This is a genomic window from Rhizobium sp. Root274 (assembly GCF_001429245.1).
Classification (GTDB): Bacteria; Pseudomonadota; Alphaproteobacteria; order Rhizobiales; family Rhizobiaceae; genus Allorhizobium.
This window is the reverse complement of sequence record NZ_LMJE01000007.1, coordinates 110,547-168,217: the sequence shown is the minus strand read 5'-3', so window position 1 is coordinate 168,217 and position 57,671 is coordinate 110,547. Positions and strand designations below refer to the sequence as shown.

49 protein-coding genes and 1 riboswitch (2 of these 50 cut by a window edge) are annotated in these 57,671 nt (G+C 61.9%); of the genes, 30 read left to right on the top strand and 19 right to left on the bottom strand.

The features are described from left to right. From ASE36_RS09765 to bluB, 3 genes are all read left to right on the top strand, one after another. Positions 1-910 carry the 3' portion of an NAD+ synthase gene (locus tag ASE36_RS09765; protein ID WP_062278702.1) on the top strand. 770 nt of this gene lie to the left of the window's left edge, so the window shows 910 of its 1,680 coding nt (coding positions 771-1,680); the start codon falls outside the window, past its left edge; it ends in the stop codon at positions 908-910. Between the two features lie 29 nt (positions 911-939). Next, the gene (locus tag ASE36_RS09760) at positions 940-1,776 is read left to right on the top strand and encodes a TolB family protein (RefSeq protein ID WP_062278700.1); all 837 of its coding nucleotides are present in this window, start codon (positions 940-942) and stop codon (positions 1,774-1,776) included. Positions 1,777-1,813: 37 nt separating this feature from the next. Next, positions 1,814-2,005, top strand: a riboswitch (cobalamin riboswitch). Positions 2,006-2,048: 43 nt separating this feature from the next. Continuing rightward, the gene (gene bluB, locus ASE36_RS09755; RefSeq protein ID WP_062278698.1) at positions 2,049-2,753 is read left to right on the top strand and encodes a 5,6-dimethylbenzimidazole synthase; all 705 of its coding nucleotides are present in this window, start codon (positions 2,049-2,051) and stop codon (positions 2,751-2,753) included. A 9-nt stretch (positions 2,754-2,762) separates the two neighbouring features. Here the strand turns inward: bluB and ASE36_RS09750 are convergent, their stop codons facing one another. The 4 genes from ASE36_RS09750 to ASE36_RS09735 form a co-directional block, all read right to left on the bottom strand. Beyond that, positions 2,763-3,827 (bottom strand): DUF2865 domain-containing protein, encoded by a 1,065-nt coding sequence (locus tag ASE36_RS09750; protein ID WP_062278696.1) that lies wholly within the window; start codon positions 3,825-3,827, stop codon positions 2,763-2,765. Positions 3,828-3,956: 129 nt separating this feature from the next. Then, on the bottom strand, positions 3,957-4,598 hold the full coding sequence (locus ASE36_RS09745; protein ID WP_062278694.1) for an acyl-homoserine-lactone synthase: 642 nt from the start codon (positions 4,596-4,598) through the stop codon (positions 3,957-3,959). A 122-nt stretch (positions 4,599-4,720) separates the two neighbouring features. Beyond that, positions 4,721-5,470 (bottom strand): helix-turn-helix transcriptional regulator, encoded by a 750-nt coding sequence (locus ASE36_RS22190; RefSeq protein ID WP_082511000.1) that lies wholly within the window; start codon positions 5,468-5,470, stop codon positions 4,721-4,723. Between the two features lie 125 nt (positions 5,471-5,595). Beyond that, on the bottom strand, positions 5,596-7,911 hold the full coding sequence (locus ASE36_RS09735; RefSeq protein ID WP_062278692.1) for an NADP-dependent malic enzyme: 2,316 nt from the start codon (positions 7,909-7,911) through the stop codon (positions 5,596-5,598). Between the two features lie 210 nt (positions 7,912-8,121). Between ASE36_RS09735 and ASE36_RS09730 the strand changes: the two genes are divergently transcribed. From ASE36_RS09730 to ASE36_RS09710, 5 genes are all read left to right on the top strand, one after another. Then, entirely contained in the window at positions 8,122-8,970 is an 849-nt protein-coding gene (locus ASE36_RS09730) for a UDP-2,3-diacylglucosamine diphosphatase (protein ID WP_062278691.1), read from the top strand. Positions 8,971-9,144: 174 nt separating this feature from the next. After that, positions 9,145-10,296 (top strand): MlaE family lipid ABC transporter permease subunit, encoded by a 1,152-nt coding sequence (locus ASE36_RS09725; protein ID WP_413813653.1) that lies wholly within the window; start codon positions 9,145-9,147, stop codon positions 10,294-10,296. A 9-nt stretch (positions 10,297-10,305) separates the two neighbouring features. Continuing rightward, entirely contained in the window at positions 10,306-11,127 is an 822-nt protein-coding gene (locus tag ASE36_RS09720; RefSeq protein WP_062278690.1) for an ABC transporter ATP-binding protein, read from the top strand. 4 nt (positions 11,128-11,131) lie between these two features. Next, positions 11,132-12,505 carry an MlaD family protein gene (locus tag ASE36_RS09715; RefSeq protein WP_062278688.1) on the top strand — a complete coding sequence of 458 codons (1,374 nt, stop codon included), beginning with the start codon at positions 11,132-11,134 and terminating at the stop codon, positions 12,503-12,505. A gap of 26 nt (positions 12,506-12,531) precedes the next feature. Beyond that, positions 12,532-13,161, top strand: coding sequence for an ABC-type transport auxiliary lipoprotein family protein (locus ASE36_RS09710; protein WP_082510998.1), 630 nt, complete (start codon positions 12,532-12,534; stop codon positions 13,159-13,161). A 109-nt stretch (positions 13,162-13,270) separates the two neighbouring features. On the opposite strand, the gene ASE36_RS09705 is transcribed toward ASE36_RS09710, so the two are convergent. Next, complete coding sequence (locus ASE36_RS09705) at positions 13,271-19,057, bottom strand: hypothetical protein (protein ID WP_062278686.1); 5,787 nt, start codon at positions 19,055-19,057, stop codon at positions 13,271-13,273. A gap of 477 nt (positions 19,058-19,534) precedes the next feature. Here ASE36_RS09705 and ASE36_RS09700 point away from each other — a divergent pair, with 477 nt between their 5' ends. Both ASE36_RS09700 and ASE36_RS09695 read left to right on the top strand, forming a co-directional pair. Continuing rightward, entirely contained in the window at positions 19,535-19,909 is a 375-nt protein-coding gene (locus ASE36_RS09700; protein ID WP_062278684.1) for a hypothetical protein, read from the top strand. Positions 19,910-20,026: 117 nt separating this feature from the next. Beyond that, positions 20,027-20,347 (top strand): 2Fe-2S iron-sulfur cluster-binding protein, encoded by a 321-nt coding sequence (locus ASE36_RS09695; protein WP_062278681.1) that lies wholly within the window; start codon positions 20,027-20,029, stop codon positions 20,345-20,347. Between the two features lie 296 nt (positions 20,348-20,643). Here ASE36_RS09695 and ASE36_RS09690 read toward each other — a convergent pair whose 3' ends face one another. Then, a complete protein-coding gene (locus ASE36_RS09690; protein ID WP_062278679.1) occupies positions 20,644-21,264 on the bottom strand; it encodes a DUF922 domain-containing Zn-dependent protease in 621 nt (206 codons plus the stop codon). A gap of 192 nt (positions 21,265-21,456) precedes the next feature. On the opposite strand from ASE36_RS09690, the gene folP reads away from it, so the two are divergent. Genes folP through folK form a run of 3 tightly spaced genes read left to right on the top strand, consistent with a single transcriptional unit; the run spans position 21,457 to position 23,130 of the window. Continuing rightward, a complete protein-coding gene (gene folP, locus ASE36_RS09685; protein WP_082511101.1) occupies positions 21,457-22,257 on the top strand; it encodes a dihydropteroate synthase in 801 nt (266 codons plus the stop codon). Beyond that, complete coding sequence (gene folB, locus ASE36_RS09680) at positions 22,254-22,625, top strand: dihydroneopterin aldolase (protein WP_062278674.1); 372 nt, start codon at positions 22,254-22,256, stop codon at positions 22,623-22,625. The genes folP and folB overlap by 4 nt, the downstream gene beginning before the upstream one ends. Next, entirely contained in the window at positions 22,606-23,130 is a 525-nt protein-coding gene (folK, locus tag ASE36_RS09675; protein ID WP_062278672.1) for a 2-amino-4-hydroxy-6-hydroxymethyldihydropteridine diphosphokinase, read from the top strand. Before folB ends, folK begins: the two co-directional genes overlap by 20 nt. A 40-nt stretch (positions 23,131-23,170) precedes the next feature. Here the strand turns inward: folK and ASE36_RS09670 are convergent, their stop codons facing one another. From ASE36_RS09670 to ASE36_RS09655, 4 genes are all read right to left on the bottom strand, one after another. Next, positions 23,171-23,722, bottom strand: a complete 552-nt coding sequence (locus ASE36_RS09670) for a hypothetical protein (RefSeq protein WP_062278670.1) — start codon at positions 23,720-23,722, stop codon at positions 23,171-23,173. A 141-nt stretch (positions 23,723-23,863) separates the two neighbouring features. Continuing rightward, a complete protein-coding gene (locus ASE36_RS09665; RefSeq protein ID WP_062278668.1) occupies positions 23,864-24,967 on the bottom strand; it encodes a YcjF family protein in 1,104 nt (367 codons plus the stop codon). Further along, positions 24,964-26,436: a YcjX family protein gene (locus tag ASE36_RS09660; protein WP_062278666.1), complete on the bottom strand. Its 1,473-nt coding sequence runs from the start codon at positions 26,434-26,436 to the stop codon at positions 24,964-24,966. Before ASE36_RS09660 ends, ASE36_RS09665 begins: the two co-directional genes overlap by 4 nt. A gap of 144 nt (positions 26,437-26,580) precedes the next feature. Then, complete coding sequence (locus ASE36_RS09655; RefSeq protein WP_062278664.1) at positions 26,581-27,072, bottom strand: SixA phosphatase family protein; 492 nt, start codon at positions 27,070-27,072, stop codon at positions 26,581-26,583. Between the two features lie 275 nt (positions 27,073-27,347). On the opposite strand from ASE36_RS09655, the gene dksA reads away from it, so the two are divergent. After that, on the top strand, positions 27,348-27,767 hold the full coding sequence (dksA, locus tag ASE36_RS09650) for an RNA polymerase-binding protein DksA (protein ID WP_062278662.1): 420 nt from the start codon (positions 27,348-27,350) through the stop codon (positions 27,765-27,767). A gap of 162 nt (positions 27,768-27,929) precedes the next feature. Here dksA and ASE36_RS23035 read toward each other — a convergent pair whose 3' ends face one another. Then, positions 27,930-29,630 carry a flagellar biosynthetic protein FliO gene (locus tag ASE36_RS23035; protein ID WP_062278660.1) on the bottom strand — a complete coding sequence of 567 codons (1,701 nt, stop codon included), beginning with the start codon at positions 29,628-29,630 and terminating at the stop codon, positions 27,930-27,932. 262 nt (positions 29,631-29,892) lie between these two features. Between ASE36_RS23035 and cckA the strand changes: the two genes are divergently transcribed. Next, positions 29,893-32,520: a cell cycle histidine kinase CckA gene (gene cckA, locus ASE36_RS09640; RefSeq protein ID WP_062278657.1), complete on the top strand. Its 2,628-nt coding sequence runs from the start codon at positions 29,893-29,895 to the stop codon at positions 32,518-32,520. Positions 32,521-32,601: 81 nt separating this feature from the next. On the opposite strand, the gene ASE36_RS09635 is transcribed toward cckA, so the two are convergent. Together ASE36_RS09635 and ASE36_RS09630 are read right to left on the bottom strand one after the other, a co-directional pair. Continuing rightward, complete coding sequence (locus tag ASE36_RS09635; RefSeq protein WP_062278655.1) at positions 32,602-33,528, bottom strand: pseudouridine-5'-phosphate glycosidase; 927 nt, start codon at positions 33,526-33,528, stop codon at positions 32,602-32,604. A 28-nt stretch (positions 33,529-33,556) separates the two neighbouring features. Continuing rightward, positions 33,557-34,501: a carbohydrate kinase family protein gene (locus ASE36_RS09630; RefSeq protein ID WP_062278653.1), complete on the bottom strand. Its 945-nt coding sequence runs from the start codon at positions 34,499-34,501 to the stop codon at positions 33,557-33,559. A gap of 242 nt (positions 34,502-34,743) precedes the next feature. Here ASE36_RS09630 and recA point away from each other — a divergent pair, with 242 nt between their 5' ends. After that, positions 34,744-35,832, top strand: a complete 1,089-nt coding sequence (recA, locus tag ASE36_RS09625) for a recombinase RecA (RefSeq protein WP_062278650.1) — start codon at positions 34,744-34,746, stop codon at positions 35,830-35,832. 166 nt (positions 35,833-35,998) lie between these two features. Then, on the top strand, positions 35,999-38,653 hold the full coding sequence (gene alaS / locus ASE36_RS09620) for an alanine--tRNA ligase (RefSeq protein ID WP_062278648.1): 2,655 nt from the start codon (positions 35,999-36,001) through the stop codon (positions 38,651-38,653). 95 nt (positions 38,654-38,748) lie between these two features. Here alaS and ASE36_RS09615 read toward each other — a convergent pair whose 3' ends face one another. Further along, the gene (locus ASE36_RS09615) at positions 38,749-40,371 is read right to left on the bottom strand and encodes a SulP family inorganic anion transporter (protein WP_062278646.1); all 1,623 of its coding nucleotides are present in this window, start codon (positions 40,369-40,371) and stop codon (positions 38,749-38,751) included. 142 nt (positions 40,372-40,513) lie between these two features. Beyond that, entirely contained in the window at positions 40,514-41,143 is a 630-nt protein-coding gene (locus tag ASE36_RS09610; protein WP_062278644.1) for a glutathione S-transferase family protein, read from the bottom strand. A 96-nt stretch (positions 41,144-41,239) separates the two neighbouring features. Here ASE36_RS09610 and ASE36_RS09605 point away from each other — a divergent pair, with 96 nt between their 5' ends. Next, complete coding sequence (locus ASE36_RS09605; protein ID WP_062278642.1) at positions 41,240-41,761, top strand: hypothetical protein; 522 nt, start codon at positions 41,240-41,242, stop codon at positions 41,759-41,761. 53 nt (positions 41,762-41,814) lie between these two features. Here ASE36_RS09605 and ASE36_RS09600 read toward each other — a convergent pair whose 3' ends face one another. Next, a complete protein-coding gene (locus tag ASE36_RS09600) occupies positions 41,815-43,029 on the bottom strand; it encodes an NADP-dependent isocitrate dehydrogenase (protein ID WP_062278640.1) in 1,215 nt (404 codons plus the stop codon). 285 nt (positions 43,030-43,314) lie between these two features. Between ASE36_RS09600 and ASE36_RS09595 the strand changes: the two genes are divergently transcribed. From ASE36_RS09595 to ASE36_RS09565, 7 genes are all read left to right on the top strand, one after another. Then, positions 43,315-43,845, top strand: a complete 531-nt coding sequence (locus tag ASE36_RS09595) for a hypothetical protein (RefSeq protein ID WP_156378620.1) — start codon at positions 43,315-43,317, stop codon at positions 43,843-43,845. 8 nt (positions 43,846-43,853) lie between these two features. Continuing rightward, positions 43,854-44,429, top strand: a complete 576-nt coding sequence (locus ASE36_RS09590; protein ID WP_062278637.1) for a hypothetical protein — start codon at positions 43,854-43,856, stop codon at positions 44,427-44,429. 67 nt (positions 44,430-44,496) lie between these two features. Then, the gene (locus ASE36_RS09585; RefSeq protein WP_062278635.1) at positions 44,497-45,333 is read left to right on the top strand and encodes an RNA methyltransferase; all 837 of its coding nucleotides are present in this window, start codon (positions 44,497-44,499) and stop codon (positions 45,331-45,333) included. Then, a complete protein-coding gene (gene murI, locus ASE36_RS09580) occupies positions 45,311-46,141 on the top strand; it encodes a glutamate racemase (RefSeq protein ID WP_062278633.1) in 831 nt (276 codons plus the stop codon). The genes ASE36_RS09585 and murI overlap by 23 nt, the downstream gene beginning before the upstream one ends. A 114-nt stretch (positions 46,142-46,255) precedes the next feature. Continuing rightward, positions 46,256-47,536: a hemolysin family protein gene (locus tag ASE36_RS09575; protein WP_062278631.1), complete on the top strand. Its 1,281-nt coding sequence runs from the start codon at positions 46,256-46,258 to the stop codon at positions 47,534-47,536. Between the two features lie 415 nt (positions 47,537-47,951). Next, complete coding sequence (locus ASE36_RS09570) at positions 47,952-48,188, top strand: hypothetical protein (RefSeq protein WP_062278629.1); 237 nt, start codon at positions 47,952-47,954, stop codon at positions 48,186-48,188. Positions 48,189-48,455: 267 nt separating this feature from the next. Then, the gene (locus ASE36_RS09565) at positions 48,456-49,982 is read left to right on the top strand and encodes an ATP-binding protein (protein WP_062278627.1); all 1,527 of its coding nucleotides are present in this window, start codon (positions 48,456-48,458) and stop codon (positions 49,980-49,982) included. A 28-nt stretch (positions 49,983-50,010) separates the two neighbouring features. Here ASE36_RS09565 and pepT read toward each other — a convergent pair whose 3' ends face one another. The 3 genes from pepT to ASE36_RS09550 all read right to left on the bottom strand — a co-directional run bounded on the left by pepT (position 50,011) and on the right by ASE36_RS09550 (position 53,241). Beyond that, positions 50,011-51,246: a peptidase T gene (gene pepT / locus ASE36_RS09560; RefSeq protein WP_062278625.1), complete on the bottom strand. Its 1,236-nt coding sequence runs from the start codon at positions 51,244-51,246 to the stop codon at positions 50,011-50,013. Further along, entirely contained in the window at positions 51,243-52,091 is an 849-nt protein-coding gene (locus ASE36_RS09555) for a D-alanyl-D-alanine carboxypeptidase family protein (RefSeq protein ID WP_062278623.1), read from the bottom strand. The genes pepT and ASE36_RS09555 overlap by 4 nt, the downstream gene beginning before the upstream one ends. Before the next feature lie 151 nt (positions 52,092-52,242). Next, entirely contained in the window at positions 52,243-53,241 is a 999-nt protein-coding gene (locus ASE36_RS09550; RefSeq protein ID WP_062278621.1) for a TerC family protein, read from the bottom strand. 335 nt (positions 53,242-53,576) lie between these two features. Here ASE36_RS09550 and rpsD point away from each other — a divergent pair, with 335 nt between their 5' ends. The 5 genes from rpsD to ASE36_RS09525 all read left to right on the top strand — a co-directional run. Further along, the gene (gene rpsD, locus ASE36_RS09545; RefSeq protein ID WP_062278618.1) at positions 53,577-54,194 is read left to right on the top strand and encodes a 30S ribosomal protein S4; all 618 of its coding nucleotides are present in this window, start codon (positions 53,577-53,579) and stop codon (positions 54,192-54,194) included. A 108-nt stretch (positions 54,195-54,302) separates the two neighbouring features. Continuing rightward, entirely contained in the window at positions 54,303-55,229 is a 927-nt protein-coding gene (locus ASE36_RS09540) for a glutaminase (protein WP_062278616.1), read from the top strand. A 44-nt stretch (positions 55,230-55,273) separates the two neighbouring features. Next, a complete protein-coding gene (ttcA, locus tag ASE36_RS09535) occupies positions 55,274-56,161 on the top strand; it encodes a tRNA 2-thiocytidine(32) synthetase TtcA (protein ID WP_062278614.1) in 888 nt (295 codons plus the stop codon). A 180-nt stretch (positions 56,162-56,341) separates the two neighbouring features. Further along, positions 56,342-57,547, top strand: coding sequence for a hypothetical protein (locus ASE36_RS09530; RefSeq protein WP_062278612.1), 1,206 nt, complete (start codon positions 56,342-56,344; stop codon positions 57,545-57,547). Beyond that, positions 57,544-57,671: the 5' portion of a protein-S-isoprenylcysteine O-methyltransferase gene (locus ASE36_RS09525; RefSeq protein ID WP_062278610.1), read on the top strand. 454 nt of this gene lie beyond the right edge of the window; only the first 128 of its 582 coding nucleotides appear in the window; the start codon lies at positions 57,544-57,546; the stop codon falls past the right edge of the window. The genes ASE36_RS09530 and ASE36_RS09525 overlap by 4 nt, the downstream gene beginning before the upstream one ends.

Here is a 57,671-nt window from a genome sequence, read left to right as displayed (position 1 = left end):
CTGGCGCTGTGACGGCGGTCCGATGTCGCACATTCCGGAGCACGAGGAGGCCGACTACCGCGCCTGCGTGCTCGGCTTCCGCGACTACGTCAACAAGAACGGCTTCAAGAGCGTCGTGCTCGGCCTGTCGGGCGGGATCGACTCCGCGCTTTGCGCCGCCATTGCCGTCGACGCGCTCGGCGAGGAGCGGGTGCGCACGCTGATGCTGCCCTATCGTTATACCTCAGAAGAAAGCTTCTCCGACGCCGAAGCCTGCGCCAAAGCCCTCGGCTGCCACTACGACATTGTGCCGATTTCCGATCCGGTCGAAGGGTTTCTCTCGAGCCTTTCCGAGATGTTCGAGGGAACCGAGAGCGGCATCACCGAAGAAAACCTGCAGAGCCGTACCCGCGGCACGATCCTGATGGCCGTATCGAACAAGTTCGGGTCGATGGTTGTGACGACCGGCAACAAGTCGGAGATGTCCGTCGGATATGCCACCCTCTACGGCGACATGAACGGCGGGTTCAATCCGATCAAAGACCTCTACAAGATGCAGGTCTATGGTCTGTCCGCCTGGCGGAATGCGCATGTCCCTCCAGGGGCTCTCGGTCCTTCGGGCGAAGTCATTCCGGCCAATATCCTGTCCAAGGCGCCGTCAGCCGAACTGCGTCCCAACCAGACAGACCAGGATTCGCTGCCGCCCTATCCGGTGCTCGACGATATCCTGGAATGCCTTGTCGAGAAGGAAATGGGTGTCGACGAAATCATCGCGCGGGGCCATGACGTCGCGACCGTTCACCGGGTCGAGCATCTTCTCTATCTCGCCGAATACAAGCGGCGGCAGTCGGCACCGGGCGTGAAGATCACCAAGAAGAATTTCGGGCGCGATCGCCGCTATCCGATTACGAACCGTTTTCGCGATCGCTAAGCGGTCCGGTACGGTCAGGAGAATGCTACATGCGCAGTTCCGTTGAAATCTACGACATGACGACACGCGAATGCGAGGTCGTCTGGCAGACGGAGGATCTCGTCGAGGCGCCAAACTGGTCGCGTGACGGCGAGTTTCTTCTCATCAACGGCGATGGGCTTCTCTACGCGCTGTCGCTCGACGAGGAGGATCCCGAGCCGGAACCGATCGATACCGGTTTTGCCGTTCGGCTCAACAATGACCACGGGATTTCGCCCGACGGCGCGTCGATCGCCTTTTCCGACCATACGCTGCATGGCAAGTCCTGCATCTATCTGCTCGGTGACGGAGACGACGAGCCGAGGCAGGTCACGGCCAAGATGCCGTCCTACTGGCATGGCTGGTCGCCGGATGGGAAGGAGATTGCCTATTGCGGCGACCGCAACGGCGTCTTCGACATCTTCACGATCTCGACAAAAGGCGGGCAAGAGCGGCGGCTGACGATGGGCGAGGGCCACAATGACGGGCCGGATTACTCGCCCGATGGGGCGTGGATCTATTTCGATTCGAGCCGCACCGGTTCGATGCAGATCTGGCGCATGCGCACCGATGGCAGCGAACTCGCACAACTGACCTCGGACGGCTACGGTGACTGGTTCCCCCATCCGTCGCCGGATGGCAGCAAGGTTCTGTTCCTTTCCTACGACGCCGACGTGTCGGGTCATCCGCGCGACAAGCAGGTCCGGCTTCGGCTGATGGACGCCGATGGCGGGAATGTCGAGACGCTGTTCGAATTCTTTGGCGGTCAGGGCTCGATCAACGTGCCGAACTGGTCGCCCGATGGATCGGCTTTCGCCTTTGTGCGCTATTTCCCCGAAAGTGCCTGACTGTCGCTATCGGGCCTATTGCAGGCCACCCCGATGCGATAAAAGACCGATGTCAGGTGCCCGCCATATGGCGGGAGAATCGGGAAGCCGGTGCAAATCCGGGACGTGCCCAGCGCTGTAAGGCGGACGCATATGCCAGGGGAAACCCTGCCACTGGTCGCAAGACCGGGAAGGCGGCGGATGCGGTCGAAGCCAAGTCAGAAGACCGGCCTGACATCATAGACCTAGCCCGCGCGGACGGCGGGCGGTTGCGCATTGTTGGAGACAACAGAATGCACGACTCATCGTACGAGGCCCTCGTCCGGGCCGACGCTTTTTCGGATTGCGAAAAGGCCGCCGTCTACCGCGCCATCGAAACCCGCCGGGATGTGCGCGACCAGTTTCTTTCCGACGCCTTGCCCGAGGCCCTGATCCGGCGGCTGCTTTCTGCGGCCCATGCCGCCCCTTCGGTCGGCTTCATGCAACCGTGGAATTTTCTCTTGATCCGCAGCCGCGAGCAGCGCGAGGCAATCTGGCATGCCTTTGCCAGAGCCAATGAAGAGGCGGCCGCAATGTTCGCAGAAGAGCGCCAGCAGGCCTATCGCTCGCTGAAGCTGGAGGGTATCCGCAAGGCGCCGCTCAACATCTGCATCACCTGCGATCCCGACCGTGCGGGGCCTGTCGTGCTCGGACGCACCCACAATCCCCGGATGGATGCTTATTCGACCGTTTGCGCGATCCAGAACCTGTGGCTTGCAGCCCGCGCCGAGGGTGTCGGGGTCGGTTGGGTGAGCATTTTTCACGAACAGGACGTGAAAGAGATCCTTAGCATTCCGGAGCGGGTCGAGATCGTCGGCTATCTTTGTCTTGGATATGTGGATCAGCTCTACGAGAAGCCGGAACTGGAGGTGAAGGGTTGGCGCAGACGGCTGTCGCTGGACGATCTCGTTTTTGAAGAACGCTGGCCGGCAAACGCAGGGTCTGACGGCGGCGGCTAGAGGCTGCGGCTATTCCTGCAGGGGTTGCGGGCCTGATGCGGCCGGCTTTCTGAGGTCGATCGTGCCGTTCTGCGGTGGCAGAAAGATTGGGCCGACCCGGCGAACCTGCAATGCCGCTTCATCGAGTTCCCGTTCAGCCGCCGGCAGGCCTGCTTGCGTCGTCGGTTCCTTGTCCGGCTTCACCGTCAAGATCGACGACTGATAGTCCGGCACGGGCGGTCGGGGTGTCATTTTCTGATAGTAGCGGGCCAGGTCGCAACGGCACTGAGGGTCTTCCGAGGGCTTTCGGGTGCGATAGAGAAAGGCATTCGGCATGTCGCGGTAGGGCTGACCCGTGGCGGAAGAGATCATGTCCGCGGTTTCGCCGGAATTGGCCGGGTGAAAATAGAGCTCGGTTTCGACCCCTGGGCACATCTGCTGGCATTGAACCGCATCGCGGGCGAAGTTAAGCGCGGTGGTGCTTGAGGAAATCGGGAAGAAGCCTCCGTCACAGGTGCGCACACACAAGGTGCGGACCTCGCCCGAGGGCTGAACACGAATCATGGGGCGGAAAGAGGCCAGAGCTTCACCAGTGCGATCGGGCTTGTAGGGCTGCTGCAGCGTGTCGAGATAGGGAATGCGGGCCGGTTCGTCGGGTTCGGCATTGCCTACGCTGTCCGCCGTGCAGCCGTTTTCGGCGAGCGCCTGCTGCAGACGTGCTGTTTCGGCCGATCCCACACCCTCGCGCAATTCGCGCAGTTTGCTTGAAAGGATGTCCTTGTTGGCCTCCATGCGGCTGATTGCCTGGCTCAGATCGCCGCAATCGCTGCCGCCATCGGCGCGGATGGTGGTGATTGACGAGGTCAGGCAACGCAGCCGCCGCTGGTCCTGCCGGGCTTTTCGAAGCTCCAGATTTTGCTGCGCGATCGCGCCAGCGTAGCGGTTCACCTCTTCCGAAGATATGCTTCTATCGACCGTCGCCAGCCGATCGCGCAGACGCTCGCAGGCCAGCGACGCTGCGGCAGCGTGCGGCGCGCTTGACGCAAGCCAGGCGACGGCGAGCAAGGGGGTCAGCAGTCTCTTCAGCGGCTTCATGGCTCGACGGGGGGACACCCTTTGGGGATGGACCGTTGTGTAACATGAGCTGGACAATACGATACCCGACCACAAAGTAAAATGACACTGGAGAGAGCGGTCGCCGTGTGATGCGGCGACCGCCGTTCCTCAGGCGGCGCGGGCCGAGGCCAGCGTCATCGCCTGTTCGAGTACACTGCCGCCGATCGCAGCGACTGCCTTCATCCGGTCGAGGAGGTCTTGGCTGACCTCCCAGGAGACGGCAACTGCCTGGACAGAGCCGATCCGCTGCGGGTCGGCGATGCGTTCACCGGGGCAGCCCATGCGCTTGAACATGCGTTCAAGGAACACGTCGGTGACGGTGACGATGTGGCTAAGCCCGGAGGCGAGGCCGAGTTCACCCACGCCACACATCAATTCGGCCGCTGCAATCGTGACCTGATTGCTGCCGCGGTCCTGCGAAATCTGCGGATCGATGCAGAACCGGCTGGATTCCCAGATCGCAGCACTCCTGATCTGCGGGCCATGCCCCAGCAATTGCGGAAAGGTGTCGTCGAGCATGTTCGGCCCCAGCGTCGGCAGAAGGCGCAGCGCTCCGCGCAAGGCGCCCTGATCGCCGTAGGAGAGAACGTAGAGCGGGTTAGCGCGGTCATAGTCGTCAATTTCCCAGCTGTCCCGCACCTGGACATCCCAGCGCAAGAGGTCGTGGAACACCCGCTTGCGCAAGCGGTGCATGGCGTCGATGTCGGCGGGAAATTGCTGGCGCCGGGCGCCGTTGATGATCCTGATCATACTGAACTCCTTGAAGGTCGGTGGAGCTGGCAGCATGAAGTTGAGAGGGAAGTGATGAAACTGGCGGTCGCGACAGCATTTGACGATGCAATCTGTGATACGATGTCGCGCCGCGACTTTTGTCAGTGCACAGGCCTCTCGGCGAGGCGGGGAATGAGACCGAGCCAAACTGCTTCGGCGACCGCCTGGGCGTTGTTGACCACATCGAGTTTGTTGCGCGCATTGGCCATGAAATAGCGAACCGTGCGCTCGGTGATGCCGAGAATGATCGCGGCCTCCCAGTAGCTTTTGCCGGCGGCGATCCAGGCGAGGGTCTCGCATTCACGCGGTGTGAGAAGTTTGCTCGCAAGCCGCCGTCGAGGCTGGGGCGGCGAGCCCTTGACCATCCTGGCGTGAAAGTGCGCGGCAAGGCTCAAGACGTCCCGGTCGTTGCTGCGCCGCCAGTCCGCAAGGCGCGCCGGCTCGGCAACCGCCGTCACCAGAAGGCAGGCTCSCCGCCCCGGGCGGGCCAGCAGCGGGTAGCCGATGGCGGTTGTCAGGCTGTCCCTGCCATTTGGCTCTTGGCGCGCGGGGCGGGATGCGGCAATCAAGGACAGATCGAGCTGAACCGGCTCCAGCTCTGAGAAGAGCCTGTCCAGTTGGTCCCGCAGCGGGCGGTTGCCCAACAGGCGTGTGATCCGTGCAGCGTCTGATGGACGGCTGTGCACGAGACGCTGCAACTTCACCCGGCCGGGCCCGAACGCGCCATCGATGTAGACGATGGGGCCCGTCCGGTAGGCGGCCTGGAGTTTCTGCAGAAATGTCGACGGCTCAAGCCGGGTCTGGTGATCGAGCCAGTCCAGCAGGTCGAAATAGACGCCCTCTTGCCCCATCCACTGACCCTAGATTCTCAGGGATACAATTTCAGGGGTACAGCTCTAACTTGTCCAGCGGCAATTCTGCCCGTCACCACCCCCGACGTGTTTTCGTCAGGGGCTTTTCTCGACGAACCCGTACCTCAGGCTTCGGGTTGAGACGCTTCGACAACCGCCAGAGCCGCCATGTTGACGACGCCGCGCGAGGTCACGGAGGTCGACAGCACATGCGCCGGCAGTGCGGCGCCGAGCAGGATCGGGCCGACATGCAGCGCATCCATCATCATGCGGACAATCCCGAGCGAGATGTTGGCAGCATCGAGGTTCGGGAAGACCAGGAGATTGGCCTCGCCTGTCAGCGTGCTGTCGGGCATTGCGCGCTTGCGCAGGCTCTCCGACAGGGCCGAACCGCCCTGCATCTCACCGTCGACCTCGAGGTTCGGTGCCGTCTGGCGGATGATTTCCAGGGCCTGTCGCATCTTGGTGGCACTTGCCGAGGGGCGCGAGCCGAAGTTGGAATGCGAAAGAAGGGCTGCCTTAGGGCTGATGCCGAAGCGACGGATTTCCTCTGCTGCAAGTATCGTCATTTCGGCAATTTCTTCGGCGCAAGGATCGTCGGTCACGAAGGTGTCGGTGAAGAAGATCGCTCCGCGCTGCGAGATCAGCAGGCTGAGGCCCGAGAAGTCGCGCACGCCTGGGCGCTTGCCGATGATCTGACGAACATCGCGGACATGGCGGTCGAAGCGGCCTTCGACGCCACAGATGAGGGCATCCGCTTCACCGCGCTTAACGGCGAGCGCTCCGATGACCGTCGTATTGGTGCGCACGATGGTCCGGGCGGCTTCCGGGTTGATGCCGGCACGACCGACAAGGGCGAAATAGTCGTCGACATAGTCGCGGTAGCGCGGATCGTCTTCAGGGTTCACGAGGTCGAAGTCGACACCGGGACGAATGCGCAGGCCGTAGCGTTTGAGACGGGTCTCGATGATCTGCGGACGGCCGATCAGGATTGGCTCGCCAATGCCGTCTTCGAGCAGCACCTGAGCAGCCCTGAGGACGCGTTCGTCTTCACCTTCGGCGAAGATCACACGCTTCTTGGCGGCAGCCTTGGCCGCCGCAAAGATTGGCTTCATCACGAAGCCGGAGCGGAAGACAAAGCGGTTCAACTGGTCGAGATAGGTGTCGTAATCGGCGATCGGACGGCGGGCGACGCCGCTTTCTTCGGCTGCGCGCGCGACAGCCGGGGCAATGCGCAGGATGAGGCGCGGATCGAAGGGCGAGGGGATGAGGTAATCCGGCCCGAAAGTCGGCGTCTCGCCCGTGTAGGCGCGGGCGGCCACTTCCGAGACTTCCTCGCGGGCGAGCGCCGCGATGGCGCGCACGGCGGCCATCTTCATTTCTTCATTGATCGTGGTTGCGCCGCAATCGAGCGCGCCGCGGAAGATATAGGGGAAACACAGGACGTTGTTGACCTGGTTGGGGAAATCCGACCGGCCGGTGCAGATCATCGCGTCGGGGCGGGCGGCGCGTGCCTCTTCCGGCATGATCTCGGGCTTCGGGTTGGCAAGCGCCATGATCAGCGGGCTTGGAGCCATGCGCGCCAGGAGTTCGGGTTTCAGGACGCCGGCAGCGGACAGACCGAGGAAGACATCGGCATCATCGATGCTTTCGGAGAGCGACCGCTTGTCGGTCTCCTGGGCATAGATTTCCTTCCAGGGATCCATCAATTCGTTGCGGCCCTTGTAGACGAGGCCTTCGATGTCGTGGACCCAGATATTTTCGCGCTTGGCGCCGAGGATCACCAGAAGGTTCAGGCAGGCGAGGGCTGCTGCACCCGCACCCGAGGCGACGATCTTCACGCCGTCGATCTTCTTGCCGGCCAGTTCCAGGCCGTTCAAAATCGCGGCGGCGACGATGATGGCTGTGCCGTGCTGGTCGTCGTGGAAGACCGGAATGTTCATCTTGGCGCGCAGCTGGTCTTCGACCTGGAAGCATTCCGGCGCCTTGATGTCTTCGAGATTAATACCGCCGAAGGTTGGCTCCAGCGCCGAAATGGTCGAGACCATCTGGTCGACCGTCGGCGCCTCAATCTCGATATCGAAGACGTCGATGCCGGCGAACTTCTTGAACAGAACCGCCTTGCCTTCCATCACGGGCTTGGAGGCCAGCGGGCCGATATTGCCGAGCCCGAGCACAGCCGTGCCGTTCGAAATGACCGCGACGAGGTTGGAGCGCGCCGTGTAATCGTCTGCGGCTGCCGGATCGTCCTTGATGGCAAGGCAGGGCGCTGCGACGCCGGGCGAATAGGCAAGGGCCAGATCGCGCTGGTTGCCAAGCGGCTTCGTCGCCTGGATCTCGAGTTTCCCGGGACGCGGATAGCGATGATAGAAGAGCGCCTGTTCGTCGAGATCGGCAGTCGCTGCCACAGCATCGGTCTTGGTCTTGTCGTGGGAATTCATCGTGTCACCGGCAATTCATGTCATCGAGTGGTTCAGTTCCGTCATACACGAAACAGCTTCGAGTGGTAGACCTTAGTTCCGGTCGCCGGTACGCCCAACAGACGGCAGTGCCTTCAGCTTTCGCTTCGCCGAGGCCCAACTCCCCCGTGTCATCTTCCTGAAACACGAGTCTGGTTAAGGCTTGTGCAGTCAGTGCAAGAGGATAGCGCCGTGGAAGACGCAAGCGAAATTCGCCATTTCAGGACCCTTTTCATCTCGGACGTGCATCTGGGTTCGAAGGCTGCAAAGACCGATTTCCTGCTCGACTTCCTGCGCACCCACGAAGCTGAAACGATCATCCTGGTCGGTGACATTGTTGATGGCTGGCGCTTGAAGCGCAGCTGGTACTGGCCGCAGCCCTGCAATGACGTGGTGCAGAAGCTTCTGCGCAAGGCGCGCAAGGGCACCCGGATCGTCTATATCCCGGGCAATCACGACGAGTTTCTGCGCGATTTTCCGGGCACCCACTTCGGCGGCATCGAGGTTGCCGAACGGATGATCCACGAGATGGCGGACGGCAAGCGGTATCTGGTGCTGCATGGCGACGAGTTCGATGTCGTGGTGCGCAATGCACGCCTGCTCGCCTATCTCGGTGACTGGGCCTATGACACGGCGATTGCCATCAACGTCATGCTCGCCGTCGTGCGCCGCAAGCTTGGCATGCCCTACTGGTCGTTCTCCGCCTGGGCCAAGCTGCAGGTCAAACATGCGGTCAACTTCATCGGAGAATTCCAGCGGGTCGTTGCCGAAGAGGCGCGCCGCAACGATGTCGACGGTGTCATCTGTGGCCACATCCACCACGCGCTCATGGAGGACATTGACGGCATCCACTATGTCAACACCGGCGACTGGGTCGAAAGCTGCACTGCGGTTGCCGAGCATCACGACGGGCGGCTGGAACTCATCTCCTGGGCGCACAAGATCAGCGCGGCCGGTGCACCCAAGCCGGTGCAGAAGATGGTGCCGGTGATGATCCCGTCGCTCGACAGCGCCAAGAAGGAAGGCGCGCGGGCCGCTTGATTGCGACCGGCTGTTGCAATCGGGCCATCGCTTGCATCAATCGCCTGTGAGTCGTGTGTTTAACGGTTCATCAAGGATTACATCGCCGCCGCCGGTCGTTATAGTGCGCAGCATTCAATCACGTGATTTGCGAACCGGAAGACGACCGGCGCAAGTTTGGAAGTTGTCGCGCCCTTGAAGTCGGTTCATCCTGAAAACGCTCATATCGAGATCGACCGCGAGGCGCATGGCGATCACGATGTGATTCGACTGAGCGGCAGCTGGAAAAACACCAGCCTGTCCGACATGATCAAGTCCGCGGGGCCTCTGGTCGAAGATCAGAGCGACAGCAGCGAAGTCATCGATATCGATGGGATCACCGCCATGGATACGGCGGGGGCCTGGCTGATCCGGCGCTTCATGACTCAGCGCCGGGCGCGGGGCCGCGAGATCACGCTGACCGGTGGCGACCCGGAGATGCGCGAACTGATCAACGCTCTGCCGGAGCGCGTCGAGGCGCCGGAACAGGTCGTCGACAGTCGCAGCCGCTTCGAGCGGATCTTCGACCCGATCGGCCGGGTGACTGTGGGCTTGTGGGAAGATGCGGTCGCAATGATGTTCGTGCTCGGCTCCGCCGTGCGCGGGGCTCAGACCAAGCTCGGACGCGGTGCCGGTGTTTCACCCGCCTCGGTCATCAATCAACTCGATCATATGGGCGTGCGCGCCGTCCCCATCATCGTCCTGATGTCCTTCCTGATCGGCGCGATCATCGCGCAGCAGGGGGCCTTTCAGCTGCGCTATTTCGGCGCGGAAGTCTTCGTGGTCGACCTGGTCGGCATTCTGCAATTGCGCGAAATCGGCGTGCTGTTGACGGCGATCATGATTGCCGGCCGTTCGGGCAGCGCCATTACCGCCGAAATCGGCTCGATGAAGATGCGCGAAGAGATCGACGCGCTGAAGGTGATCGGGCTCAATCCGATCGGCGTTCTCGTCTTCCCGCGTCTCGTGGCGTTGACGATCGCGCTGCCGCTTCTGACCATCGTTGCGAATTTCGCGGCGCTTTATGGTGCCGCGGTCGTTGCCTGGGCCTATTCCGGCATCACCTTCGAGGTGTTTATCACCCGCCTGCACGACGCCGTCGATTATTCGACGCTTGCCACCGGCATGATCAAGGCGCCGTTCATGGCATTGATCATTGGCATCATCGCGGCCGTCGAGGGCATGAAGGTCGGCGGCAGCGCCGAATCGCTTGGCCGCCACGTCACCGCCTCCGTGGTTAAATCCATCTTCGTCGTCATTCTCGTGGACGGGCTTTTCGCCATGTTCTACGCAGCCATCGATTTTTGAGGAGCCGGAATGTCTGAGACGACGTCTTCCTCATCCGCCACGCCACGCGAAGCCGTTCTGTCCGTCAAGGATCTGACGGTCGGGTTCGGCGACAAGATCGTGCTCGACAAGCTGAACCTCGATATCTATCGCGGCGAAATTCTTGGCTTCGTCGGCGCTTCCGGTGCGGGCAAATCGGTGCTGATGCGGACCGTGCTGAGGCTCCTGCCGCGGCGTGCCGGCACGATCGAGATCCTTGGTGCCGATTACGATGCGGTGAGCGATGCGGAACGCATGGCGCTCGATACGCGGCTGGGGGTGCTTTTCCAGCATGGCGCCCTATTTTCGGCACTGACGGTCAAGGAGAACATTCAGCTGCCGATGCGCGAATATCTGGATCTGCCGCAGTGGCTGATGGACGAGCTCGCTTATCTGAAGCTCGAGCTTGTCGGTCTGAAGCCCGATGCGGCGGACAAATATCCCTCTGAACTATCCGGTGGCATGATCAAGCGCGCGGCTCTCGCCCGGGCCCTGGCGCTCGACCCGGACCTTGTGTTTCTGGACGAGCCGACATCGGGTCTTGACCCAATCGGGGCGGCCGAATTCGATGAACTCATCGCACAATTGCGCGATACCCTTGGATTGACGGTCTACATGGTCACACATGACCTCGACAGTCTGTTCTCCGTCTGCGACCGTATCGCGGTTCTCGGCGAGAAAAAGGTTATGGTGCAAGGCTCGCTGGACGACATGCTCGCCTATGACGATCCCTGGGTGCAATCCTATTTCAGGGGCAAGCGTGCCCGTTCCATTCCCCGCGCGGAGACAAATGCCGCGCAGCCGGTAGAGTAGACATATGGAAACCAAAGCCAATTATGCCATCGTCGGCTTCTTTACGATCCTGGTTATCGGAGCTGCCTTCGGCTTCGTCTACTGGATGGCGGAGTATGGCCGGGGCGGGCCGATGGCGCCGCTTGCCATTCGCATCCCCGGTTCCGCCAATGGCCTGAGCATCGGCTCGCCGGTGCGCTTCAACGGGATTGCCGTGGGCTCGGTGCGCAATCTTTATATCGACAATGAAGATCCGGAGTTCTCTGTCGCCTTTACCGAAGTGCGCGCCGATGCGCCGGTGACGTCCGGCACGCGGGCCATTCTTGAAATTCAGGGTCTGACCGGTGCTGCCTATATTGAACTGTCGGGCGGTGGCGCCGGCAGTGGCGACAAGATCCTTGAGCGCGCCATCAACACGGGCGAGGCGGCTATCCTCACCGCCGACCAGTCGAGCGTTACCAACCTTCTGTCCACCGCAGACCGCATCCTCAAGCGTGCCGACGATGCGATCGGGGAACTCCAGGGTTTCATCGTCGATGCCCGCGCACCGCTCACCAATACGGTCCGCAATGCCGAGACATTTTCGAAGTCGCTGGCTGACAACGCCAAGGGGATCGACGAGTTCCTGAAGAGTGTCACCTCGCTTTCGCAGTCTGTGTCGGGCTTGTCGGGTCGCCTCGACGGAACGCTGGCTGCGGCGGAAGATCTGTTCAAGGCGTTGAACTCCGACAAGATCGACAAGATCCTCAGCAATACTGAGAAAGCCACCGCAAGCTTCGCCGATGCATCGAACAAGATCGGGCCGGCGATCGACAGCTTCAAGCAGACGGCTGACACGTTCCAGACCTTCGGCAAGAATGCCGACCAGACCTTGCTCAAGGTCTCCAAGCTGGTGGATGCTGTCGACAGCCAGAAGGTCGGCAAGGTCGTCGACGACGTTTCCGTCGCATCGGCAGACGCGCGTCAGGCGATTGCCGGTTTCCGCGATCTTTCCAACAGCATCACGGGCCGCAAGGACGACATCGACAAGGCGATCGACGACTTCACGCAGCTCGCAAATCGTCTGAACAACGCCTCGACCCAGGTCGACGGCATCCTCAAGAAGGTCGACAGCTTCCTTGGCTCGGGCGACGCCAATTCGCTGAGTGTCGAAGCCCGCAAGACGCTGGAATCGATCCGGCTTGCGGCTGAAAACCTCAATGCGCGCATCGGACCAATTGCCGAGAACTTGCAGCGCTTCTCGAGTTCGGGTCTGCGCGATATCCAGACACTCGTGACGGATACGCGCCAGACGGTGCGGGGCCTGAACGACGCCATTACCAATTTCGATCAGAATCCGCAGCGCCTGCTCTTCGGCGGCGATACGGTCAAGGAATTCGACGGAAGGACGCGCCGATGACGCCGACGACCGGAAAGGGTGACACTATGGGTTTCTACGGCCGTCCAGGCCTGTCCGCAGCCAACCGCCGCCGCCTTTTCGGCTGCAGCTTCGCTCTGCCGATGATGCTGGCGGCGCTCACCAGCTGCGGTTCGGCGCCGAACGACACCTTTGATCTCTCGGCCGTTTCCACGCCGGTCTCCACGACCGCCAGTGCGCGAAACCGGCAGTTGCTGGTCGCCGACCCCTCGGCGCTCAAAGCGCTCGACAGTGAACAGATCCTGGTGCGCGTTGCCGGGTCCGAGGTGCAGTATCTGAAGAAATCGCAGTGGAGCGACAAGCTGACCCGCGTGGTGCAGTCCAAGCTCGTCGAGGCCTTTGAGGACACGGGTCGTCTTGGCGGCGTCGGCAAGCCGGGGCAGGGCCTTGCGATCGATTATCAGCTGATTACCGATGTCCGTGCCTTCGAAATTGCAACGGGCGGCGGGGACCGTGGCGTTGTCGAGATTTCGGCGAAGCTGCTCAATGACCGCAATGGAACGGTCAAGGCGCAGAAAGTCTTCCGCGCTGAAGCGCCGTCGGCTGGCAGCGGCAGTGCCGCCTATGTCACCGCTCTCGATCAGGCCTTCGGCCGTGTCACTGCCGAGATCGTTGGCTGGACGCTCCAGGAACTCTGATCTCGATCATGACCGATCGTCCCAAGCGTGCCTTGGGTCCAAAAGACAAAATCCCGGATCCTTTTCAGGATCCGGGGTTTTCTTTTGCGTCTGCCGCGCTCAGGCTGCTTCAGTTGAAGCGGCCTGCTGCGTGGGCCAGCATCGTATAGACCTTGCCGGTGTCGGAGGTCAGGTAAGACTGGGTGATCGACTTGTCGCGATCGGTCCGGGCGACATCCGCCAGCAGCTTCTCGAAATCGGCGATGTAGCGATCGACGGCGATGCGGAATTCCGGTTCGCGGTCGTACTTGCGCTTGATCTCGTCGAAGGTCTGCTGGCCTTTCAGCGTGTAGAGGCGACGGGTGAAGATGTCGCGTTCGCCGCGCTGGTAACGGCGCCACAGGTCGACCGAAGCGTCGTGATCGATGGCGCGGGCGATGTCGACCGACAGCGAGTTCAGCGATTCGACCATATGGCGCGGATTGCGGTTGTCGCTTTGGCGATTGATTGCCGCTGCTTCAGGTGCCGGACGGCTTGGGGCAGGGGCCGGTGCCGGACGTGCTGCCACGGGCTCAGCCGCCGGCTCTTCACGTGATGCGCCACGCAAGAGGTCGCTGATCCAGCCGCCGCCTTCAGTGCGGCTCGGTGCCGGGGCCGAATAGCCTTCCGTCGTGCCGAGGCTGCCGCGCAGGGTGTAATCGGCTGCCGGACGGGCCGGCTGCGGAGCCGGTGCCACAGGTGCCGGCGCAGGGGCGGCACGGCGGGGCTGTTCGACCTGTGCTTCGGCCAGACGGCGGGCGACCGGCTCGGAAATCTCAAGCGTCTGGCTGGTGCGGCCGACGAGTTGCGAGATGTCCTGCAGCGCCTTGATCTGCTCGGACACGGCGCGGCGCATGGCGGCAGCACTTTCCTTGGCTTCTTCCGGAAGATCGAAGGCACCGCGCTTCAGCTCGTTGCGGGTGAGATCGAGCTCCTTGCGGATGTCGTTTGCGGAACGGCGAATCTCGTCCGTTGCACCGGAGAAGCGGTTGACGGCTTCCTCGACGGCGCCTTGCATGGCCTGCTTGAGGGCGGCAGCGGCACCTTCAGACTTGCGGCCGGCTTCGCCGAGCAGTCGGTCGATGTCGGAAAGCGAAACCGCGAGACCACCCCGCAGCCGGCTTGCCAGCTCGCCCGAACGCTTCTCGGCTTCCGTGAGGGTCTTGTCGATAGACTGGCGGGCTTCTTCCTCGGCGGACAGGAGCGCATTGCGCATGTTTGTCGCGGTGATCTGGGCCTTCTTCTCCGTTTCGCCGAGTACCTGTCCGATGTCTGCAAAGGATGCCTGCACGCTGTCGCGCATGTTTGCCGCGGTCGACTGGGCACGCTTTTCCGTCTCGCCAAGGATCTGGCCGATATCGGTAAAGGATGCCTGAACGCTCTGCCGCAAGTTCCCGGCCATTTGGCCAGAGCGCTGCTCCGCACGGTCGAAGGCAGTCTCGACCATCTTGCCGAGGTTCTGCATAGTGATTTCGATCTCTTCCGATCGCTTCACCAGGCCGACTGACAGGTCACGCAGGGCCTGCTGACGCTCCTCAAGCGTGCCGACGAGGTTCGACTGGGCAGCCGACAGCAGTTCGGAGGCCTTGCCCAGTACCTTTGTGTGGTCGCCGAAGCGGCTGACGATCGAGGAAACCTGCTGAAGCGTCTCGCCGGAGATTGCGGTCAGGCGACCAAGCTTGTCGTCCAGCAGGCGGTTCGATGTCGACAACATGTCGGTTGCCTGGGTCGCGGTCTCGGTGAAGCGCGATGCGGTGGAACCGAGGCGGCTGTCGAGGGCGCCGATACTTTCGAGCGCCTGCTCGATAACGGAGGAGATCCCCGAATTGCTCTCGCCAAGCCGTTCGATCAGCTGCGAAGCGCTCGCTGCAAGGTTCTGCTCGGCGGCACCGAGATGGGCAACAGCACGTTCCGTGCGCTCGCTGATCGCGCCGACCAAAGCCGCATTTTCCGCGCGCAGACGCTCCGCGCTCTCCGCTGCAGCGGCAGTGATCTGCTCGGCTGCGACGCGGCCGGTTTCTGCATAGGAAGCGACGACCGGTGCTGCCTTCTCGTCGATGAGGCGCGAGAGTTCCGCCGAGCGGCTCGACAGCATCGAGTTCAGTTCGCGGGTGCGATCGTCAAGGACGGAGCGGATGGAGTTGCCGCGGGCCTCCAGTGCCTTCTCCACCGCGTTCATGGTGACTGCCAATTCCTGGGTATTTCCGGAGATGGCATCGCGGATCGCAGCGGCCCGCTGCTCCAGCGTCGAACTCACTTCGGAGAGCGTGCCGGACAGAGTGTCGTTGACGTTGGAGATCGCGCCGGACAAGGTGGTGTTGGCATCGGCGATTGTGGCCGACAGGGTGGCATTGGCCTGCGAAATCGTGCCGCTGATATTGGCGACCTGGGCATGGACCAGAGCATCTGCATCAGAGATCCGGCTGGCGAGTTCCGCCGAACGTTGCTCCAGTGTGCGGTTCATCTGAGAGCTCCGTTCGTCGATCTGACCGACGAAACTGGTACTGGTTTCGCTCAGGCGCTCCAGAGAGCGCTGGGCTTCCGCATCGATATCACGGGCGGCGTCAGCCACCGCGCCGCGCAGCGCAGTGGCGAGGCCTGCGGCCTTGCCCTCAATGGTCCGGTTGACGTTTTCGAGGCCGACGCTCAGCGCCCGGTCCATCGTCGAAAGGCGTTCATCGATCAGAGCGGTGCGGCTGTCGAAGGTTTCGGCAACCCGGTTCGTGCCTTCGTCGAGTGCCTGAGCCACGCGCATGGAGGCCTCGTCACCGACGCGCTCGATGGTCGAGACTTTTTCATCGAGGCGGGCTGCAAACTTCTCGCCGGCATCGTTGACGCGGGCGTCCACGCCATCGAGGCCGTTGCGCAAGCGGTCCTCAAGGGTGCCGAGGCTCTGTTCGATGCGGGTGCTGGTCTCATCCAGGCGCATGGTCATGCCGCTGACCGATTGCTCGACCGTTCCGGAGAAGTCCTGCGCCGAGCGGGTGATGTCGCCGGCTGCGTCGCGGATCTGTTCGGTGAGGGCACCGGCCGTTCCCCGTAGACGGTCATCCAGCGCGCGGCTGCTTTCCTCGATTGCCTTTCGCAGGCTCTCTTCGTGATCTTCGAGGCTCATTTCCAGCATGCCGGCGCTGGCAGCGAGTGATGTGCCGAGCGAGGTCGCGTGTTCGGTCAGCGTCGTTTCGAGCGAGTGCTGCGCTTCGCCGAGGCTGAGGGAAATTGCCTGTGTGCGATCGTCCAGGGTGGAGCGGATCCGCTCATGGGTGTCGACGAGGCGGGTGTCGATTTCGCGTACGCCGCTGTTTACCGTGTCGGCGATCTTGGCGACGTTCTCGCCGAGCGTGTCAGCAAGCGCGCCGGTCGCGTCATCGAGCGTCATGCGCAGACGCTCTGCAGTGCCGCCAAGCTTGCCGTCGATGTCATTGATGCCGGAGGTCAGGGATGCGGCGATCGTGCCGGAGGTGGCGCCGAGGGTTTCTGCAAGGTTGCGCGTCGCATCGTCGAGGTTGGTGCGCAGGCGCTCCGCGGTTTCGGCAAGCTTGCCGTCGATGTCGGTAACGCCGGCGTTCAACGAGGCCGCGATGGTGCCGGAGGCGGCGCCCAGGGCCCGTTCGATATCCGTAGACGCATCTTCGAGGGTCGAAGCGAGATAGGATGTATGGCCGGCAAGCGACATCTCCAGGCGTTCCTGGTTGTCGCCATAGGCCGTTCGGATGGCCTCTGCCTTTTCCGAGAAGGCCAGATCGATGCGCCGATCGGCATCGGCTACGGTGTCAATGATGGCGGAGGCGCGCTGGCTCAGGGTTTCGTCGATCCGACGCTGGCTGTCATTCAGCGTTTCGGCGAGATCCTGGCTGCGCGCCGTCAGCGTCAGGTCGAGTTCAAGGCTCTTGGTGTTGAGCCTGTCGATCAGGTCGTCGCTCTTGGCGTCGAGGATCGAGGCGATGCCGCCGACCTTCTGGTCGAGCGTTTCGGCAAAACGGTCCTGATTATTTTCGAGGGCATTGACGATGTGTTCGGCGCGGCTGGAAAGCGTCTGCTCGAAGCGCGACTGATGGTCGGTGAGGGCGCCGTAGAGAGAGCCGGAACGCTCCTCCATGACCTGGTCGATGCGCTTCTGTGCTGCATCCAGGCTTTCGGTGAGGGCAGCGGCGCGGGCCGACATTGCGTCGGCGATCTCCTGCGCGCGACCTGCGAGCGCGTCGTCGAGGATTTCCTGACCGGAGCTCAGGGTAACTGCCAGCGACAGCGAGTTGTCGGTGAGGGTCGAGCCGAGACGGTCGATGCTCGAAGTCAGGATGCCGTTGATTGCATCGGAGCCGCCGTTGACGGTCTCGTTGATGCGGGCGAGGCTTTCCATCAACTTGCTGTCGAGGGTGCCGGCACGCTGATCGAAGGCGCTGGCGAATTCCGCCACACGGGTGTCGAAGGTCGAGTTGATCTGGCCGATCGTGGTCTGGAAGCGGTCTTCGAAGAGGCCGGAACGCAGGTCGAGATCGACGATTGCATCGTCGGCGCTTGCCTGCAGGCTCTGGCGGAAATGACGGCTGCGCTCTTCCAGCGACGTGTTGAGGCGCGACAGGACGTCATCGAGCGACGAGCTGATGGCGGTCTCGCCGCCCTTCAGGCTCTCCGCGATGTCGCGGGTCCGTTCGACCAGCGTTTCGTTGAGCTGGCGGGCACGCTCGTTCAAGGCCGCGTTCAGCTTCTCCGTGTTCGCGTCGAGGGTCGAGGCACGGGTTTCGAACTCGCCGAGCAATTCGCGGCCACGCTGATTAAGTGTCGAGGTCAGCGTCTTCAGCTGCGAATCGAATTCGGTGGAAAGCGAGATGCCGGAGGCCGCCAGCGTCTGGACCATTGTGTCGGTCTTGTGCGCGAGAAGCGAGCCGAGTGCGGTGACCGCCGCGTCGGATTTCTCCATCAATGTTGCGGCACGTGTGTCGATCATTGAGGCGAAGGCTTCGCCCGAGGTCTGCAGGCGCACGGAGATTTCCTCCGTCGCCAGCGACAGCTCTTCCTTCAGCTGCTCGTGGGCACCCACGATGGACGAGCGGATGCGCTCTGCATGGTTGACGATCGCGTCGCGCTCGGAGCCCAGTTCGTGGACGAGGCCGCGGACACGCAGTTCATTGTCGGTGTAGCTGCGTTCGAGTGCGGTGACTTCGGAATGAACGAGCGTTTCTAGTTCAGTGGCGCGGGCGATGGTGCGCTCAATGCCTTCGTTCATCGCGGAGACTTCGCGGCGCACGGCCTGACCGACGGTCATGATGCGCTCGGAGGCGATGGTTTCAGGTTCTGCCAGCCGCAGGGCGACTTCTGCCATCGAGCGCGCCGCATTGCGCAGGTCGTGGGCGCGCGCCATCATGATAGCGAAGGCGAAGAACAGCATGATCGGGAGGAAGGTCCCGACAAAGATCGCGACGACGCCCGGCATGGCGACGATGTCGGCCACCGAAGGCGCCTGCCAGATGGCGCTGCCATAGAGCAGTTGCGCCAGACCGATCGCGCCGAAGACCCAGAGAGCGGAGATAATCGACGCGTTGCGAAGCGCCGACTTGAGCGACGTCGCTTCGAGCGACTTCAACATGGCGGAAGGCGCACGGCGCGAACCGTCATTGGCGGGTGCGAGGTTCGGCGAACGCGGCTGCGGCGGCGCGGGTTCCGGACCGAGTTCGGCGGTGCGGGCCGAGCGACGGTCGATCGGCTTCTTGGGTGCTGGGCGCTGCGTGTTGTCCGACAAAGGGGCCTCCGGTCCGCGCGTCTGCGACCGGGCCTTCGGAGCCACGGGCGCTTCCTCACCGTCGAAATCGATACTCAGGGCCGCCTCGAGTGCCTGAAACGCGTTTTCGTCAATCGAGTCGGACTTCTTGTTCGCCATCGGGTTACGCCTCGTTACAACTTACGCTCGGAAGGCTGAAAACAATGGGATGGCCGCCTGCCATGCCGCTCTTTCGGATGCCTGCCGTACAATCACATTCCGCATGTCGCCACGCCACGCGGAGCGCGTTCTCAAAAATGGGCAGTTCGCTTTCACCCTCGGGCGAACCTTGCCCCAGCTTCTAGCACTGACTTGCCTGGGGGCAAAGTTTCGAAACCTCGGCACAATCAGCCGTATCGTACTGACACATTTGCCTGTCCGATACAATTAACGCGGCCGCCACGCCTTGAAGAGTGCTGTCATTGTTAACAGTATTTAAACCTCGGTTTAGGCGTAAAAGCTAATTTTTGCGGGGGTTTAAATTTCGTTAACCATGATGCGAGCTTTTTCAGGGCAGAATTCGGCGGCTTAACGAGATTGCCACGTTCGGTGGTCAGGGTCTGCCTGTCAAATAACAAGAAAAGAAGGTCCTTTGGCATGGCTGCAGCATTCAACGTCGCGTTCGACGCCCCCGAGAGCCGGCAGGCTCGCACCCCCTCCAAGGATCGGCCGATCGATCTGGTCCACCTGGCAACCCAGACCAAGGGCGACAAGGCGGTGGAGATCGAGATCCTGCAGATGTTTGCTCGCCAGGCGCGCGGTTGTCTCCAGGCGCTTTCGGCCAAGTCCGATAAGGTCGAGATTAAGGCTGCTGCCCAGCGCCTGCGCAATGCCGCCATTTCGGTTGGAGCCCTGCGGGTGGCGAGTTCTGCCGAACTGGTGGACAGCAAGGGCGTCAACAATGACACTCTGGCCTCAGTTGCTAGCGCAGTTCTGGAAGCCGAACATTTCATCCTCAAGCTGGCGCGCTGAGCCTTCAGTCGCGCTTCGCCAGAGCCGGTCGGATACCCGTCCGTGAGTTGACTGGGCTCTAAAATTGCGAGAAGACTTCGCCGATTTTCACATTGGCGAAGTCTGGATACGCACATCATGACAAATATCAGCATCATCGCATTCGACGGCACGCGCTTCGACATCGCGGCACAGGACGGCTCGACGGTCATGGAAAATGCCGTTCGTAACTCCGTTCCCGGCATCGATGCAGAATGCGGCGGTGCGTGTGCCTGTGCCACCTGTCATGTGTATGTCGATGATGCCTGGACGGAAAAGACCGGCCAGCCTTCTGCCATGGAAGAAGACATGCTCGACTTTGCCGTCGACGTTCGTCCGACTTCGCGTCTCTCCTGTCAGATCAAGGTGGGTCCGGCACTCGACGGGCTCATCGTACACGTGCCCGAGCGGCAGGGCTGACACGCTTCTTAACCCCCGAAAAAAAAGCCCCGCCTCCCGGAATCCGGGCGACGGGGCAAGGGGGCGCATCGCCAAAACAGGCGAGGGAGGAAGCACCTGTGGCAACAGGACGCGCCGGGAGAACAGGGAAAAATCGGGAACGCTCAATCAACGTTTTCGATGACACTTATATTTAAGATTTGTATCAAGAGCCACGAGCAGAAATTGCCGGTTATTCACAGGCCGCGCTGCAAGTTTCGGGCAAGCCGTGGCGTTGCAGCCAATGTTGCCTCTCAAAATTGAGTGGTGATTTGCTGCTAATTCTGCGCGTTGCCACTGCGGTGGCGGAGGATGCGCAGCATGCGGTCCTCGAAATTTTGCGACTCAATGCGATCGAACTTCATCTGCGCGGCGTCATGGGCGCGGGTGACTTCATCGGTCACGGCCGTAACCTTATCCTGAAGACGCTCGCAATCCCGCTCCGGACGCAGTTTCATCAGCCGTGCTTCAAGAAGCTTCGCGTGCTGGCGGGCGATCTCGGCGTGGCGCTCCTCATGCCGCTTGATGTCGGCAGAGAGTGCGTCCCAGATCATGGCCATTTCGGCCGAGGCCCGTTTGCGGTTCTTCCAGCGGGGGAGGATGATCTTGGTTTCAAGCTTAACTGTCACGCCTTCGACCGCGCAGCGCGTGCCACGTTTCGTGTAGGTGAGGTCGCCGCCGAAGCGGATCTGGGTGGCGCCGGGATGGCGGTTGCCTGTCGCCTGGGTGAAGGGGCCCTTGCGGGCGAGTTCATCATCGAGGTCGGATGCAGTCGTGCCGCCGATCTGGAAATAGCTGATGGATTTGCGAACGATGGTTTCGGATTGCGCCGCGTTTGGGAAGAGGCCGGTCAGGGCGCCCAGGAGGAGCATCGCCCACAGACGGCTGTATGATGTCATGCTTCTATCCGCGATGTTTCATGTCCGCGATGTTGTGTTCGCCTCGCCCTTGGGGCATAGCCAACGCAGTTGCACTATCGCAGCTTCGCAGATTTCCGTCGAGAGGATAGAACCCAGTTGGCGACCGGCAAACGGACAATTTGGCGTGTGGCCCATGGCCGCAATCTCGAGGTGACGGAACGCGGGGCACTGATGGCGATTATCAACGTGACGCCCGATTCCTTTTCCGATGGTGGATTGCACTTGAGCACGGAAGCGGCCGTTTCTCATGCACTGCAGTGTGTCGAGGACGGCGCGCAGATCCTGGATATCGGCGGGGAATCGACACGGCCTGGCGCCGCACCCGTCAGTGCCGACGAGGAACTGGCGCGAGTGCTTCCGGTGATCCGCGCACTTTCCGGCCGCACCGAGGCGCTGCTGTCGATTGATACCTATCGGGCAAGTACCGCGCTTGCGGCGGTCGAGGCCGGTGCGCATATCATCAACGACGTCCACGGCCTGCAGCGCGAGCCCGAGATCGCTGATATCGCGTCCCGGTTCGGAGCCGGTCTCTGTATCATGCATACGGGACGCGGGCGCGAGAAGCTCGCAGATCCGATCGCGGATCAACGCTGGTTCTTCGCCCGGTCATTGGCGATCGCCGAAGCCGCCGGTGTTGCGCCGGAAACAATCATGCTCGATCCGGGTTTCGGCTTCGCCAAGGAAACGGTGGAGGAGAACATGGCGCTGCTTTCACGCTTCGAGGAACTGCACGATCTCGGGCTGCCACTTCTCGTCGGCACGTCCCGCAAGCGTTTCCTCGGCAGCATCACAGGCCGGGACGCCTCTGAGCGGGATGCTGCAACGGCTGCGACAACCGTGGCGCTGCGATTGAAGGGCGCCTCCGTTTTCCGGGTCCACAATGTCGCGATCAACCGGGACGCACTTGCCATGGCCGATGCTATGCTGGCTGCGCATAAACGCACGGAGACTGCAGGGAGCGCGCAGACATGAGCGGCATTTTCACCATTACCCTGAAAAACTGCGCGTTCTTTGCCCATCACGGCGTTTTTCCCGAGGAGGGCGTGCTCGGCCAGCGCTTTTTCGTCGATGCCGAGTTCGACGTCAACGCGCTTAAGGCTGCCGAGACGGATACGCTTGAGGGAACCGTGCATTACGGCATCGCCTTCGAGATCATCCAGGAGATCGTGACCGGCAGCCGCCGGCAATTGATCGAAGCGCTGGCGCTCGCAATCGCGCGCGGGCTGCTCGATCGTTTTCCCGAAATGCTGCGCTGCCGGATCACCGTGCGCAAGCCCAGTGCCCCGATTGCCGGGATCCTCGACCATGTGCAGGTGAGTGTTGAACAGTTCAGAACGTGATGCGTGGCCGCTCGCCACGCTGGGTCTCGGCGGCAATATCGGCGATCCGCGGGCCGCAATGGCAGATGCGCTGCGGCGTCTTGACAGTCGCGACGACTGTCGGGTGACCGAGGTGTCGCGGCTCTACCGCACACCGCCCTGGGGCAAGACGGATCAGGCCGATTTCTACAATTGCTGTGCGGCCGTGGAGACGCGGCTGGAGCCGCAGGCTTTGCTTGCCGCCTGCCTCGACATCGAGCGGGATATGAAGCGGGTGCGGATCGAGCGCTGGGGGCCGCGCACCATCGATATCGACATTCTCACCTATGGCTCGCTGACAATTGAGGGCGATCATCTGACGATCCCGCATCCGCGCATGACGCAGCGGGCCTTCGTGCTGATGCCGCTTGCCGATTTTGCCGCCGAGATGATCGTTGATGGACGCAGCGTTGCTGACTGGCTGGGCGAGGCTGATGGCGCTGGCATTGCCGTTGCAAACGAAAACCGCGCCTGGTGGCGCGGTTGAACCGTATCGGGGTGTGCAGTTCCGGTGAGACGTGCGGCCGTTATTCGTTGTCCGCAGTCTCGGCCATGGCGGTTGCCTGGCGGTTGAGCTTCAGACCGATGACCGGGATCATGCGATCTTCGACCTTGACCGAGATGGTGATGTTCATCGCGTCGTCCTGCTCAAGGCGGGCGACCATGGCGCCGTTGAGCTTGGCGCGATTGATGCCCATGACGGCGCGATTGCCCGTGATGGTGCCCGAGACGATGTCGAGACCCTTGCCGTCTGCGCCGTCGAGGAACTGGCCCTTGTAGGAGCCGCCATTCTGCGAGATGACCGCTGACATCGGCTGGCTGAAAACGCCGACGCGGCAGGTGCCGTCGAGTTTCAGGCCGGTTTCCTTTCCTTCAGACGGCAGGCCGATCAGATTACAGGTGAACTTGGTGCCCTTGTACTTGCCAGCCACGATCTCGCCCGGGCCCTTCCAGACGCCTGCGACCGATTCGAAAAAGCGCTTGTCACGCGAAGCGGCATCAGCGGCTGCGACCGGCAGCAGCGTCGCGGCAACGAAAATTGCGGCGCAGCGGCCGACTGTCGAGAAGCGGTCAAACATCGATTTACCTTGGTACGAGAAACCAGAAGCCCCGCAAGAACCCTAGCGGAATAATGGTTAATGCATCATTGCCAATAGCCTCAATTGAGACTTTCGACAATTGGCAAACAGCACTCGATGTCGCTGTGTGACTGAAAAGACTCAGGCGGTCCTGCCGTCACTTTTGCCGGTCATGCTTGGTGTCAGGTCGCCGATGAAATCGCCGATTCCGGGGCGTTTACTGGCGTGGAAAGGCAGCGGTCTGCAGAGATCCATGGCGGCGATACCGATGCGCGCCGTCATCAGCCCGTTGATCACGCCTTCGCCGAGGCGGCTCGACAGTCGGGCGGCAAGCCCATGGCCGAGCACCTGTTGCGCCAACCCGTCGCCGATCGCGATCGACCCTGTGACGGCCAGATGGGCAAAGACATCCTTCAGCAGCCGCAGCATGCCGAAGGAGCCGGGCCGGCCTCCGTAAAGCTCGGCCATGGCTCGCACCAGCCGCACCACCTCGAACAGCACATAGGCCAGATCGACCACCGCCCGCGGGCTGACGGCGGTCACGACGGAAACCCTCTTGGACGAGTTGAGGATCAGCGCGCGGGCTTTGATGTCGAGCGGGCCGAGCAATTCGCGTTCGGCAAGATCGATCAGCTGCGGCGCGTCGATGATGTCATCCTCGACCGATTCCAGCGTCTTGCGACCGCGCGCCGTTTCCGGGCGATGGGCAACAAGGCTCGACAGGCGGTTCACGACGGCGGTGGCGTCCTTGCGCTTCATGCTTGATGCCGCAACTTGCGCATCGGTTTTGAGGTTCTGCACCGCGTCCAGCCGATAGAGCCCCGCGACCTCCCGCCCCACGGCGATGATCAGGGCAAGAATTCCGACGGCGAGCACTGCGATTGCCGTGTAGCCGAGCCAGTCGGCACGGGAGAAAAGGTCGCGGATCAGGCGGTCGACCCTGAGGCCGAAGGCGAGCGAGAGCAGGAAGCCGAACGCGCCCATCGCGATCCGGGCAAAGGAAAAGCGGCGCCGGCGCGGAAGGGCGACCGGCAAGGTGTCGACTTCGCTTGCGACGCCGGTGAAAGGATCTCGTTCGTCCGGCACGATCTCTACCTCGCCGGAAAAGCTGCGGGGCGCGCGGCTTGCCGTCTCGCCCTGGCGGCTCTCGATTCGCGTCGGGTCGGGCTCGACGGTGAAGGCTGTCGGTCTGCGGCCCGGGGCGGGTGTGCGGGACGTTTCGTCCTGTCCTGTTCTTTTGGTCATGTGAGGCGGTCCCCCAGCAGAAATTGCAGTGCCCGGTCGAGGCGGATATGCGGCACCGAGAGCGTGATGCCACCCTTCTCGTTGAGATGGGGCGGGCGAAAACGGACGATGCTGAGGTCCGGCAAAGCGGCGGATGCATCGCCCAGGTCGACCGAGCGGAAATAGGCTTCCGGGTCTTGCGGCAGGTCGCCGGGGAATACGGCGGTCTTGCGGTTGCCGTCGAAGGTTTCCGGGCCGATCCGCTCTCCGGCCATGGGCGTGCCCACGATGACGGGCAGGTCATGGCCGTCCTGCTTGACGTTTGCCTCGCGGGTGGCGCGCACGGATGCAAGCGCCATGACCTCAATGCCCGCACCGTTCATGTTAATGCTGCGGATCGCGCGGTTAACGAGGCGACGCGTCAGCGTTTCCAGCCGATCGTGACTTTCATGATGCAGGTGATCCGCCTTGGTGGCGGCGACCAGCACGCGGTCGATGCGTCGGCGCACGAGCGAGGTGAGGAAAGTGTTCGAACCGGCGCGGAAGCAGGCGAGCACTTCCGCCAGTGCCCGCTCCAGATCCTGGACCGCTTCCGGTCCGCGATTGATCGCCTGCAGCGCATCGACAAGGACGATCTGCCGGTCGAGCCGCGCGAAGTGCTCGCGGAAGAAGGGTTTCACCACCACCGACTTGTATGCCTCGAAGCGGCGCTCCATCATCGCCCGGAGCGAGCCTTTGGGTGCCCGTCCTTCAGCGAGTGCGGGAAGCGGGGCGAAGGTGAGGGCAGGAGATCCTTCAAGGTCGCCCGGCATCAGGAAACGGCCGGGCGGCAGGGTGGAGAACGAACGCTCGTCCGACTTGCAGTGACGCAGGTATTCGGTGAAGGCTTCCGCCAGTCGCCGGGCTGTCATCTCGTCTGCGGGCGCCTCCGGGTCTATGGTTTCGGCGAGATCCAGCCAGGGACGGGAGAGTTCAGCGCGGATGCCGGTTCGAGCGAGGGCCGTCGTCGCTTCAGAAAAGCTGCGATAATCCTGACCGAGCAGCGGCAGGTCGAGCAGCCATTCGCCGGGATAATCGACAATGTCGATCGACAGGCGGCCTGGCGAGAGCATGCGGCTCCAGGCGCTGGCGCTGCGGTACTCGATGGTCAGCCGAAGCTCGGAAATGGCACGCGTCGAGTCCGGCCAGATCCTGTCTTCCACCAGCGCGCGGATATGGTCCTCGTACTGGAAGCGCGGCACGGCATCGTCGGGCTGCTCTTGTAGCGACGTTGCCGTGATGCGGCCGGCGCGCAGCGGCTCGAACAGCGGAAGACGGCCGCCATGCAGCAGGTTGTGCACCAGCGACGAGATGAAGACCGTTTTGCCGGCGCGCGACAGGCCCGTGACGCCGAGGCGGATCGTCGGATTGATCAGATGGGCCGCACGGTCCGTCAGGTTGTCGAAGGCGATCGCGGCTTCATCGGTCAGGCTGGTCAGGGAGGGAGGCATTCGGGATCCTGCGCTGGCAATAGAGGTCGCTGTTGCGCTTTCGCGGCTGCAGTCGTGCGGGCGACGCCTCGCATATAGGCCTTGCAGCATGGCCAAAAAAGGCTAGTGCAGATTTGCGGTTCCAACCTCTGCGAAAATCCCTGTTCAGCCGACGACGAAATCGGCCAGGCGCCAGCTGTCGTCGACGGCATCAATGACCGCAAGACCCGCAGTGGGATAACCTTCCGGCACGGTCCGGGCCACGGTTTCGTTGCCGCAGAGATTGGCAAAAACTTCCTCGATCGCCGGATTGTGCCCGATCAGCATCAGGGCCGGGATGCCACGCGTCGAGCCCATGATCTCAAGATAGGTTTCAGCCGGTGCATTGTAGAGTTCGTCCACATAGCGGAATTCGACAAGGCCGGAGAAGACCCGGTTGAGGGCCTCCGCCGTCTGCCGGCAACGCTTGGCGGTGGACGCGATGACGAGATCGGGACGGTAGTTCCGGTCTGCTGCCGTTTCGGCGAGCAGTTCCGCTTCGGCAAATCCGGCATCGGAGAGGCTGCGGTCGAAATCCCGGCCACCGGGCTCTGCCCAACCGGATTTTGCATGCCGCAGCAGATAGAGGCGTTTGGGAACCAAGATCGAAGGCGTCATCCGTCAGGCTTTCGGGTGTGATCGTCCAGACTCCTGAACTAGCGGGTCGGAGGCATCGGCGTCAACCGGTGTGGAGCGACCCATTCCGCTGTCCTGCCGTAGCGTAGGCTCTCAAGGCGCGAGCGAGCATCATTCCAATTTATGCTTAAAAAATAGAAATTTAGCTCAAAAATATAACAGATTTAAAAATGCCGAGGAAACATTCACAAGGCTTGAACCGCTTGCGTTGAAAGGATATACAGCCGCCCATTGAGATGTTCTTCAGGAGAATCGCGTTGAGTGAGAAGATCAATCTTAGCAATTATGTGCTCTCGGAAGACGATGAGTTCATGAACGCGAACCAGCGGGCCTATTTCAGGGCAAAGCTGATCGCCTGGAAAAACGACATTCTCCGCGAAGCGCGCGAGACCCTCGAACACCTCGCAGAAGAAAGCGCCAACCATCCGGATCTCGCTGACCGGGCTTCTTCCGAAACCGACCGTGCCATTGAACTGAGAGCCCGCGACCGTCAGCGCAAGCTGATCTCGAAGATCGACGCGGCGCTGCAGCGTATCGAAGACGGCACCTACGGTTACTGTGAGGAGACCGGCGAGCCGATCGGCCTGAAGCGGCTGGATGCGCGCCCAATCGCGACGTTGTCGATCGAGGCGCAGGAGCGTCACGAACGTCGCGAAAAGGTCTATCGCGACGAATAAAGCCGGCGCTCTTGCCCGGCGGGTACAAAACCCGAATTAACGACATTTTGTCGAAGGCCCGCTTTTGGCGGGCCTTTTGCTGTCTGCTGTGATTTTGCGAGACCGTCTCTGCAGATGAGCGCGGGTCTGATCGACGAGCCCACGCCCAGCATTCTTCGTCCCTTACGGGTTGCGGCTCGCGGACATTTCACCAAAGATCCGCGCGATCTCGGTCTGCAGATTGGGTTCTTCCGCCGGCTGAGCAGGATTGGCGCCTGCAGGCGTGGCAGCGGGGCGTGGCTCGGCAGCGATGGCGCCGATCGGAAGCCTCGGACGGTCCGGTCGCGTTTCGGGAAGAAGCGGCGGAACGGCCGGCGCGGCTGCCGGCTGTGGTCTCTGCGGACCCGGATCGGCTGCAATATGCAGGGCCATTTCCTCTTCCAGGACGCGCTCGAAATCGCTGATGTCCCGGGGGGCCGGGCTCTCGTCGCGAGCGATTTCCGAAGGTTGCGCATTGGCGGTCATGGTGCCCGGTCCTGAGGAGGCAAAACGTGCCGCCTCGAACGGGCGAGGCGCGCCTTCATTGACAGGCATTGACAGAACCCGCGCGCGGGCGGCCTCCAGAACATCTTCTGCCGAAGACGCTATCGCCTCGGTGCGAACGGGTGGCGCGACGTCGATCACGGGATCGGCCTCAACCGCGACCGATGTTGATGTCCGGACGGGGGGCTCGATCTCGGAAGACGGCGCAGCGACCACAGACGAGTGCGGGCGCTCGTCGATGGAGGGGGCAACGAAAGTAGGTTCGGCAGCCTGCACCGCTGAAGCGCTGACCGCCGGGCTGGTCACAGCCGGGGCGTCAAGCGCCGGCGTTGTTTCTTCTTCCGCGGCCTGGACCGATAGGTTGGTCGAAATCGCCGTTGCCGGTTCCTCGATCAGCCGGCCGGAAGGTGCTGCCGGTTCATCAACGGCCGAGATCTGCGTGGCGATAACAGTTGGCCCGACATGCAGTTCCGGAGAGAAAGCAGCCGAGGCAGGGGCCGTCTCCTTTGGCTGCTCCTGACGGGGCATGGCAGTGGGGGTAGATACCGTTGCCGGCTCAGACTGCCTTGCCGGGGACGTTGGTGTCTGCACCGCCATCGCGGGCGCTGCCGTTGCTGCAGCGGCAATGATCGGAGCCGCTGCCGGTTGCCGCACTACGTTGCCCGGCATGGCGCCAGCCGGTGCTGCCGGTCGAGAAACACTCGCGGTTCCAGCCGTCACGGATGCGGACGTCTCTGCTGTCGGGCGCTGGACCAGGTCGCGGTCAGCAATCGGAGCCGGGCGCGGGCGATCGGCTGCGGTTGCCTGCTGTCTGCGGACTTGAGAGATTTCGGCATACGAGGCGTCGACCTGCGTTTTCAACTGCTCCGATCGGACGGTTTCCGACAGATCACGCTCGATCAGATCTGCTTTCGGCGCGACCATGGCGGATTGGGGCAGCGGTCTGCTCTCGAACGGTTCAGTTGCGGGAAGGCTGGCTGTCTGCTGCTGCGCGAGCCTTGCCTCGTCCTCGATCGGCTGCGTCTGGAGGGCGCGCGCATTGAGATAGTGGCGCTCGTCGCCAATGCCGGACTCGATCACCAGATCCGTCGGGCCACCGATCATCACAAGATGCTCGACATTGTCGCGGCGGATGAGAACAATGCGCCGGCGGGTGTCGACGGCCGCCGCATCCAGCACCTGCAGACGCGGCTGACGGTTGCGTCCGCCGCGCACGAAGGGCGAGGGCGCCCGATTGCGCAGGACCCAGAGGACGATGAAGAGGCAGAGCAGCGCCAGACTGACCCCAAGTGCCGCGACCAGAAAACGGTTGCCATAGGCGGAAATCAGTTCATCCAGCATTTTAAACGCTCCCTTTAGCAGGCTTTTCTGGCAGAAGACGTTGCTGTCTGCAATCCGCGGTTTTTGTCCTGTCGATGTTGAGGACGCCAAAGCGTCGCCATGCTATCAGTCCTGAATGCGGCAATCCTGTGGGATAGTGGTTGCAGCCGGGATTCTCAGCCTTTCTTCGCTTTTTGCGGTACGGGCAAATTGTTAAACAGGAGGCTGCACCGATTCTCGGGCGATGTTCGGGATACGGCGCGCTTAAAGGCAAGAGGCATTCATGACACGACAGCTCAACGACCGCGACGGAGACAGCCCGCTGGTTGATCGTCGCGGTGGCATTGGTGCAGCGCTGCGCATCCTCTTGCTGGCGCTGGTGCTGCTCGCGGCAGCTGCTGCCTTCGTCGTGTTCCGCGACCAGCTCGACAACCAGGTCGTGCTCGGGGTGCTCGGCATTCTGGCGATGATGGGCATCTTCTTCATCGTCTCGGCGGTGATCGGCTTCGTTGAGGTCATGCCGCAGCCGCATGGTGACGGTCTGGCCCGGCACTTCCTTGCGAGCCAGCCGGAGGGCACGCTGATCACAGACGCCGAAGGGCGGATCGTCTTTGCCAATGCCGCTTATGGCGCCATGACCGGCGCGAAGAAGGCGACCGAGGTGCAGACGCTTGAGGCTCTTCTGTCGCGCTACCGCGAGTCGAGCGAAGCGCTTTACCGCTTGACCAACGGGTTGCGCGAGGGGCGCGAAAGCTACGAGGAATTCCGCCTGTTAAAGCCGATCGGCAGCCTGACGACAAACGGTTCCGGCGCGCATTGGTACCGGCTGAAAGCGCGCCTTTTGCCGGGCGAGGGCCGTGGCCGTGGTCTTCATGTCTGGCAAATCTCCGACATTACGTCCGAGCGGGACGATCAGGAGCGCTTTTTCAAGGAGCTGCAGCACGCAATCGACTATCTCGACCATGCACCGGCCGGCTTCTTCTCCGCCGGGCGCAAGGGCGAGATCTATTATATCAACGCGACGCTCGCCGAGTGGCTGGGCGTGGATCTGACCCAGTTCAGCCCCGGTTCCATGTCGATCAGCGATCTCGTTGCCGGTGAAGGCATGGCGCTGATCAACTCCGTGCAGGCGGAGCCCGGCCAGGCGCGGACGGAAACGCTCGATCTCGATCTCCGTCGGGTGAACGGCCAGAGCCTGCCGGTGAGGCTGGTGCACCGCGTGCGCGCCGCCCGCGACGGGGCGCCGGGCGAAAGCCGGTCGATCGTGCTCGCCCGCCAGCAGGGCGAAGGTTCCGACCAGTCGGATTCGGTCGCCTCGATGCGCTTCACGCGCTTCTTCAACAATACGCCGATGGCGATTGCCTCGGTCGATGGCGAAGGCCGCATTCTGCGCACCAATGCGCCTTTCATGAAGCTCTTCGCCGACATCATCTCGCGCGATGAAATCGAGCGGCACGGTCGTATCGAGGTCGTCTTGCACGAGAGCGAACGCGAAGCCTTTCAAGCGGCTCTGGCAGCGGCCATGGACCGGCAGGTCGACATCACGCCCATCGACAGTCGCCATCCGACCAATGACACCAGGCATTTCCGCTTCTATGTCAATGCCGTGATCGACCAGAGCGACGAGGCGCCGGAAGAGGCCGCGATCGTTTATGCGGTCGACGTGACCGACCAGAAGGCGCTTGAGGCGCAGATGGCGCAGACGCAGAAGATGAACGCCGTGGGAACGCTTGCCGGCGGGATTGCGCATGACTTCAACAACGTGCTGACGGCCATCCTGCTTTCGTCCGACCACCTGCTTTTGCAGGCACGTCCTTCGGATGCAAGCTTTGCCGATCTGATGGAAATCAAGCGCAATGCCAATCGTGCCGCCGTGCTGGTACGGCAATTGCTCGCCTTCTCGCGCAAGCAGACGATGCGGCCCAGCGTGCTGAATTTGACCGACGTCATCGGTGACCTGCGCATGCTGGTCGACCGGCTGATTTCCGGCTCGAACGTCAAGCTCAAGGTCGAATATGGCCGTGACCTCTGGCCGGTCAAAACCGATCTGTCGCAGTTCGAACAGGTGCTGATCAACCTTTGCGTCAACGCACGGGACGCCATGCCACAGGGCGGCACGATTACCGTGTCGACGCGCAATGTCAGCGGTGACGAGGCTGCGGAGTTTGGCTATCGCGGTTTGCCGGCGGAAGAGATGGTGCTGGTGGAAGTGGCCGACACCGGAACCGGCATCGCGCCCGAGATCATGGACAAGATCTTCGAGCCCTTCTTCACCACCAAGGAAGTCGGCAAGGGCACCGGGCTTGGGCTCGCCATGGTCTATGGCATCGTCAAGCAATCGGGCGGCTACATCTATCCGGAATCGGAAGTGGGCAAGGGCACGGCCTTCCGCATTTTCCTGCCGCGACATATTCCCGAGGTTGTCGTTGTTTCCGAGGAAGCCAAGGCTGCAGTCATCGCAGCCTCCGGCAATCTCCCGCCCGCCACACCCGCAAACTCTGCCGATGCGTCCGCCGATGGCAAGGATCTCACCGGCAAGTCGGCCGTGGTGCTTCTGGTCGAGGACGAAGAGGCGGTGCGGCGCGGCGGCAAGCGCATGCTGGAGACGCGCGGCTATACCGTGCATGAGGCGGGTTCCGGCGTCGAGGCGCTCGACATCATGGACGAGCTGAACGGTGAGGTGGACATCGTCGTCTCCGACGTCGTCATGCCCGAAATGGACGGGCCTACCCTGCTCACCGAGCTCAGGAAGAAATACCCGGACCTGAAGTTCATCTTCGTTTCGGGTTATGCGGAGGATGCCTTTGCCCGCAATCTTCCTGCCGATGCCAAGTTCGGCTTCCTGCCGAAACCTTTCTCGCTCAAGCAGTTGGCCGTTGCCGTGCGCGAAATGCTGGATGGCGAGGGCTGAGCGAGCAGCGTCAACAACGAATACGAAAGAACCCGCCGGAGCAATCCGGCGGGTTCTTTCGTTTCAGCCTGTCGGAATTGATCAGCCGTTCAGGGCGACCGCGATCTCGGCGGCGAGGCGCGCATTGTTCTCGACCAGTGCGATATTGGTCTTTAGGCTGCGGCCGCCGGTCAGGTGGAAGAGGTTGTCCAGCAGGTAAGGCGTGACTGCCTTGCCGACGATCTCGTCGCGTTCGGCATTGGCGAGCGAGCGGCTGATGTAGATCTCCATCTCCTCGCGCGGGATTTCATCTGCTTCCGGGACCGGGTTAGCGATCAGCATGCCACCGGCAATGCCGAGTTCGTCGCGCATCTTCTGGAAGTTGGCGATGGCGGCGGGGCTCGGCAGGCTGAGGGGGCTCTTCAGGCCCGAGCTGCGCGACCAGAAAGCGGGGAATTCCTCGCTGTCATAGGTGACCACGGGTATGCCGCGAGTTTCGAGCACTTCCAGGGTCTTCGGAATGTCGAGGATCGCCTTCGGGCCGGCCGAGACGACGATGACGCCAGTGCGGGCCAGTTCCTCAAGGTCTGCCGAAATGTCGAAGCTCTCTTCGGCGCCGCGATGCACGCCGCCAATGCCGCCGGTTGCAAAGACATGGATGCCGGCGCGGTAGGCGGCGATCATGGTGGCAGCGACCGTGGTGGCACCATTGCGCCGCTCGGCAATCGCGAAGGCCAGATCGGCGCGCGACAGCTTCATCACGTGTTCCATCTGGGAAAGCTCTTCCAACTGGGCCGGCTCAAGTCCGATATGCAGCACACCCTTGATGACGGCGATGGTGGCAGGGACTGCGCCCTGCTGGCGGATGATGTTTTCGACGCTCAGCGCCATCTCCAGATTGCCGGGATAGGGCATGCCATGGGTGATGATGGTGGATTCGAGCGCGACGATGGCAGCGCCGCGCTGCTTGGCAGCCGTCACTTCGCTGGAATAGGCGATCGGCAGGAGGGGGGAGATGGAACGGGTCATGGGAGATCTTTCAAGCTGGAACGGCCCGTCATGGCAGGAAACGGGCCGGGGGGACAAGTGACAACTGCGTGTCGAGCCGGGCTGCGGACAGATTTTCATCGGTCGCATGGGGCGAGGCAAGGGTGATGGCGGCGCAGGCGGTGCCCAGCCGCAGCCCTTCGCAAAGATCACCGCCGGCAAGCCTTGCATGGAGGAAACCGGAGGCAAAGGCGTCGCCGGCGCCGGTGACATCGCCGATCGTCTCGATGGTGGCAGGTTCGATGACGGCAATGCGCTCTGCATCGAAGGCAATCGTGCGTCCGCTACCCGAGGTCACCGAACCGCCGCGCAAGCCGCAGGCGCGAAGGAGGTTTGGCCAGTCTTCTGGTTGGTCCGCCCTTTTGCCGGCGATCGCCTCGGCCTCGGCACCGTTCATGAAGAGGTGATCGAGGTTCGGGAAGGCCCCGCGCAGCCGGACGACCTTGGCGGGCGAGATCGCGATGGCGGAGACCCCGCGCCCGAGCCGGGCTGCTGAAGCTGCGAGTGCCGAGAGGGTTTCGGGTGGCAGGTTCGCGTCGCAAAGCACGTGGCCGGCAACCGTGAGGCTTTCACGCATCGAACGCGCTCTCAGCCTCCGCGCGACAAAGGCGTCGTAGAGGGCCATGTCCGCAAGCGCGATGACCAGGTTTCCGTCATTCTCCAGAATGGCGGTGTAGCTCGGGGTCGCCCTGTCCAGGAACATGACGGGCCAGTCCTCGATGCCGGCTCGTTCTGCTGCGTCCGCGACGGCCTGGCCGGCCGCGTCGCCGCCGCGTGGCGCGATCAGCCGCACAGCGCGGCCGAGGCGGGCGAGGTTGCGGGCGGCATTGAAGACGCCGCCACCCGGCTCCTCGAACCAGCGACCGGGATTGCTGGCGCCCGGCTTCGTGTCGCCTGAGATGCGGGCGCGGCGGTCGAGATGGGCGCCACCAATGGCCAGGATTTCGACGGTCATGGCAGCCGCACCTCACAGCGCGCGCTACGAATCGAAGTCTTATCCGACAGCCGTTGAGCCCGGCCCGGCACCACGGATTCAACGGGCACGCGGTTGTGCGGAACATAATTCGAACACACGCCCGAAAACGCTGTCGGCAGAAAGACTTCACGCCCTCTTGCAGAATGAGAACAAATAGAGTACATAACGTCCATCGGCGGCTTCATTGCCTATGCGGCCTCAATAACCTAAAGGTGGATCGAATGGCACAGAATTCTTTGCGGCTTGTAGAGGACAAATCGGTGGATAAAAGCAAGGCATTGGAAGCGGCGCTCTCGCAGATCGAACGGTCGTTCGGCAAGGGCTCGATCATGAAGCTCGGCGCGAACGAGAGCGTGGTCGAAGTCGAGACGGTCTCGACGGGGTCGCTCAGCCTCGACATCGCGCTGGGCATTGGCGGTTTGCCGAAGGGCCGTATTATTGAAATTTACGGGCCGGAAAGCTCGGGTAAGACGACGCTGGCGCTGCAGACGATTGCGGAAGCGCAGAAGAAGGGCGGCATCTGCGCCTTCGTCGACGCTGAACACGCGCTCGATCCGGTCTATGCCCGCAAGCTCGGCGTCGATCTGCAGAACCTTTTGATCTCGCAGCCGGACACAGGCGAACAGGCGCTCGAAATCACAGATACGCTGGTGCGTTCCGGCGCTATCGACGTTCTCGTCGTCGATTCGGTTGCGGCACTCACGCCGCGTGCGGAAATCGAAGGCGAAATGGGCGACAGCTTGCCGGGTATGCAGGCTCGTTTGATGAGCCAGGCGCTTCGCAAGCTCACCGCTTCGATCTCCAAGTCGAAGACGATGGTCATCTTCATCAACCAGATCCGCATGAAGATCGGCGTCATGTTCGGTTCGCCGGAAACCACGACCGGCGGTAATGCGCTGAAGTTCTACGCCTCGGTACGCCTCGACATCCGCCGTATTGGTGCGGTCAAGGATCGCGAAGAGGTCGTGGGCAACCAGACCCGCGTTAAGGTCGTCAAGAACAAGATGGCGCCTCCGTTCAAGCAGGTCGAATTCGACATCATGTATGGCGAAGGCGTGTCGAAGACCGGCGAACTGGTCGACCTCGGCGTCAAGGCCGGCATCGTCGAGAAGTCGGGTGCCTGGTTCTCGTACAACAGCCAGCGGCTGGGCCAGGGGCGTGAAAACGCGAAGCTGTTCCTGCGTGACAACCCGCCTGTCGCCCAGGAGATCGAAATGGCGCTCCGTCAGAATGCTGGTTTGATCGCCGAGAAGTTCCTGCAGAATGGTGGTCCTGAAGCCAATGACGGGGACACTGCCGAAGATCTCTGAGGCGCTCTGCTTTTTCGAGGAAATTTCACCGGCCGCGTTTCACCCGAAACGCGGCCGGTTTTCATTTGCGCGCGCGGATACGCCGCTGGACAGGGGCCATGCCGGGCGATAAAAGCCATTAATTTTGCGATTTGGCCGGACTTCCGGCCCGAATGAAGGGCGTGACATGAGCGGTGTAAACGACATCCGGTCGACTTTCCTCGACTACTTCAAGACGAACGGTCACGAGGTCGTTTCCTCCAGCCCGCTGGTGCCGCGCAACGACCCGACGCTGATGTTCACCAATGCCGGCATGGTGCAGTTCAAGAATGTCTTCACCGGCCTCGAACAGCGCCCATACACGACGGCTGCGACCGCGCAGAAATGTGTGCGCGCCGGCGGCAAGCATAACGACCTCGATAATGTCGGCTATACCGCGCGCCACCATACCTTCTTTGAAATGCTGGGGAATTTCTCCTTCGGCGACTATTTCAAGGAACGCGCGATCGAGCTTGCCTGGAACCTGATCACCAAGGAATTCGGGCTCGACCGCAATCGACTGCTGGTCACCGTCTACCACACCGATGACGAGGCGCACGGCTTGTGGAAGAAGATTGCCGGCCTCAGCGATGACAAGATCATCCGCATCCCCACAAGCGATAATTTCTGGGCCATGGGTGACACTGGTCCTTGCGGGCCCTGTTCCGAAATCTTCTACGATCACGGCGATCACATCTGGGGCGGTCCTCCGGGTTCGCCGGAAGAGGACGGCGACCGTTTCATCGAGATCTGGAACCTCGTCTTCATGCAATACGAGCAGATCACCAAGGAGCAGCGCGTCGATCTCCCGCGTCCGTCAATCGATACCGGTATGGGTCTGGAGCGTGTCGCTGCCGTTCTGCAGGGGCAGCACGACAATTATGATATCGACCTTTTCCGTGCCCTGATCGAAGCCTCCGTCGAGCTGACCGGCGTCAAGGCAGAAGGCGAGCGACGCGCCAGCCACCGCGTCATCGCCGATCATCTCCGCTCCTCCGCCTTCCTGATTGCCGATGGCGTCCTTCCGTCGAATGAGGGCCGTGGTTACGTGCTCCGCCGCATCATGCGCCGTGCCATGCGCCATGCGCAGCTTCTCGGGGCGAAGGATCCAATCATCTACAAGCTGCTGCCGGTGCTGGTGCAGCAGATGGGCCGCGCCTATCCGGAGCTCGTGCGCGCAGAATCGCTGATTTCCGAGACGCTGAAGCTGGAAGAGAGCCGCTTCCGCAAGACGCTGGAGCGCGGTCTGACGCTGCTCTCCGAAGCGACATCGAGTCTCGACAAGGGCGACAGCCTCGACGGCGAGACCGCATTTAAGCTCTACGATACCTATGGCTTCCCGCTCGACCTGACCCAGGATGCGCTGCGTAACCGTGGCATCGGTGTCGACCTCACCGGTTTCAACGATGCCATGCAGCGGCAGAAGGCCGAAGCCAGGTCTCACTGGGCCGGTTCGGGCGACAAGGCGACGGAGACTGTCTGGTTCGAGCTCAAGGAAAAGTTCGGAGCGACCGAGTTCCTCGGTTATTCCGCCGAAACGGCAGAAGCCCAGATCCTTGCGGTGGTTGCAGAGGGCAAGATCGCCGAACAGGCGGCTGCTGGGGACCAGGTGCAGATCGTCGTCAACCAGACGCCGTTTTACGGTGAGTCCGGCGGCCAGATGGGCGACACCGGCGAAATCATCGGCGAAGGTTTTGCCCTGGAAGTGACCGACACCCTGAAGAAGGGTGAGGGCGTTTTCGTGCATGTCGCGACGGTCCGCAACGGCGTCGTGCGGGCGGGCGAGCCGGTCGTGCTCAACGTCGACCACGCGCGCCGTCAGCGTCTGCGCTCCAACCACTCCGCCACCCATTTGCTACATGAGGCTTTGCGCGAAATCCTCGGCACTCATGTGGCGCAGAAGGGTTCTTTGGTGGCGCCCGAGCGCCTGCGTTTCGACATCTCCCATCCGAAGCCGATCTCGGCCGAGGAGTTGAAGGTGGTCGAAGAGATGGCGAACGAAATCGTTCTACAGAATTCGCCGGTTACCACGCGCCTGATGGCGGTCGACGATGCAATCGCTGAGGGCGCCATGGCGCTGTTCGGGGAAAAATATGGTGACGAAGTGCGCGTTGTCTCGATGGGGACGGCGCTGCGCGGCGACAAGACAGGCAAGTCCTATTCGACCGAACTCTGCGGCGGCACGCATGTGAACGCCACCGGCGATATTGGTCTGGTGCGGTTGATCGGTGAAAGTGCTGTCGGTGCGGGCGTGCGCCGTATCGAAGCGCTGACCGGCGATGCCGCTCGCGCCTACCTCGCCGAGCAGGACGAGCGCATGAAGGCGCTTGCCGCCTCTCTCAAGGTTCAGCCGGCCGATGTGGTTGCCCGCGTCGAGGCGCTCGTCGAGGAGCGCCGCAAGCTTGAAAAGGAACTGGCGGACGCCAAGCGCAAGCTCGCCATGGGTGGCGGCGGTGCCGGCAGCGCCGAAGCACCGAAGGTCGTCAATGGCGTCAACTTCATCGGCCGCGTCGTTGAGGGCGTCGATGCCAAGGACCTGAAGGGCATGGCCGACGAAGCCAAGTCCGGCCTGGAATCGGTTGTTGTGCTGCTGATTGCCGTTTCGGAAGACGGCAAGGCCAGTGCCGTCGTGTCCGTCTCGCCCGATCTTACCGCGCGCCTCAGCGCTGTTGATCTCGTGCGTGTCGCTTCGGCTGCTCTCGGCGGCAAGGGCGGCGGTGGGCGACCGGACATGGCCCAGGCGGGTGGACCGGACGGCGCCCAAGCGGAAGCCGCGATCGCGGCGGTCGAAGCGGCGCTGTAACGGGATCAAATCTCACATTCATCAAAGGCCGGCGTTCTTCGCCGGCCTTTGCCGTTTCAGGTGAAGCGCGATTGAGTGCTTCGTCTCTGCACGCCTCAGATCCTGTTGCCGCGGATTGCCCACTGGGCCTGGCTGAGTGTCGACGTGAAGACGATGTCCTGCATGTGCAGTTCGTGATGGCAGAGCATCAAGCGGACGTCCGGGCGGTCACTGACGACGTATACCTTCACGCCACCGTGTTGCGCCTTGCGGATCACGCCTGCCAGGAGATTGGCACCCGACGTGTCGATGAACTGGATCCCGGTGCAATCCAGCACGAGGTTGCGGTGGTCGTCCCCGATGCGATCAAGCACCGTGCTTGCGGTCGCGACCGCGCCGAAGAAAAAGGCGCCGTCCAGGCGGTAGATAACTGTGCGGGCATCGCTGTTGTCGAGCGGCAGTTCCTCCGGTTGAGTGGTCACCCGCAGACCCTTCGACATGTGGTGGATGAACTGCAGGGCCGCGAGCGAGACGCCGACGAGAATACCCTCGGTCAGGTCGCGGAAGATCACCAGCAGAAATGTGACTGCCAGTACCAGTGTTTCGCCGCGCGAGGAGCGGATCAAGGTGAGGATCGCCGAGCGCTCCACCATGTTCCAGGAGACGACCGCGAGAACGCCGGCCAGGCTCGACAGTGGGATATAGGCGGCAAGCGGGGCCGCGACCAGCATGAAGGCCAGCATGAAGAGGGAATGCAGCATGCCGGAAACGGGGCTTGTGGCACCGGCCCGGACATTGGTTGCGGTGCGGGCGATGGTGCCCGTAACGCAGATGCCGCCAAAGAGCGCAGAGCCGATATTGGCGATGCCCTGTGCCACCAGTTCGGTATTCGAGCGATGCCGGCGTCCGGTCATGCCGTCCGCGACAACCGCCGACAGCAGCGATTCGATCGCACCGAGCAGCGCGAAGGCGATGGCGTCGGGCAGGACGGCGAGGGTGAGGTCGGTTGAGATATGCGGCAGGCTCGGTAGCGGCAGGCCTGACGGAATGCCGCCGAACTTCGAGCCGATCGTCGAGACAGGCAGCGAAAGCAGGGCGGCTGCCACCGAGGCAGTGAAAACGGCGATCAGCAATCCGGGCCATGTTGGCCGTAAGCGGCGAATGAGGAGGATGATCGCCACCGTCAGAACCGCTATCGCGGCTGCGGATGGAGAGAACTCGGGCAGAGCGGCTGCGATGGCCGGGATCTTGTCGATCAGCGGCCCAGGTTCGCCTGCCGGAAAAGCGAGCCCGAGAAGCTCGCCAATCTGGCTTGCAAAGATGATCACCGCGATGCCGGCGGTGAAGCCGATGGTGACGGGATAGGGGATGAACTTGATATAATCTCCGAGCCGCAAAAGGCCGGCCGTAAGCAGCATGAGGCCTGCCATTGCTGTGGCCAGCAACAGGCCGTCGATGTCGTGGCGGCTGACGGTGGCTGCCACCAGTACAATGAAGGCGCCGGCCGGGCCGCCGATCTGGTGGCGGCTGCCGCCAAGTGCCGAAACGATGAAGCCGCCGACGATGGCGGTGTAGAGGCCGCGGTCGGGTGTGACGCCGGAGGCGATCGCAATCGCCATGGACAGGGGAAGAGCGACGATGGCAACCGTCAGGCCCGCCAAGGCGTCCGCCTTCAGCCTTGCGGCATCATAACCCTCGCGAAAAACGCTGATGGTTTTCGGGAGAAGGTCTTCCTTCATTCCGTGTCACACATGACGTCTGGCATGCGCGCTCCCTGGGCTCAGAGCATCTGATCCCATAGGACACCGAGTCCGGCCCGCTTTGCAATCGCCGGATTCATCTGCCGGCCGAACTCATGGCCTTGTGCCTTCGCGGAGCTGTCTACGCTGTCGGCTTCTGCAGTTCCGCCGCTGCGGCATCATCAAGCGCGCGCGCCCGCTGATAGGCTGACCGGGCGGACAAAGCAGCGAAATAGGCCTCGAAGGCGGGGCGTTTCTCGATCGAGCCGAATTGCAGTCCCCAGCCGATATGGGCGCCGACATAAACATCGGCAGCGGAGAAGCGATCACCGGTGACAAATTCTCGACCCGACAGTGCCTTCTCGAGCGTATCCATGACCGTCTCGAAGGAGCCGTAGCCGACCATGCCCTTGCGCTCCAGTGGCACTTCGACATTCAGGCTCCGGTTGGTCACGGCAGCCTCCAAGGGGCCGGCCGCAAAGAACATCCAGCGGTAATAATCGCCGCGTCTGTTGAGTTCGGGCGCAAGGCCGGCTGCGGGAAAGGCATCGGCGAGATAGGCGCAAATGGCCGCGCATTCGGTGACGACAGTGTCGCCGTGGCGGATGGCCGGCACCTTGCCCATCGGATTGATCCGTCGATAGGCTTCCGCCTTCATCTGTGGGCCGAAGGTGACGATTTCAGTCTCGTAGGGTTGACCCAGCTCCTCCAGCATCCAGCGCGCGATACGCCCGCGCGACATGGGGTGGGTGTAAAAATGCAGATCCGGCATGGTTTCCTCCCGTAAGCGAATGTTATCCCCGGAGATGGCGCTTGGGACGTTTGCCACCGGGTGTCCAGCCTCCGCCTTTTTGATTACAGTTTTCCCATGGCCAAAGACAACAGACCTTTCCTTATCGTCGCCTATCCGGCGCGTGCCGTGCCGCTCCTCGGTGTCACCCTGCTGACGATCGTCTTTGCCGTCGCCTTCGGCGGCGTTCTGGCGCAGGTGCTGGGTGGCGGCTTCGGCTCCTTCACCAGCTTCTTCTACATCGCGCTCCTGGCGCTCAGTTTTCTGGGATTGCACCGAAGCTTCAGACGGATCGTCAAGGCATTGAAGCCGGCGCTGGAGCTGAACGACGAGGAGATCGTCGATTTTCGCAGCGACACCCGGATCCCTTGGGAAACCATCATCGAGTTCGAGCAGCGGCGCGATGGTCGGCGCACCTTCATGCGGTTCCGCTACCTCGACGAGGAAGCGCCGGAGGTGGAGCATGTTGCCGATGTGGTCGTGAGCGGTCTCAGCGTTTCGAGCGTGCGGCTGGCAAACCAGATCCGTGAACGATTTGCCCGGGTCGATGCCGAAGACCTGGACGGCGAATCGGTTTCAGCTGATGTCGGCGAGGCATGAAAAAACCCGGCCATTGCTGGCCGGGTTTCTTATAAGACAGGGCTGATCGCCGATCAGGCGGCCATGGCCTTCTTCAGGTTTTCGTCCACCTTGTCGAGGAAGGCGGTGGTAGAGAGCCACGGCTGGTCCGGACCGATAAGGAGTGCGAGGTCCTTGGTCATGTAACCGGCTTCAACGGTGTCGATGCAGACCTTTTCCAGCGTCGTTGCGAAACGCGCGAGTTCCGCATTGTCATCGAGCTTGGCGCGGTGGGCGAGGCCACGCGTCCAGGCAAAGATCGAAGCGATCGAGTTGGTCGAGGTTTCCTGACCCTTCTGGTGCTGGCGATAGTGACGCGTGACCGTGCCGTGCGCCGCTTCGGCTTCGACCGTACGGCCATCGGGCGACAGGAGAACCGAAGTCATCAGGCCGAGCGAACCGAAGCCTTGCGCAACGGTGTCGGACTGGACGTCGCCATCGTAGTTCTTGCAGGCCCAGACATAACCGCCGGACCACTTAAGAGCGGAAGCGACCATGTCGTCGATCAGGCGGTGTTCGTAGACGATGCCGACTTCGTCGAACTTCGCCTTGAATTCGTTCTGGTAGACTTCTTCGAAGATGTCCTTGAAGCGGCCGTCATAGGCCTTGAGGATGGTGTTCTTCGTCGACAGGTAGACCGGCCACTTGCGCATCAGGCCGTACATCATCGAAGCGCGGGCGAATTCGCGGATCGATTCGTCGAGGTTGTACATGGCAAGTGCTACGCCTGCGCCCGGTGCGTTATAGACTTCCTTCTCGATCACTTCGCCGTCTTCGCCGACGAACTTGATGGTCAGCTTGCCCTTGCCGGGGAATTTGAAGTCGGTCGCCTTGTACTGGTCGCCGAAGGCGTGACGGCCGACAACGATCGGCTTGGTCCAGCCGGGAACGAGGCGCGGCACGTTCTTGCAGATGATCGGCTCGCGGAAGATGACGCCGCCGAGGATGTTGCGGATGGTGCCGTTCGGGCTCTTCCACATTTCCTTGAGGTTGAATTCCTTCACGCGGGCTTCGTCCGGGGTGATCGTTGCGCATTTGATGCCAACGCCGTGCTTCTTGATGGCGTGGGCGGCGTCGACGGTTACCTGGTCGTTGGTGGCGTCGCGGTTCTCGACCGAAAGGTCGTAATATTCGATGTCGAGATCGAGATAGGGCAGGATCAGCTTTTCCTTGATGAACTGCCAGATGATGCGGGTCATCTCGTCGCCATCGAGATCGACGACCGGGTTGGCTACCTTGATCTTGGTCATGAATATCCTCACGGGTTTTGCCTGACGCGCAGGCCAAGGGGAGGGGCGCTGCGCCAATGGCTGCCTATAACATTCTCTCATCTGAAGGCAAACAGTCCCGGGGGTTTTAGGGCAGATTCTGCGCCCGCGACTTTGGGCTTAGAAAGCCGGAATTCTCCCAAACTTGGACGCGGTCGTGGACGCTGACTTGCGCTAGGACTAGACGCAATGCCTGTGCGGCGCTTCGAGCCTTGGTCTCCGTTTCGCAGCAAAGCTGGACAGGAAAATATGATGAAAGGGATTTCCATGAAGATGCTGAGGGCCGGTCTGGTCTTGCTTTCGACGATGGCACCGGGCACTTGCGCGCTTGCGGCCGATCTCACCGCGCCGGTGCGGGAAATCGTCGAGGCGACGGCGCGCAACTGGGAAGAAGGATCGAGTGGCAGCGAAGAGAAGGTCTTCAGCGAGGAGCGCCTTAAGCGCGTTTTCAGCGCGGATTTTGCTGCTGCTTTCCACGCGGCCTCGAAAAACCCGCCCTTCGACCTGCCGGAAGGAGAGACGACCGGCTTTCCCTTCGACTATGATCCGATCGCTCAGGGTCAGGACGGTTGCCCCTTCAAGAACATCCGCATCGAAGACGATGGGGACGGTCAGGTCACCGCGCTGTTCAACAACCGCAGCTGTTATTCGGAAACGACCGACGCACCCGACACCGTACTGATCTTCCACGTCGTCACCGAGAAGGGTCATGCCGTCATTGATGACATCTATCCGGTGGTGGACGGCAATTCCGGCAATTCGATCAAGCAGGACCTGAAGGCGCAGGGCGGCGAGTGAGGTCGGCCATGACAAAGTTCTTCCCGCTTATCGTAACCCTTGCATCAGTGCTTCTGGCCCCGCCCGCCTTCTCCGCGGACCCCGTTGATCCGGTCAGGACCGTGATGGCGGTTGCCGGGTGGCAAGGCGAGGGGCAGCCCGCCGTGGACGCCCAGGATTATTTCGACGAGAACCTTCTCGGATCGATCTACAGCGCAAGCTTCGTCGAGGTTTACCGGCTTGCACAGAAGGTGGACGAGCTCCAGGACGGCCAGGGCTATATGACGGGTTATGACGTGGTAATCGGAGGTCAGGATTCCTGCCCGCTCAAGGATGTTCGCTTTGAGACCCGCCCGGCCATCGGCGCGGTCACGCCTGTCGCCGTCTATTTCGACGCCAGTTCCTGTTTCGGCAATCCGCCGAACCTGAAGGAGCCGATGACCATCTTTCATGTGATCGAGCAGAACGGCCGCTATGTCATCGACAACTTCTGGAACCACGACTATGGCGCCGACAAGCTCGACACGTCGGTGAAAGCCGAATACGCGGCGCTGACCCATGCCTATCTCGACTTTCTCGTGACGGGATCCTGGCCGAAGCAGTAACCGGCCCCTTTCAGGCGCCGTCAATTTGTGCGAATGGGAGCCCGGATTGTTTCAAGAAGGGCGGATCATGGCGGGAACGAACAGCGAGCGCATTATGCTGGCCGAAGGGCCGGCGATCATTCTGGTGGAGCCGCAACTCGGCGAAAACATCGGCAGGGTGGCGCGCGCGATGGCGAATTTCGGCCTGGTCGAACTGCGTCTCGTCAAGCCGCGCGACGGCTGGCCGTCTGACAAGGCGCGTGCTGCCGCTTCAAAGGCCGATCACGTCATCGACGGGGCCGTCGTCTACGACACCCTCGAAGAGGCGATCGCCGACCTGAATTTCGTCTACGCGACCACCGCGCGGTCCCGCGACGGCTTCAAGCCGGTGCGCTCCCCCGTGACGGCTGCCGAAACCCTGCGCCACAAATTCAAGGCCGGGGAAAAGACCGGCATCCTGTTCGGCCGCGAGAAATCCGGCCTTTCGAACGAGGATGTCGCGCTCGCCGACGAAATCGTCACCTTCCCGGTCAATCCTGCCTTCGCCTCGCTCAATATTGCACAGGCGGTGCTGTTGATGTCCTACGAGTGGATGAAGTCCAGCTTGAACGATGTGCATGCCGTGCCTTTCGATGCGCCCGAGCAACCGATGGCGACCAAGGACGAGCTGGTCGGCCTGTTCGATCACGTCGAGGAGGCGCTCGATGCGCGTGGTTATTTTCACCCACCGCATAAAAAAGCCAGGATGGTGGAGAATCTGAGGGCGGTGCTCAGCCGGCGTGCTTTCACCACGCCGGAGATCCATGTGGTGCGAGGCGTGATTTCGTCTCTCGACCGTTTCTCCCGGCGAGGTCAGCGAGCTCCGGCGGTTCCTGTGCGCGGCGATGAGGACACAAACACAGATGGCGATGCCAGCGGCGAATGATCTGAAGCCCATTCTGGTTTTCGATTCGGGCATTGGCGGCCTCACCGTGCTGCGCGAGGCGCGGCTGCTGATGCCTGAGCGCGGCTTCATCTATGTGGCCGACGATGCCGGCTTTCCCTATGGCGGTTGGGAAGAGGGGCCGCTCAAGGCGCGGATCATCGCGCTCTTTGACGGTCTTCTTAAACGTTATGATCCGGAAGCGGTGATCGTCGCCTGCAACACCGCCTTCACGCTGGCGGGTGCTGAACTGCGCGAAGCCTTTCCCGCGATGCGGTTCATCGGGACGGTTCCAGCCATCAAACCTGCCGCCGAGCGTACGCGCTCGGGGCTCGTCTCGGTGCTGGCGACACCGGGGACCGTCAAGCGCGCCTATACCCGAGATCTCATCCAGTCCTTTGCCTCGCAATGCCATGTGCGTCTTGTCGGGTCGGAAAACCTCGCGCGCATGGCAGAGGCCTATATCCGGGGCGAAGCGATGGACGATGCGGCCGTACTGGCTGAAATCGCGCCCTGCTTTGTCGAGAAGGACGAGGCGCGCACCGATATCGTCGTGCTTGCCTGTACGCATTACCCCTTCCTCGCCAATGTCTTTCGACGGCTGGCACCCTGGCCGGTGGACTGGCTCGATCCGGCGGAAGCCATTGCCCGTCAGGCACGCCGGCTCGTACCGCTGGTCGAGGGGGCGGAGCATCCCGAGGGGTTCGACTTTGCGGTCTTCACCTCCGGCCGCCAGGATTTCTCCACCCGCCGGCTGATGCAGGGCATGGGGCTTGCCGTCGCCGAAGAGCCTGTTATGGCGTGGGCCTGAACGCCTCATCCCGGTTTTCGAGGCTTTCGGCTTTGTCGGCGTGGCGTGGCGTGCTAGGTACGGGAGACCATTGGCCGGCGGTCGTGTCGGTGTAGAGGAGCCTTGCTCAGCGTTTTGTTTATCGAAATTTCAATCGTCCTTTTCCTGACCGTGCTGAACGGTATCCTCGCCATGTCGGAACTGGCCGTCGTTTCCGCCCGCCCGGCACGCTTGAAGATTCTGGCAGAGCAGGGCAGCCGCGGGGCACAGATCGCTCTTCGCCTCGCTTCCGATCCCGGTCGCTTCCTGTCCACCGTGCAGATCGGCATCACCTTGGTCGGTGTGCTGTCCGGTGCATTTTCCGGCGCCACACTTGGCGCGCGGCTATCATCATGGCTTATCGCGCAGGGTCTGTCTGAAACGGTAGCGGACGCGCTGGGCGTCGGTTCCGTGGTCGTGCTGATCACCTATCTCTCGCTGATCGTCGGTGAACTCGTGCCCAAACAGGTGGCGCTGCGCAATGCCGAGGGCGTCGCCGCCCGTATGGCGCCAGCCATGTCTATACTGTCCAAGGTCGCGGCTCCGCTGGTCTGGCTGCTCGACGGTTCGGGAAAGCTGGTCCTGTCTCTGCTTGGGCAGAGCGGTGATGGCGGCGGCAAGGTGACCGATGAGGAAATCCGCTCGGTGCTGGCCGAGGCCCATAGCGCGGGTGTGATCGAGGCGGGAGAATCGGCGATGCTGTCGGGTGTCATGCGCCTTGCCGATCGGACGGCACGCGGGTTGATGACGCCGCGCCGCGACGTCCTCATTCTCGATGTCGAGGATACGATCGACGAGGTGCGCGAGGTGCTGCGTGACAGCCCGCACTCGCGCATCCCCGTGCGCCGGGGCGATTCCGACGAAATCATCGGCGTGCTGCTGGCCAAGACGCTTTACGAGCGGCTCGCCATGGGAAGCGCCAGCGACCTCGCAAGCCTGGTCACGGATGTGCCCGTGGTCTCGGACCTGTCCAAGGCGACCGACATCATCGAGGCGCTGCGTCGGACGCCGCTGCATATGGTGCTTGTCTATGACGAATACGGGCACTTCGAAGGGATCGTCACGTCCGGCGATATCCTGGAGGCAATCACCGGCGCCTTCCAGCAGGACGAGGGTGAGGAACAGGCGATGTTCCAGCGCGAGGACGGATCCTACCTGGTTGCCGGCTGGACACCGATCGATGAATTCGTCGAGGTCATCCGCGTTCCTGTCGATCCTGATCTGGACTACACCACCGTCGCCGGTTTCGTGCTCGACGAGATGAAGCGGATTCCCGAGCTTGGCGAAAGCTTCGTCAAGGGTGGCTGGCGGTTTGAAGTCGTAGACCTTGATGGTAGGCGAATCGACAAGCTGCTGGTCTCGCGCCATCAGGACTAGGCGCTAGCGCCGCCTAATTCTCCCTCGGTCTTCCTTCCCCTGCGACACTATGTTGCATCTATGCAACGGAGGCATCGAAGTTTTGCAATCTCGAATTGCGGGGTTGCAGACCGTGATTCTGCATGGCATGTTCCCTTCATCCGCAACTCAAGCAACAGGAGGCGACAGATGACTCATACTTCGACGTACATGCGCCTTTCTGGCGGATCGGTGTTCGCATATAATCCAGCTTCCCTCGGCTGCGTGCGAACCACCCGCTGATCGTCTCTTCGGTCAGTTTCCGGCCTTTTTAGGCATTTCATCCTTCTGACGTGAATGGCCTCTCGCACGCCTTGTCGTGTCTTCAGGTTCGATCCGCGTCGCTTTTCATCACCGAAAGGACCCGGTCGCTGGCGCGTTCCGGGGCGGAGCAATCATGCGCGATGAACAATCACTGGTTGAGATTTCCCTCAAAGACAAAATACAGGATCTGGTCGAGCGGTTCGGGGCCTGGCGCATTGCACTTGCCGTTCTCTCGGCTGCCTGGCGTCAGCAGCAACGCCGGAACCTGGCCTTGGGTCTCTCGGACCGCATGCGGGAAGACATCGGTCTGCCGGTCGATGGAGACCGGCGCCTGCCTTCGCGACTGTCGCTTTGGGATCTCCGTGTCTGATCCTTGCAATCCGGCTCCCACATCGGGGGGCCGGATTGCCATGGGTCTGTTGCCGCGCATCGTCTTGGTGATGACCAGCAATGACTGCTAGACAGAAAACACCAGCGAATCGTCATACAGATCGTCTGCGGACGTGCCGATTTTCGGCAACCGCCGCCGTATTGCCTGTGGGTTTCGCGCAGCGCGTTCGGACGTGCGGGTGCAAGTCTGTTAGAGACGTCTGGTCAATGCAGTCAGGGCATTCCAAGCATTCAGGAGTCTGTGCAGTTGAAAGTCGGGATCGATATGGGAACGGTGCAGGGCGGTCAGCCTGCCAAGCTCGATATCGAGGAGCTTCTCGCCACGCGCCTGCTCGTGCAGGGCAATTCGGGGTCGGGCAAGTCGCATCTGTTGCGGCGCCTGCTCGAACAGTCTGCGCCCTGGGTGCAGCAGGTCATCATCGATCCAGAGGGCGACTTCGTCACGCTGTCGGATAAATACGGCCATGTTGTCGTCGACGGCGAACGGACCGAGGCGGAACTGATCGGCATTGCGGACCGTATTCGCCGCCATCGAGTGTCCTGTGTCCTCACACTCGAAGGACTGGATGTCGAGCAGCAGATGCGCGCGGCTGGCGCCTTCCTCAACGGCCTCTTCGATGCCGATCGCGAATTCTGGTATCCCGTGCTCGTTGTCGTCGACGAAGCGCAGATGTTTGCGCCTGCTGTCGGCGGCGACGTTTCGGAAGACGCGCGCAAAGTCTCGCTCGGTGCGATGACGAACCTGATGTGCCGTGGGCGCAAGCGCGGACTTGCCGGTGTCATCGCCACGCAGCGGCTCGCAAAGCTTGCCAAGAACGTCGCCGCCGAAGCGTCCAACTTCCTGATGGGCCGTACCTTTCTCGACATCGACATGGCGCGCGCCGCCGATCTTTTGGGCATGGACCGACGCCAGGCCGAAATGTTCCGCGACCTGCAGCGCGGCAATTTCGTGGCTCTCGGGCCGGCTTTGTCACGCCGCCCGTTGCCGATCGTCATCGGCACCGTCGAGACATCCGCGCGGTCTTCCTCGCCGCTCCTGATGCCGCTGCCGGATGCGCCACAGGATGTCGAGGACCTGATTTTCACGCCGGATCCGGAAGAATTCACCCGGCCAATCGTGCGCCGTGCGCCACCGGCCCCGCGTCCGACGACCGACATTCTCGCTGAACTGTCCCGCTCTACGCCGGCTTCCGACGCACCTGTCAGCGCTGACGTTTCGATGCCGTCCCGCCATGCGGAGCTGTCGGTGGAGGAACGCGAGGAGCGGCTGTCGGCCGTGCTGGCAGAAATCCTGGCCGATCCTCAGGCCGCTTATCGGACCGACAGCGTGCTCTACCAGGAATTCCTGGTGCGCGCCCGGATGCGCCGCGTCTCCGGCCCGCCGATGCCAATGGGTGAGTTCCGCCGACGCGTTGCGGTCGCCCGCGCTGGCGTCGACGAGGAAACGGCGGCGAGCGAAGGCTGGCAAACGGCCTTGTCGCTGTCCGTGCGGGTCTCCGATGATCTGCAGGGCGTGTTCCTGCTCTTGGCCAAGGCAGCCTTGCGAAACGAGGAATGCCCGTCCGACATGCGCATTGCCCGCGCCTATGGCACGCATTCCGCCCGGCGTGCCCGTCGCCTGCTCGGCTATTTTGAGGAGCAGGGCCTGGTCGTCGTGCACACCGATTTCTCCGGCAAGCGCATCGTCGCCTTTCCGGATCTCGAAGCAGAGACGCGGCCCGGGGATCCCAATCAGGTGGATGCCGAGGCGCCTTCGCAGTCAGCCGCCGAGTAAACTCGGCAGCAGTCTGTTCTCGTCTTTCTTACGCTGCCCGTTCCTCCCAGACCTGCACCAGAGCCACGATCGTCTCCACGGCCTTTTCCATGTCCTGAACGCTCACCCATTCGAGAGGCGAGTGATAGGCATGGCCGCCGGTATAGATGTTGGGGCAGGGCAGCCCCATAAAGGACAGGCGCGAACCATCCGTGCCGCCGCGGATGCTGTGCAGGACTGGCTCCAGGCCCACGCGGCGAACGGCTTCGGCCAGATTGTCCATGATCTCCGGGTGGCGGTCGAGCACCTGCTTCATGTTGCGGTACTGATGCTTGACGGTGAAGGTTGTGGTCGAGCCGGGATAGCCGGACAAGACGTCTTCGGCGATCGCCTTTAACAGCGCTTCTTTTTCCGCCAGACCTTGATCGTCGAAGTCGCGGATAATGAGTTGCAGATGGGCACTTTCCATGCTGCCGGACAGATCGACCGGATGGATGAAGCCTGCTCTACCATCCGTCGTTTCCGGTGCGATGTCGCGCGGCAGGCGGGCGACGATGTCGCTGGCGATCTTGATCGCGTTCTCCATCTTGCCCTTGGCGTAACCCGGATGCATGGCAACGCCCGTGATGTCGATCGTGACGCCATCGGCGGAGAAGGTCTCATTCTCGATCTCGCCGACGGTGGAGCCATCGAGCGTGTAAGCGAAGTGAGCGCCGAGCTTTTCCAGGTTTACCTTGTCGGCGCCGCGACCGATCTCCTCGTCGGTGGTGAAGAGGATCTTAATCGTGCCGTGGCGGATGTCCGGGCTGGCGAGCAGATGGGCTGCTGCGGTCATGATTTCGGCGATGCCGGCCTTGTCATCGGCACCGAGAAGCGTTGTTCCGTCGGTGGTGACAATGTCATTGCCGATCTGGCCCTTCAGTTGCGGATGCGCTTCGACCCGGATCACCTGGCCGCTGTCTCCGGGAAGGGCGATATCGCCGCCCTGGTAGTTGCTCAGGATCTGAGGGCGGACATTGGTGCCGGTGAAATCAGGAGCGGTGTCCATATGGGAGCAGAAGCAGATGACCGGCACATCCTTCGTCGTGTTGGCGGGAATGGTCGCATAGACATTGCCGTGTTCGTCGAGATGCGCGTCGGAAAGGCCGAGCGCCAGGAGTTCAGACGTGAGGCGGCGGCCGAGATCCTTCTGCTTTTCGGTCGATGGTTGCGCCGAGGAGGTCGGGTCGGATTGAGTGTCGATGACGACATAGCGAAGAAAGCGGTCGAGGACGGTGTCGGTCATGGTTTCTCTCCTTCCATCTGGGCCTGGCCCGCATTCACAGGGATCGCACCGAGATGCTTGTCGAAGAGGCCGATGATTTCTGTGTTGCGGGCGTCGTTGCTGCGGGCGCCCAGGACCACGCCGACGAGACGGCGATGGCCATTTGTGGCCGAAGTCACGATGTTGTAACCGGCAGCCTCGGTATAGCCGGTCTTGATGCCATCGGCGCCGGGATAGCGGACGAGAAACGGATTGTGGCCGCGAAACTTCATGCCCCGGAAGGTCATGCCACGCGAGGCGAAGAGCTTGTACTCCTCGGGAAAGTCGCGGATCAGCGCAAGCCCGAGGCGCGCCATGTCGGTAGCCGTGGTCACCTGTGCGGGATCGGGCAGGCCGGACGGGTTGGTGAAGACGGTGTCGTTCATGCCGAGCGCACGCGCCCTTGCCGTCATGACCACGCCGCAAGCGGCCTCCGAGCCGGCCAGTGTCTCGGCCACAGCGGTTGCCGCATCATTGGTCGAGAGGACCACCATGCCCATGACCGCTTCGCGCACGCTGATCGTATTGCCGGCTCCGATCGCGAACTTGTAGGGTTCCTTGTCATTGGCATTCTTGGAAATGACCAGCCGTTGATCCCAGGAAAGCCGGCCGGAATGCAGGGCTTCGAAGGTGAGATAAAGCGTCATCATCTTGGTGAGTGACGCCGGATAGGTCTGCGCATCGGCGTTCAGCGCTTCCAGCACTTCGCCCGTCTCGGCATCCACGAGGATGTTGGCGTGTGTGGCAGCCTGGGCACTTATGGCGGTGAGCGGCAGGGACAGGCACAGCAAAGCGAGCAGGCCAAAACGAGATAAACGCAGGATCATCGGGGAAACGCAAGTTGATGGCGGGACCCACGGGATAGCGGAGTTCGTGTGGCCTGTCAGCAGTCTGGGAGCCTCGATCAAGTTCCGGGCAGTCAAAATCCCGCGACGGAACAAAAAAGGGCGGCCCGAAAGCCGCCCTTCATCAATGTCATCAGCCTTCCTGGCCGGTGCCGTGCTTTTCAGGGAGCGCGTTCCGGGTGGCCCAGAGCGAGCCGAGGATGCCGGCGGCGAGGATGCCAAGGGTTACCGTCAGCGAGACCACAGGCGGGATCTTGGCCAGCCCCAGCATGTCGGCCAGGAAGATCTTCGAGCCGATGAAGATCAGCACGACCGACAGCGCGTATTTGAGATAAGCAAAGCGGTGGATCAGGGCGGAAAGCGCGAAATAGAGGGCGCGCAGGCCGAGGATCGCAAAGATGTTCGAGGTGTAGACGATATAGGGGTCGGTGGTGATCGCAAAGATCGCCGGGATCGAGTCGACGGCGAAGATGACGTCGGCCAGTTCCACCATCACCAGCGCCAGAAAGAGCGGCGTGATGAAGGTCTTCAGCTTGCCGGTCTTCTCATCGGCTTCACGGACAAAGAAGTGCTCCTTGCGCAGACCGTCCGTCACCGGCAGCTTGCGCCGCAGGAATTTCAGTACAGGGTTGGAGGAGACGTCATATTCCTTATCAGCGGTGAGCAGCATCTTGATGCCGGTGCCGATGAGGAAGGCCGCGAAGATATAGAGAACCCAGCTGTAGTTCTCGACGATGGCAGCACCCGCAGCGATCATGATGCCACGCAGAACGATCACGCCGAGGATGCCCCAGAGCAGCACGCGATGCTGATATGCTCTGGGAATGGAGAAGTAGCTGAAGATCATCGCGATGACGAAGATATTGTCCATCGCGAGGCTTTTCTCGACCACGAAACCGGTGAGGTATTCAAGACCGGCCTGTTCGCCGCTCTGGTACCAAAGCCAGCCGCCAAAGGCGAGACCGAGGGTGATGTAGAAGGCGGAGAGGGCGAAGCTCTCCTTGATACCGATCTCGCGGCTGTCTTTGTGAAGAACCCCGAGATCGAGAGCGAGGAGGAAGAGAACGACGACGACGAAAGTGAGCCACATCCAGGCAGGTTTGCCCAGAAAATCAATCCAAAGAAAATCCACGACGGGGTTTCCCTTGCCGGATAGTTGAGGATCGCAGCTCCGACATCACGGGAATCCGGCACTCGCGTCAGAGGGGCCCGGTGCTGCGTTTCCCAAAGATGGTTTTGTTCCAGCCCGTTTCAAGTCTCTATGTTGACATTTTCCCCCGCGCCCACTAATGACCGCCCAACGCCGGGCCGCAACGCCCGGTGTTTGTTTTAACATGTCCCGTGGTTTTCTCCGTACGCTTACGTGAGAAGCCTGTCAGAGCTTCGAAAAAGGAAGTTCAGAGGAGGGCGTGTTTCCTTGAGGCGGTTTGGCAACAAACCGTCCTAACGTCTTGAGAAGGAAATACGATGAGCAAGCGCGCATCATCCAAGTACAAAATTGATCGCCGTATGGGCGAGAACATCTGGGGCCGTCCGAAGTCCCCGGTGAACCGCCGCGAATACGGTCCTGGCCAGCACGGCCAGCGCCGCAAAGGCAAGCTTTCGGACTTCGGCGTGCAGCTGCGCGCCAAGCAGAAGCTCAAGGGCTACTACGGCGACATCCGCGAGAAGCAGTTCCGCGCAACTTACGACGAAGCCAACCGTCGCAAGGGTGACACCGGTGAAAACCTGATCGGCCTGCTTGAGTCGCGTCTGGACGCCATCGTCTACCGCGCCAAGTTCGTACCGACGGTCTTTGCTGCCCGCCAGTTCGTCAACCATGGCCACGTCACGGTCAACGGCGTTCGCGTCAACATCGGTTCGTACCGCTGCAAGGCTGGCGACGTGATCGAAGTTCGCCAGAAGTCGAAGCAGATGGTTACGGTTCTGGAATCGGTTTCGCTCGCTGAACGCGACGTTCCTGACTACATCGATGCCGACCACAACAAGATGGTTGCAACCTTCGTGCGCGTTCCGACCCTGTCGGACGTTCCGTACGCAGTCATCATGGAACCGAACCTGGTCGTCGAATTCTACTCGCGCTAATCTTAAGCGAGACGGATTTGTGGAAAGCCGCCCTTCGGGGCGGCTTTTTCTGTTTGCAGTGCAGCGCGTCCTGGGGAAGATGGCGCGTCATCGGGTAAGGGGCGAGAGATGGATCTGCAGCAGGTCATCGACGAGATCGTGGAAGTGCTTCAGCCGCGCCTGGGCGAAGGCAAGGTCGCAGACTATATCCCGGAACTCGCCCGGGTGGATCCGAAGCAGTTCGGTATCGCCATCACCACTGTGGAAGGCCATACCTACAAGGCTGGCGACGCGCATGCTGCGTTTTCCATCCAGAGCATTTCCAAGGTCTTCATGCTGACGCTTGCGCTCGGTAAGGCAGGCGAGGCGATCTGGAAACGGGTGGGTCGGGAGCCTTCGGGGTCCTCGTTCAACTCCATCGTCCAGCTTGAGCACGAGCACGGCATCCCGCGCAATCCCTTCATCAATGCGGGCGCCATCGTCATTTCCGACATGGTCTTGGCCGGTCACAAGCCACGCGAGGCGATTGGCGAATATCTGCGCTTCATGCGCTATCTCGCCGATGACGAAACGCTGTCGATCGACGAGAAGGTGGCGCAATCCGAGCAACGCACCGGCTACCGCAATTTCGCGCTTGCCAATTTCATGCGCGGCTTCGGCAATCTCGACCATCCGGTCGAACACACGCTCGGTGTCTATTTTCACCAATGCGCGCTGGCGCTCTCCTGCGTGCAGCTCTCCCATGCCGGCCTGTTTCTCGCCAATCGCGGCACCAATCCGCTCACGGGCTTTTCAGTCGTCTCTCCAAAGCGCGCGCGGCGCATCAATGCGCTGATGCTGATGTGTGGCCATTACGACGGTTCCGGCGATTTTGCCTATCAGGTTGGTCTGCCGGGCAAATCCGGTGTCGGCGGCGGCATCCTTGCGGTTGCTCCGGGCAAGGCGTCGATCGCTGTCTGGTCGCCGGGGCTCAACAAGGTCGGCAATTCCGCCCTCGGCTCGGCAGCGCTCGAAATGCTCGCAACGCGCACGGGCTGGTCTGTGTTCGGGGCTTGATCTTCGCGGCGGCAAAGGGCATTGCAAGGCGAATGGAGCCGTAGATGAACCTCGTCAATACGATCGACAGCAAGAGTGCCGCAGCATTGGACGCCGAGGACGATCTCGACCTGGCGACCGTACACCCGGTCTTTGCCCAGGCGCCGCGCTCCGTCTCCTTCAACAAGTTGCGCAAGCGGCTGATCCGGCAGGTGCGCCAGGCGATCTCGGACTTCGACATGCTGAAGGGCCAGAAACGCTGGCTGGTTGGGCTTTCGGGCGGCAAGGACAGCTACGGCCTGCTCGCCATCCTGCTCGATCTGCAATGGCGCGGCCTGCTGCCCGTCGAAATCATTGCCTGCAATCTCGACCAGGGACAGCCGAACTTCCCCAAACATGTGCTGCCGGATTATCTGGCGTCGATCGGGGTCAAACATCGGATCGAGTATCGTGACACCTATTCGATCGTGAAGGAAAAGGTGCCGAGCGGCGGTACCTATTGCTCGCTCTGTTCGCGGCTGCGTCGCGGCAATCTCTACCGTATCGCGCGGGAGGAGGGGTGTGACGCCCTGGTTCTCGGCCATCATCGGGAAGATATTCTCGAAACCTTCTTCATGAACTTCTTCCATGGCGGCCGGCTTTCGGCCATGCCGGCCAAGCTCTTGAACGACGAGAAGGACCTCTTTGTCCTGCGGCCGCTTGCTTATGCGGCGGAAGACGACATGGTGAAGTTCGCCGAGGCCATGGCCTTTCCGATCATCCCCTGTGATCTCTGTGGTTCCCAGGATGGGCTGCAGCGCAATGCGATGAAGGAGATGCTGGCGGGCATCGAAGCCAAGATGCCGGGCCGCAAGGATGCGATGCTGCGGGCGCTTGCGCATGTCGATCCCTCGCACCTGCTTGATCCCAAGCTTTTCGATTTCGCCGGACTGGTGGCGAGCCCGCAGGCGTGAACGCGGTTCGCTTTCGAGCACTGGCGGCTGCGTGCCCTGCATAATTACCTGCGCTCCTGCACAATATCCCCGGCATTAGGCGCATTGCGGACTGTCCTTAAGCGCTGTTGCACTTTAGAAAGTGCCGAGGGGCCGGTTCGGCGGTGCTAACCGGGTGGAAGAACAAGTGTGGGAGTATGGATGACTGAGGGTTCTCAGGCGTCGGTCGCGCGGCGTGCCGTCTTTCTCGTCGGCGGTTATGAGCGCAACGATTCGGCAGGCTTCTTTCGCCGAATCGGTCGCGAGATGGCCAGGTTCAGCGCGTGCTGGGGGATCGTCGCGCGCATGGAGGAACCGCAGCAGGCGCCCGACGGGATCGCAGCCACCGCACGAGTGACCTATCAGGGAAGCGACGGCGACTGCACCACCGACCTCACATTTTTGAGCTTTGACGACTTGGTAAAACGGGATGGAGCACGCGCTTTTGCGCAGCGGCTTTGGGTCTATCTGGTCTCTTTCATGGACTATATCGCCAGCGGCACCATGTTCCGTTTCTTCCAGACCAACTGGCGCTTTGCCCTCTACTTCCTCTATCCGGCCGTTGCGCTCTTGGCCTTTGCCGGCATCGGATATCTGGTCTATCGGTTGGTTTCTGTCACGGGTTTTTGGGGCAGCGGCATCCTCGGCGTCCTTCTCGGTATGGTCGCCGCCTATGCCGTTGGCCGCAGCATCGGGCGGCGCTACTTCGTCTTCCATCTGATGGACCTCTGGTCGTTCAGCCGCGAGCATCTGCGTTGCCGCCGCCCGGATATGGATCAGCGGCTCGACGCGTGGTCGCGGCTGATCGAGACACGACTGAAGGAGAGAGCCTATGACGAGGTGCTGCTGGTCGGTCATTCAACCGGCGGGGCGCTGATCCTGGATGTGGCGCATCTGCTGGCAGAGCGTCTGAGGGGCGAGGGGCGTCCGGTTGATTTCACCCTGCTCACCGTCGGATCGACATCGCTCAAGGTTTGCCTTCATCCGGCGGCAAAGCGCGCGCGCAGTCGGCTTGAAGGCCTCGCCGCCTATCCAGGCCTGCGCTGGACGGAATTCCAGGCGCTGACCGACATCATCAATTTCTACAAATGCGATCCGTATCAGCTGGCCGGGCTCACTCATCAACGCGCCGATCTTTTCCCGCGCATGTTTCAGGTGCGGTTCCGCGACATGCTGGTCAAGGAGAGCTACAAGCGGATCAAACGGAACTTCTTCCGCGTCCACTATCAATTCATTTCGGCGAATAGCCGGCGCTACTTCTATGACTTCTTCCTGATCTGCTGCGGGACTCGGCGGCTGGAAGAGGTGCGGCCGGGACATCTGCCGGTGTTGGCGGTCGAGGCGCAACAGACAAAGGTCGAGGCATGACACGCATTTCCTTCATAAGCTGGGCTCTGATGCTGCTCGTCTGGTGCGCGATGCGCTATCCTGCGATGCGCCGTGCTCGGCGGCAGAAGACACGCGTCGACAATCGCACCACACTCGACATCTC

What these genes read in the sequence shown, in the direction of transcription:
- ASE36_RS09760 (WP_062278700.1), top strand. Translation starts at nt 940, where the DNA reads ATGCGCAGTTCCGTTGAAATCTACGACATGACGACACGCGAATGCGAG.
- bluB (WP_062278698.1), top strand. Translation starts at nt 2,049, where the DNA reads ATGCACGACTCATCGTACGAGGCCCTCGTCCGGGCCGACGCTTTTTCG.
- ASE36_RS09750 (WP_062278696.1), bottom strand. Translation starts at nt 3,827, where the DNA reads ATGAAGCCGCTGAAGAGACTGCTGACCCCCTTGCTCGCCGTCGCCTGG.
- ASE36_RS09745 (WP_062278694.1), bottom strand. Translation starts at nt 4,598, where the DNA reads ATGATCAGGATCATCAACGGCGCCCGGCGCCAGCAATTTCCCGCCGAC.
- ASE36_RS09735 (WP_062278692.1), bottom strand. Translation starts at nt 7,911, where the DNA reads ATGAATTCCCACGACAAGACCAAGACCGATGCTGTGGCAGCGACTGCC.
- ASE36_RS09720 (WP_062278690.1), top strand. Translation starts at nt 10,306, where the DNA reads ATGTCTGAGACGACGTCTTCCTCATCCGCCACGCCACGCGAAGCCGTT.
- ASE36_RS09715 (WP_062278688.1), top strand. Translation starts at nt 11,132, where the DNA reads ATGGAAACCAAAGCCAATTATGCCATCGTCGGCTTCTTTACGATCCTG.
- ASE36_RS09710 (WP_082510998.1), top strand. Translation starts at nt 12,532, where the DNA reads ATGGGTTTCTACGGCCGTCCAGGCCTGTCCGCAGCCAACCGCCGCCGC.
- ASE36_RS09705 (WP_062278686.1), bottom strand. Translation starts at nt 19,057, where the DNA reads ATGGCGAACAAGAAGTCCGACTCGATTGACGAAAACGCGTTTCAGGCA.
- ASE36_RS09700 (WP_062278684.1), top strand. Translation starts at nt 19,535, where the DNA reads ATGGCTGCAGCATTCAACGTCGCGTTCGACGCCCCCGAGAGCCGGCAG.
- ASE36_RS09695 (WP_062278681.1), top strand. Translation starts at nt 20,027, where the DNA reads ATGACAAATATCAGCATCATCGCATTCGACGGCACGCGCTTCGACATC.
- ASE36_RS09690 (WP_062278679.1), bottom strand. Translation starts at nt 21,264, where the DNA reads ATGACATCATACAGCCGTCTGTGGGCGATGCTCCTCCTGGGCGCCCTG.
- folP (WP_082511101.1), top strand. Translation starts at nt 21,457, where the DNA reads ATGGCGATTATCAACGTGACGCCCGATTCCTTTTCCGATGGTGGATTG.
- folB (WP_062278674.1), top strand. Translation starts at nt 22,254, where the DNA reads ATGAGCGGCATTTTCACCATTACCCTGAAAAACTGCGCGTTCTTTGCC.
- ASE36_RS09670 (WP_062278670.1), bottom strand. Translation starts at nt 23,722, where the DNA reads ATGTTTGACCGCTTCTCGACAGTCGGCCGCTGCGCCGCAATTTTCGTT.
- ASE36_RS09665 (WP_062278668.1), bottom strand. Translation starts at nt 24,967, where the DNA reads ATGACCAAAAGAACAGGACAGGACGAAACGTCCCGCACACCCGCCCCG.
- ASE36_RS09660 (WP_062278666.1), bottom strand. Translation starts at nt 26,436, where the DNA reads ATGCCTCCCTCCCTGACCAGCCTGACCGATGAAGCCGCGATCGCCTTC.
- ASE36_RS09655 (WP_062278664.1), bottom strand. Translation starts at nt 27,072, where the DNA reads ATGACGCCTTCGATCTTGGTTCCCAAACGCCTCTATCTGCTGCGGCAT.
- ASE36_RS23035 (WP_062278660.1), bottom strand. Translation starts at nt 29,630, where the DNA reads ATGCTGGATGAACTGATTTCCGCCTATGGCAACCGTTTTCTGGTCGCG.
- cckA (WP_062278657.1), top strand. Translation starts at nt 29,893, where the DNA reads ATGACACGACAGCTCAACGACCGCGACGGAGACAGCCCGCTGGTTGAT.
- ASE36_RS09635 (WP_062278655.1), bottom strand. Translation starts at nt 33,528, where the DNA reads ATGACCCGTTCCATCTCCCCCCTCCTGCCGATCGCCTATTCCAGCGAA.
- ASE36_RS09630 (WP_062278653.1), bottom strand. Translation starts at nt 34,501, where the DNA reads ATGACCGTCGAAATCCTGGCCATTGGTGGCGCCCATCTCGACCGCCGC.
- recA (WP_062278650.1), top strand. Translation starts at nt 34,744, where the DNA reads ATGGCACAGAATTCTTTGCGGCTTGTAGAGGACAAATCGGTGGATAAA.
- alaS (WP_062278648.1), top strand. Translation starts at nt 35,999, where the DNA reads ATGAGCGGTGTAAACGACATCCGGTCGACTTTCCTCGACTACTTCAAG.
- ASE36_RS09615 (WP_062278646.1), bottom strand. Translation starts at nt 40,371, where the DNA reads ATGAAGGAAGACCTTCTCCCGAAAACCATCAGCGTTTTTCGCGAGGGT.
- ASE36_RS09610 (WP_062278644.1), bottom strand. Translation starts at nt 41,143, where the DNA reads ATGCCGGATCTGCATTTTTACACCCACCCCATGTCGCGCGGGCGTATC.
- ASE36_RS09605 (WP_062278642.1), top strand. Translation starts at nt 41,240, where the DNA reads ATGGCCAAAGACAACAGACCTTTCCTTATCGTCGCCTATCCGGCGCGT.
- ASE36_RS09600 (WP_062278640.1), bottom strand. Translation starts at nt 43,029, where the DNA reads ATGACCAAGATCAAGGTAGCCAACCCGGTCGTCGATCTCGATGGCGAC.
- ASE36_RS09595 (WP_156378620.1), top strand. Translation starts at nt 43,315, where the DNA reads ATGAAGATGCTGAGGGCCGGTCTGGTCTTGCTTTCGACGATGGCACCG.
- ASE36_RS09590 (WP_062278637.1), top strand. Translation starts at nt 43,854, where the DNA reads ATGACAAAGTTCTTCCCGCTTATCGTAACCCTTGCATCAGTGCTTCTG.
- ASE36_RS09585 (WP_062278635.1), top strand. Translation starts at nt 44,497, where the DNA reads ATGGCGGGAACGAACAGCGAGCGCATTATGCTGGCCGAAGGGCCGGCG.
- murI (WP_062278633.1), top strand. Translation starts at nt 45,311, where the DNA reads ATGGCGATGCCAGCGGCGAATGATCTGAAGCCCATTCTGGTTTTCGAT.
- ASE36_RS09570 (WP_062278629.1), top strand. Translation starts at nt 47,952, where the DNA reads ATGCGCGATGAACAATCACTGGTTGAGATTTCCCTCAAAGACAAAATA.
- pepT (WP_062278625.1), bottom strand. Translation starts at nt 51,246, where the DNA reads ATGACCGACACCGTCCTCGACCGCTTTCTTCGCTATGTCGTCATCGAC.
- ASE36_RS09555 (WP_062278623.1), bottom strand. Translation starts at nt 52,091, where the DNA reads ATGATCCTGCGTTTATCTCGTTTTGGCCTGCTCGCTTTGCTGTGCCTG.
- rpsD (WP_062278618.1), top strand. Translation starts at nt 53,577, where the DNA reads ATGAGCAAGCGCGCATCATCCAAGTACAAAATTGATCGCCGTATGGGC.
- ASE36_RS09540 (WP_062278616.1), top strand. Translation starts at nt 54,303, where the DNA reads ATGGATCTGCAGCAGGTCATCGACGAGATCGTGGAAGTGCTTCAGCCG.
- ttcA (WP_062278614.1), top strand. Translation starts at nt 55,274, where the DNA reads ATGAACCTCGTCAATACGATCGACAGCAAGAGTGCCGCAGCATTGGAC.
- ASE36_RS09530 (WP_062278612.1), top strand. Translation starts at nt 56,342, where the DNA reads ATGACTGAGGGTTCTCAGGCGTCGGTCGCGCGGCGTGCCGTCTTTCTC.